Here is a 55,084-nt window from a genome sequence, read left to right as displayed (position 1 = left end):
ATGACGACGACCCGGCCCCCTACAGCGTGGTGAACTTCCCGACACTGGCGGCGGCAAGCGGCAGCGCGACGAAATCGACACTAATTTTTAACGATCTGTCCGAATCAGGTTGACAGGTTCCGCCATGAATGACGCAACCTATTTGTGTGCCATCCACATATTATCAATGTAGATGATAAATACGCCTGAAAAAACCATGGCCATATATCTTTTTTATTAAAATTAATATTAATCAATAAACCACACTCAACAACACAGGCAGGGCAGCCCACAAAGGGGCAGGATGCGGGTTTTCACCGGCCTGAGGCCAATGTCGATAACGAGAAGTCTCCAGCCTCACGGGAGACACCGGGGCATAACAGCTCTAGCGCCAAGACGCCAGTCCCAGGGGCTCAGGGGAGCGAGCAAACGGAACGCAAGCGTCGTATCGACGATGCTTCGAAAGAGGCCGACTCGCCGCGGCGCGATGAATGACGCTCTTGTTTCGATACTGGAGCGGTGCCTGATTCTTTGATCGATAGGGAAGGCAGAGCGCCTACAGAAACAATTGACACGCTGGCATCATGCGGTCGCTGCTGTCTGGATCTGCGCGTCGGTGACACCTAGCGGCTGACTGGACGATCTTGCTCAGCCCAGATAGGCGGCGACCGTGTCGAAAGCGGCTCGCTGGGTGCGTGCCTCGTCAGCCCAGAACTGCAGCACTTCCGGATCGAACTGCAGGCTCTGCGCAGCTACCGGTCGAACGAGGGAGGGGGAAAGAGTCATGGAAGTACTCCTGGTTGGTTGAAACTTCCAATGTAATACATTTTCTGCTGCAAAGCAGCATGTTCGACTAATGGCTTTTTATTAAAGAATTTACTGAATTAATGGCTCAATGCGATACCCCGAAGACACTTTTCAGATAGTTGACGTAGTTGTAGTCGCGGGACGTCGCCTTGCCCGGCTCGTCGGAAATCTTGGCGACCGGACGAGCGTTGCATGACATCATCTTGATCACGATATTCAGCGGCCTGACCCCCGGCACGTCGCAGGTCAGACTGGTGCCGATGCCGAAACTGGTCTTGATCCGGCCCTGCAGCGCCATCTTGATCTCCATGGCCTTGTCGAACGTCAGGGCATCGCTGAAGATCAGCGTCTTGGTCCCGGGGTCGACTCCCAGCTTTTCGTAATGGCGGATGCACTTTTCGGCAAATACCAGGGGGTCGCCGCTATCGTGACGCAACCCATCGAACAGCTTGGCAAAATACAGATCGAAATCGTTGAGAAAGGCATCGAGGGTGATGGTATCGGTCAAGGCGACGCCCAGATAACCCCGGTATTCCTGGACCCAAGCCTCCAATGCAGCCCGCTGGCTGTCGATCAGCCGACTGCCCAGCTGCTGGTGGGCCATGACCCATTCGTGGGCCATGGTGCCCATCGGCGCAAGGCCATGGCGACGCGCGATGTCGACGTTGCTGGTGCCCACGAAATTGCCCGGAAAATGTGTGCTCAGCGCCTCGATGATCACCTCCTGGACCGGCTGCGATAGCCGCCGACGGGTGCCGAAATCCGCCAGGTTGAATCCCTTGAGCTCGTCCGGCGAGTAGCGACGATTCAGCGTATCGAGTTTGGCGTGTAACTGCGTCAGCGCCTGGTCGACGGTCGCCTCGGGATACAGGGCGCGATTGCGGATTTCGCTGACGATCGCCAGGATGACGATTTCGTAGAGAATGCTGTGAGACCATGGCCCGTCGATGACGATGCATAGATCGTTGCCGTCCATGCCGACAACGACATAGTCCGGGTTGAAACGAAACAGCTCGAGGAAGCGGATGAAATCCGGGGTCATGTAGGCAAAGCTGCTCAGATAATGCGACTCCTCCCTGCTCAAGCTCAACATCGCCAGGTAATCGATCTGCGCCCGTATCTCGTCGACATAAGGCGCCAGGTCCTCCGCATTGCGGGAGCGGAATTCCCACGTCACGCTGGCGTTGGGGTAGTTGTGATGGACGCCCTGCATCATCGTGAGCTTGTACCAGTCGGTATCCAGCAAGGAATCGATGATGGGCCCTTGCATGCGGTAGGTATCCGTCAATGCAGCCTCCGGTGCTTTCGATAATCTGAAATTATCCTAGAGCCTAGTTGGCGGCGGCACCCTGGTAAAACGCCAATGGCGCAATGATCGCTGTCGGCTCGAATACCACCAATCTTCAAAGAAGGAGCTTGATGCCCACTAGCATGATGAGCAGGGCGAAGAGTTTCCTGAGCAGACCGGCCGGCAGCCGGTGGGCAGCGGCCACGCCGAGCCTGGCGGCCGGCACGCTGCATAGCAGCATGCCGAGAAAGGCCGGCCAGTAGAGAAAACCGGTGGCGTAGTCCGGCAGCGCCGCGTCGCGATAGCCGGTCACCACGAAGGTCACTGCGCCGAATGCCGCAATGGGAATGCCGCAGGCCGCCGAGGTGCCGATGGCTCGGGTCATGCTCGCCCCGCTGCGCAACAGCCAGGGCACGCTGAGCACGCCGCCGCCGATCCCGAACAGCGCCGAGAACGCGCCGATGACTGTGCCGGCGGTGATCGTCTGAAGCCCGCCGGCACGCTCGTTCGCTACAGTCGGCATGCGGGAAAACAGCAGGCGCAACGCCAGCAGGGTCAGGAACAGGCCGAATAGCGTCTGCAACTGAGCGGCCGGAAGCACGCTCGCCAGCAGGCCGCCCAGGATCGCGCCGGTGATCAGCCCCGGAAGCAGCCGAATCAGCAGCGGCTTGGCAACGCCCCCGCGTCGCCAATGGCCGAACGCCGACGAGGAACCGGTCACGGCAATGGTCGCCAGCGACGTACCGATGGCCATATGAGTCATGACCGAGGCATCGATGCCCTGCTTGGCGAACGCAAGGAGCAGCGCCGGGACGATCACCACACCACCGCCGATTCCGAACAGCCCCGCCGCAAAGCCGGCGACGCTCCCGATCAGGCAATAGAACAACAACGACAGCAACATGCGAACCCCCAGGGCCAGCGAAGGGAGCCAGATAAAGACCCGACCGACTGCCTCAGGACAACTCGGTCACCGCAGTGCGGCCCAGGTCCTTGACGCTCGCCACCAGATCGCTGAAGCGCTCGCCCTGGACCAGCACATGCCCGCGCAGTGCGTCCTCGGCCGCCTGGGACTCCCCCGCCTCGATCGCCATGACGATACGCCGATGCTCATCGAGCGACGACTGCATGCGATGGCGCACCTTGAGTTGCAGGCGGCGATAGGGCTTCAGGCGCATCTTCAGTTGCCGGGCCTCGTCGGCGAGAAAGGCATTGTGGCTGGCCGCATAGATGCAACTGTGAAAGGCTTCATTCTCGTAATAGTACTCATCGGTATCGCCGTTCCCGGCGGCCTGCTCGCAGCGCTTCAGGGCATCGCGGAGCTCGCCGAGCTCCAGCACCGTGATGCGGCGTGCGGCGAGTCGCCCGCACATCCCCTCCAGTTCCGCCATGACCTCGAACATCTCGATCAGCCGGTCGATGCCGACCTCGGCGACGAACGTGCCCTTCTTGGGTTGCACACTGACCAGCCCGCTGGCCACCAGTTGATGGATGGCTTCGCGAACCGGGGTGCGCGAGACGTTGAATTCCTGACCCAGCGCTTCCGGATCGAGGCGCTCTCCGGGTATCCGATCCCCGTTGAGGATAGCGTTCTCCAGTGCGTCCCTGAGTCGCTGCGTATTAGATCGCTTCATGCCGCCCACGCGTCACCTCCCGCCCCGTCCGGCTCTGCCACCATGCTTCTGCAACCATGGTCTAGGGCCAAAAAATTGACATGAATATACTAGCACCGCTATTAAAGTATACATCAGCAAGCCTGATATATACCCAGCACAATAACAATCGACAGGAGACGCCACCATGAAAACCACTTTTCTTCCCGTTCTGACCACCCTCGGCCTGGCCATCGCCTTCAGCTCCACCGCGGCGGCTGCCGAGACCGTACTGCGCGCCTCGCACCAGTTTCCCAAGGGCGACGTGCGCGACGAGATGGTACAGATGATTGCCGACGAGGTCGCCAAAGCCGATGTGGGACTCAATGTTCAGGTCTATCCCGCCGAGTCGCTGTTCGGCGCCAAGGAACAGTGGTCGGCGCTGGTACGCGGCCGCCTGGATATGACCGCGTTGCCGCTGGATTACGCCAGTGGCCGTCAACCGGAGTTCTCGGCGACCTTGATGCCGGGCCTGGTGCGCAACCATGAGCGCGCCCAGCGTCTCAACGACTCCAAGTTCATGGACATGATCAAGCAAGTGATCAACGACGCCGGCGCGCGGGTGCTCTCGGATGCCTGGCTGGCCGGCGGTTTCGTGTCCGACGTGCGCTGCATCACCTCGCCGGACACCGTGAAAGGGCAAACCCTGCGCGCCGCCGGCCCGGCCTTCGACGAGATGCTGGCCACCGCCGGCGCGTCGATCGCTTCGATGCCCTCCTCGGAGATCTACACGGCAATGCAGACCGGGGTGCTCGACGGTGCCAACACCTCCTCGGGTTCACTGGTGTCCTACCGCATCTATGAGCAGTCGGACTGTCTGACCGCGCCGGGCGAGAACGCCCTGTGGTTCATGTACGAGCCGATCCTGATCTCCCAGCAGAGCTGGGAAAAACTCAACGAGCAGCAGCAACAGGCGCTGACCGCGGCGGGCGAGAAGGCCGAGGCCTGGTTCTCCAAGCAGGCCGCCGATCTCGACCAGGAACTGGTTGACGTCTACAAGCAAAACGGCGTCGAGGTGGTCAGCATGTCACCCGAGGACTTCCAGGCCTGGCTCGACGTCGCCAAGCAGAGTTCCTACAAGACCTTTGCCGAGAAAGTGCCCAATGGCCAGGCACTGATCGACGCGGCACTGGCCGTGGAGTAAGCCTACCCGCCCGGCCGTTGTCGCCGGGTGCTCGCCTTGTCGGCCGCCGTGTCTGGGCGGCCCTTCATTCACTGAACGAGAGGGCGCCATGGGCCATACCTCGAGTCACTCGTCGGTACCCACGCGTGGTGTGACCGGCCGTTATATCCGCCTGATGGACGCCTTGTCGAGCGGCTTGGCGGTACTCGCCGCCGCCGCCCTGGCCGCCGGCGTGCTCGCTGTCGTCCACATGGTCTTCATGCGCTATGCGCTCGGCCAGAGCACCGTCTGGCAGACCGAATTCGCGGTGTTCTCGGTCACCGCCGCGATGCTGCTCGGCGCCCCCTATGTGCTGATGACCGGCGGTCATGTCGCGGTCACCGTGCTGCCCGACGCCCTCGGCGGTTCGCTCAGAAAGGCCATGCTGCTGATCGCCTCGCTGATCGGTCTGAGCTTTTGTCTCGCCCTGACCTACGGCGCCTGGCTGTACGTGCTCGAAGCCTGGCACGGCGGCTGGACCACCGGCACGGTGTGGAACCCGCCGTTGTGGCCGGCGCTCACGCCCATGGCCATCGGTGCCAGTCTGCTCTCGCTGCAGTACGTGGCGGAAATTCTTCGTGGGGAGTCCGAACATGGACCCAGTCACTAGCGGCATCCTGATCGCCGTCGCGCTGATGGTACTGATGGCCATCGGCACGCCGATCGCCTTCGCGCTGGGCAGCGTGTCGCTCGGCGCCCTGGTGTTGGACCGAGGCTTCGGCGAGTTGACCTATTTCGGCGAGACCTTCTACAGCAGCCTCGCCTCGTTCGGTTTCGTGGCGATCCCGATGTTCATCCTGATGGGCGCGGCCGTGGCCTCCTCGCCCACCGGGCGCGACCTGTACCGTTCCCTCGACCTGTGGATGGGTCGGGTTCCGGGCGGGCTGGCGATCTCCAATATCGGCGCCTGCGCAATCTTCGCCGCACTGTCCGGCTCGTCGCCGGCGACCAGCGCGGCGATCGGCAAGCTGGGCATCCCCGAGATGCGCAAGCGCGGCTATCCGGATGGCGTGGCGGCCGGCTGCATTGCCGCCGGCGGCACGCTGGGGATTCTGATTCCGCCCTCGGTGACCATGATCGTCTACGGCATCTCCACCGAGACCTCGATCGGCCGGCTGTTCATCGCCGGCGCCATGCCCGGCGTCATGCTGGCCGTGCTGTTCATGGCCTGGACGCTGATCGCCTGCAAGCTGGCCGGCGGCTACGACACCCCGAGCCCGCTCACCCAGGCGGCTACCCAGATCAAGGACAACGTCGAAGGCAACCTCAAGGCGCTGGTCCGAGTCGTGCCGTTCCTGGTGGTGGTCACCGGCATCCTGTTCGCCCTGTACGGCGGGGTCGCGACACCCTCGGAAGCCGCCGCGGTCGGCGCCTTCCTGTGTCTGGCGCTGGCCATCGTGGTCTATCGCATGTGGCAGGCCAGACCGCTCAAGCTGATCATGCGCGATGCGCTGCGCGAAAGCGTGATGATCATGCTGATCATCGCCGCCGCGGAGATCTTCGCCTATGCGCTGTCGTCGATGTTCATCACCCAGACCGTGGCCGGCGCGATCGCCGAACTCGAGGTCAACCGCTGGGTGCTGTTGGCGATCATCAACCTGTTCCTGCTGGTGGCCGGCTTCTTTCTGCCGCCAGTGGCGGTGATCGTGATGACCGCGCCGATCCTGCTGCCGATCATCCTGGCCGCCAACTTCGATCCCTACTGGTTCGCGGTGGTCCTGACCATCAACCTGGAGATCGGGCTGATCACCCCGCCGGTCGGCCTGAATCTGTTCATCATCAACGGCATCGCACCGGATATCGCGCTGCGCGACGTATTGCTGGGCAGCCTGCCCTATGCGCTGTGCATGGTGCTGGGGATCGTGCTGCTGAGTTTCTTCCCGGGCATCGCTACCTGGCTGCCCGATCTGATGATGAACTGATCGCCCACGTCCGGAGCACCGATCATGAACATGAGCTTTCTGCAGGAGCTGTTCAGCACCATCACCCAGCGCGATGCCCTGCGACGCAAGCGCTCGGAGGCCCTCGCGCCGGTCAGCCACGCGGAACTGATCGCCGCCTGCAAGGCGTTGCTGGAAAGCGATGGCGAAGCCTCGAGCATCACCCTGGCGCGTCGCGCGCTGGACCTGTATGCGCGGCTCGGCGAAGACGACAAGCTGCGCTTCTTCGAGCGTCTGACCGGCGAGTTCTCCGCCGACCCGGAGCACATCGACGCAGCCTATCAGCGCTACCAGGCCTCGCGCGACAATCGCGACCTGCAGGCACTGTTCGACGCCTGCGAGCCCAGCCGTCAGGAGGTCCTGCGGCGCCTGAACCTGACCACCGACGGCACCCACGAACTGGTGGGCATGCGCGAGGACCTGCTGGGCCTGCTCAAGGCGCACCCCGACCTGCAACCGCTGAACGCCGACTTCGGCCACCTGTTCGGCTCGTGGTTCAACCGCGGGTTCCTGGTCCTGCGGCGCATCGACTGGAACACCCCGGCGGCGATCCTCGAACGCATCATCCACTACGAGGCGGTGCACGAGATCCAGGACTGGAACGACCTGCGCCGGCGCCTCGACGCCCGCGATCGGCGCTGTTTCGCGTTCTTCCACCCGGCGATCGGCGACGAACCGCTGATCTTCGTCGAGGTGGCACTCCATCGCGGCCTGCCCGACCGGATCCAGCCCATCCTCAGCGGCACCCATGGCGTCGAGGATCCCGACAGCGTCGACAGCGCGGCCTTCTTCGGCATCAGCAACTGCCAGACCGGGCTGCGCGGCATCTCGTTCGGCAACTTCCTGATCAAGCAGGTCGTTCAGGAGCTCAAGCAGGAACTGCCCAACCTGCGCCATTTCGTGACCCTGTCGCCGGTGCCCGGCTTTCGCCAGTGGCTGGATAGCCTGCGCGACAGCGAGGACCGCCTCGACGACGAAGCCCGCGAAACGCTGGCCCTGCTCGACGAGCCCGACTGGCACAGCGATCCGGCCAAGGCCGACCGTCTGCGCGACGCGATCAAGCCGCTGGCGGCCCACTATCTGCTGCACGAGAAGAACGCCCAGGGCCTGCCATTGAATCCGGTCGCCCGCTTCCACCTGGGCAACGGCGCGGAACTCAACCGCATCAACTGGCTGGGCGACGTTTCGACGAAAGGCCTCCAGCAGGCCGCCGGGCTGATGGTCAACTATCTCTATGTGCCCGAGGAGATCGAGCGCAACCACGAGCACTACACCACCAATGGCACGATCGCGCGCTCCTCCAGCGTGCGCGACCTGGGACGGCGCGCCCGGAAACTGCTCACGGGAGAAACGGAAAGATGAGCGACAACCTGTTCGAGACGTTTGCGGCGCGCATGCAGGTTCGCGGCGAAGCCACCTTCATTGCCACCCGCGACGGTCACGGCTATACCTATCGTCAGGCGCTGGCACGCAGCGCGCAACTGGCCGGCGCACTTAAGGCGCTGGGCGTGACGCCCGGTGACCGAGTGGCGGTGCAGGTCGACAAGAGCCCCGAGACGATCCTGTTGTACCTGGCGTGCCTGCGCCTGGGCGGGATCTACCTGCCGCTCAATACCGGCTATACCGCCGAGGAGATCCGCTACTTCCTGGGCGATGCCGAGCCGGCGCTGTTCGTCTGCCGGCCCGACGACCGGGAGGTCGCCCGGCGCGTCGCCGACGACACCGGCTGCCCCCAGGTCGCCACGCTGGGCACCCGGGCCGACGGCAGCCTGCTGGAGCAGGCCGAGCAGGCCGCGCCGCTGGAGACCGTCGAGCCGCGCGAGGCCGACGACCTGGCCGCCATTCTCTACACCTCGGGCACCACCGGGCGCTCCAAGGGCGCCATGCTGACGCATCGCAACCTGGCCTCCAACGCGGCGTCGCTAGTCGAGGCCTGGCGCTTCAGCGAGGTCGACCGGCTGATCCACGCGCTGCCGATCTTCCATACCCACGGGCTGTTCGTGGCCTGCAACGTGGTGCTGATGGCCGGCGCCAGCCTGCTGTTCCTGCCGCGCTTCGACGTCGACACGATCATCGAGGAGTTGCCCCGCGGCACGACGATGATGGGCGTGCCGACCTTCTACACCCGGCTGCTTCAGGACGCGCGGCTGACCGCCGAGCTCACCGCCAACATGCGCCTGTTCACTTCCGGCTCCGCGCCGCTGACCGCCGAGACCCACCAGGCGTTCGAGCAGCGCACCGGGCACGCCATTCTCGAGCGCTATGGCATGACCGAGACCAACATGAACACCTCCAACCCCTACGACGGCGAGCGCATCGCCGGCACCGTGGGCATGCCGCTGCCCGGCGTGGAGATCCGCGTCACCGACCGCGATACCCACCAGCCGCTGGCCCAGGGCGAGATCGGCATGCTCGAGGTGCGCGGCCCCAACGTGTTCATCGGCTACTGGCGCATGCCCGAGAAGACCCGCGAGGAACTGCTCGAGGACGGCTTCTTCGTCACCGGCGACCTGGCGATGGTCGACGAGCGCGGCTACGTGCACATCGTCGGGCGCGACAAGGACCTGGTGATCTCGGGCGGCTACAACGTCTATCCCAAGGAGGTCGAGCAGGTGATCGACGAGCTCGACGGCGTGGTCGAGTCGGCGGTGATCGGCGTGGCCCACCCCGACTTCGGCGAGGGCGTGACGGCGGTGGTGGTGCGCGAGCCGGGCGCCGAGATCGACGAGGCCCGGGTCCTCGCCTCGCTGACGGGGCGGCTGGCCAAGTACAAGCAGCCCAAGCGGGTGTTCTTCGCCGACAGCCTGCCCCGCAACACCATGGGCAAGGTGCAGAAGAACCAGCTGCGCCAGCAGTATCAGGACACGTACGCGGCCAAGACGCGCTGAGGCGTTCGCGGAGCAGCCGAGCGCGGCGGCTGGGTCGGCCGAGGCGGTGGTCAATAGCGCCAGCGCCTCACTCAAGGCCTGCATGTCTTCGGTGCCCGGCGCTTGGCCTCATCTTGCCTACATAAAGCCCCCCTGCTCGGCCAGCATTCTGGTCGAGACCTTATCCGATCGCCTTCACGCTGTTTAATGCGCCAAGCGTGCCGAGCCACATATAAGATACAGAGCGAAATTATTCGCCAGGTCACCCAAGATAATCGATTTAGGCGACGCTTACTCTTAACGGCAAATCAAAGCACTCATAGCCGCGCTTCTTCGCTTAATTGTCGGGACATAAATAACTGTTTTTCAGTATTTAAAGGCTGCGATCCACGGCCAGGATTGCATACTTTCATAGCACCATGAGCGTTTAAAATGAAAGGCATTGCACATCCCAATGGGCCACTCCCCTTGAGCGCTGAAAAAGCGTGTTATGCTCGGTGAATAATTCGAAATTATAAAACGTCAGCCTATCCGGAAATTTATCCGTTCAAGAACGAAGCCTCGTCCCGGAGGCTCGTAGAGGCCAATGCCTGTGGAACTCATACAATACGTCCTCGATAACCTCGAGCTGCTGTTCGAGCTGACCCTGGAGCATATTTCACTGGTCGGGGTCGCGGTGGGTATCGCCACGTTGACGGGGGTGCCGATCGGCATCGCCATCACCAAGAATGAGCGTCTGGCCAAGAGCGTGCTGTACCTCGCTTCGGTCATCGTGACCATCCCGTCGATCGCGTTGTTCGGGGTGATGATTCCGCTGCTGTCGATCTTCGGTTATGGCATCGGCTACGTCCCTGCCGTAATTGCCGTACTGCTCTATTCGCAGTTGCCGATCATTCGCAACACCTACACCGCGATCAACAACGTCAACCCGGCGCTTCGCGAAGCCGCCCGCGGCCTCGGCATGAGCCCCAACCAGCGCCTGCGCATGGTCGAGATCCCCCTGGCCGTGCCGGTGATCATGGCCGGTGTGCGCACCGCCGTGGTGCTCAATATCGGCGTCATGGCGATCGCCGCCTACATCGGCGCCGGCGGCCTGGGCACGCTGATCAGCCGCGGCATTTCGCAATCCGACCCGCGCCAGCTGATCGTCGGGTCGATCGCGGTGAGCCTGCTGGCGATCGCCGTCGACTATGCCCTGCTGGCCCTGCAGAAGCGCCTGACCCCCAAGGGCATGGAACGCGACGCCAGCGCGATGTGACCGCGCCCACTGCTGACTCGACAAGGGTTTCCCATGATACGCCTCGATAACCTCACCAAGGTCTTCGACACGCCCAAGGGGGCGGTCGTGGCCGCCGATCACATCAACATGGAAGTGCCCGAGGGGGAGATCTGCATCCTGCTCGGCCCCTCGGGCTGCGGCAAGACCACCACCCTGAAGATGATCAACCGCATCATCCGGCCCTCCTCGGGCAAGGTGTTCCTCGATGGCGAGGACACCACCGGCATGAACACCCAGGATCTGCGCCGCAACATCGGCTACGTGATCCAGCAGATCGGGCTGTTTCCCAACATGACCATCGAGGAGAACATCACGGTGGTGCCGCGCCTGCTGGGCTGGGACAAGGCCGCCTACAAGAAGCGCGCCCGTGAGCTGATGGACATGATCGCCATGGACGCCGATGCCTTCCTGAAGCGTTATCCCAGCGAGCTCTCGGGTGGCCAGCAACAGCGCATCGGTGTCGCTCGCGCGCTCGCGGCCGACCCGCCGGTGATGTTGATGGACGAGCCATTCGGCGCCATCGACCCCATCAACCGGGCGGTCATTCAGGACGAATTCCTGAAGATGCAGGCCGAACTCAAGAAGACCATCATGTTCGTCAGCCACGACATCGACGAAGCCATCAAGATGGGCGATCGCATCGCGGTGTTCCGCGAGGGCAAGCTCGTCCAGTACTCCCCGCCCGACGACCTGCTCTCGGCGCCGAAGAACGCCTTCATCGAGTCCTTCCTCGGCGAGGACCGGGCGCTCAAGCGGCTCAACCTGGTCAAGGTTCGCGAGGTGTTTTCCGACGACCTGGGCACCGTGCGCCCGGACGACACCCTGGAAACCGCGCTGTCGCGTATCGACGAGTACGGTTACCAGAACGCCATTCTGATGGTCAACGACCGCAACGAGCCGGCCGGGATGGTCACCCGCTCGCTGGCGCGCACCACCCGGGGCTTCTGCCGCGACCATTTCCAAGTCGCGCCACCGGTGGCCGAGCTCGACGACGACCTGCGCAAGGTCGCCTCGCAGATGTTCGCCAACGACACCACCTGGATGCCCTGCGTGGATGCGCAGGGTCGGGTCTGCGGGCACATCACCCAGCGGGCGATGACCCATCACCTGGGCTCGCGCTACCGCTCGCGCCCGGGGGACAGCGCATCGGTCCGCTCGGAAGCCGCCACCAAGGAGTAAGTTCATGCCGAGTCGTTCGCTGCAACGCGTGTGTCGCTGGCTGCTGGCGATCGCGCTGTTTGTGGCCGGTGTCTGGGCGCAGCGCAGCGGCATGATCGAGGAGTTCATCTTCTATCTCCCCGACGTGCGCTACCTGGCCGTTCAGCACCTGTTTCTGACCGCCGTGTCCGGCGGGCTGGCGATTCTGGTCGCCGTGCCGCTGGGCATCGTGCTGTCGCGCCCGAGCGTCGAGCGTTACGCCGAATCGTTGATGCAGGTGCTCAACGTGGGCACCACCATTCCGACGCTCGCCGTTCTGGCGTTGTCGATGAGCTTTCTGGGCATCGGCACGGTGCCGGCGGTGTTCGGGCTGTTCGTGGCGACCCTGCTGCCGATCGCCCGCAACACCTACGTCGGCCTCAAGGGCGTCTCGCCGGCGCTGATGGAGGCCGCGGCGGGGCTGGGCATGTCGCCCATCCAGCGCCTGTTCCGGGTCGAGCTGCCCAATGCGCTTTATGTCATCTTCGCCGGGGTGCGCACGGCGCTGGCCATCAATGTGGGGACGGTACCGCTGGCCTTCCTGATCGGCGCCGGCGGGCTCGGCGAGCTGATCTTCACGGGTATCGCCCTCTACGACACCACCATGATGCTGGCTGGCGCCATCCCCACGGCACTGCTGGCGATCGCAGTCGACATAGTCATCGCCATCTCCGCCTTTCTGGTAGTCCCACGCGGAGTTAACCCGAGCCGTGTCTAGCAAGGCACATCACCAACGCTTCAGATCCGACAATTCACAACAGGAGTGACACCATGAAAACCTTGATGACCCTACTGACCGGCGCGGCACTGGCCGGCACCATGGCCACCGCTCAGGCCAACGAAATCGTGGTGGGAGGCAAGGGTTTTACCGAGCAGCTCATCCTGTCGAGCATGACCACCCAATACTTGGAAGAGCTCGGCTATGACGTCGAAAAACGCGCCGGCATGGGCTCCACCATACTCCGCCAAGCCCAGGTAAACGGCCAGGTCGATCTCTATTGGGAGTACACCGGCACATCGCTGATCACCTATAACAATGTTACCGAGAAGCTCTCCCCCGAAGAGACGTATCAGCGTGTCAAGAAGCTCGATGCCGAGAAGGGGCTCGTCTGGCTCGAACCCTCCGATGCCAACAATACCTATGCCCTCACCATGCGTGCCGACGATGCCAAAGCGCGGGATATCGAAACGATCTCCGATCTTGCCGAGACCATCAACAACGGGGAGACGCTTACCTTCGCCTCCAACGCGGAGTTCTACGCCCGTGAAGACGGCCTGCGGCCATTGCAAAAGACCTACGATTTCCAATTCGGCCGCCCCAACATCAAGCGTATGGATTTCGGCCTGACCCTGCCCACCTTGCGCGACGATCAAGTCGACGTATCCATCGCCTATTCCACCGACGGACGTATCCCGGCCTATAACCTGGTGACGCTGGAAGATGACAAGCAGTTCTTCCCGGCCTACGCACTGACCCCGGTCGTGCGCAAGGACACCCTGGAAGCCAACCCGAAGCTGGATGAACAGATGAACAAGCTCTCGGCGCTTCTGAACGATGACGTCATGGCCTCGCTCAACGCCAAGGTCGACGTCGACAAGAAGAGCGTCGAACAGGTCGCCGAAAACTTCCTCAAGAAACATGATCTGCTGTGATCGGCATCTGAATGGGGCCATGTCCTACCGTGTTCGATCATGACGAAGGCCGCCCCGCGCGGCCTTCTTTCTGCATCATCCGCTGCTTCGCCAACTGCCAGCCCCGAGCCCCCTGCCATGCACGACCACGCCCCTCTCGACTGGATGCATCGGTTCGATCTTTCGAACCTCGACGATGCAGCACTTCATCAGGCCAAGCGCTGCCTGCTCGATTTGCTGGGCGTGGCGGCCGGCGCCACCCGTACGCCGCTGGGCGCGTGCCCGACTGCATCTCGCCAGTGGCGAGATCGTCGAGAGCGAGACACGCGGCAACCCGGACCAGCCCCTGTCGGACGCCGAGGTATTCGCCAAATATCAGGTTCTTCGCATTTTGCCGGGAAAGGCGGCAAAGATCATCGCGAACCAGCTCCCTCCCACAGCCCCCTGCCGGTTAGCTTGCCCTTGCGGGAGCGAATTTATTCGCGATGGCGGCGGGCACTGCACCTCCCCGGCCATGCCGGGCGCCTGCGGCGCCAATCGCGAACCACTTCCCTCCCACCGGCGTCCCCATGCTCCAGTGGGCCATCCAGGCTGGTTTGCGTGGGAGAGAGTTTATTCCCAATAGCGGGGCCTTAACGTTTCACGCTGATCTGCGATGAACCTTTTTATTCACAACATCGAGAGTCCACCATGCACTATCAGGATCACTTGCGCGTCGGCGCCGCGCAGATCAACGCCAGCCTCGGCGAGGTCGACACCAACCTCGAACCTCATCTCGCGTTCATCGCCGACGCACGCCGCGCGGGGCTCGAATTACTGGTCTTCCCCGAGCTCTCGCTGACCGGCTACGGCCTGGGCAACCGGGTAATCGACGTGGCCTGCCCGACCCATGACCCGCGTCTGGCCGAGCTCGCCCGCGCCGCCGGCGAAATGCAGGTGGTGGTGGGATTCGTCGAGGAAGCCAGCCCCGGCGAATGCTACAACGCCCTGGCAATCCTTCAGCACGGCAAGCTCCAGGCCGTGCATCGCAAGCTCAACCTGCCCACCTACGGCGGCCTGGAAGAGGGCAAACTGTTCACGCATGGCAACAGGCTGACCCACCTCGCGGTGCGCCCCGGTTGGTCGGCGACCTCGCTGATCTGCGCCGACCTGTGGAACCCGGGGCTGGTACACGCCGCCCTGCTGGCCCGCCCCACCGTGCTGTGCGCGCCGATCAACTCGGCCTCGGGCATCGTCAGCGACGATTTTTCCAACGAAAAGAACTGGCCCCTCAACCTGCAGTTCTACGCCATGACCTACGGCACGCCCGTGGTCATGGCCAACCGCTACGGCCCTGAAGGCGACAGCCACTTCTGGGGCGGTTCATGCATTCTCGGCCCACAAGGCGAGACCCTGGCCTTGGCCGAGGTCGGCGAGGGGCTGATCACTGCCACCCTCTCGCGCACCGCCATTGCCCGCGCCCGCTTCGAATTGCCCACCCACCGCAACGCCGATACGCCGCTGGTGCGCCGCCTGATGGACGGCTACCGCTAACCAGCGAGACACCGGCGACACGTCGCATTACCCGGCCCAAAACGACACTCGGCGCCTCCCAGGGGAAGGCGCCGAGTGTGTTTGCGGCGTTTAGGCAGTCAAAAATTGACCTGATTACGCATAACAGTCAGCCATCTTCAGGAACCGATACGGCATTGGCGGTGTTTTCGCCGCCACCGTGAGAAAGCGCGGGATCATGGCCTTGAGGTCATAGCGTCGATTGAATCGGTACTCGAACTCGGCCAGGTAGCGTGGGGCATGCTGCCCGCGGATGGCATGGTAAGTGCCCGTGATGGCGTTCTTGACGTTACCCAGCAGGGTGTTGACCCAGTTGAACTCGGGATTCTCCACGCTGGCACGTCCACCCCCGGTGATGTGGCAGTCATGGACGTAGAGGGGTGTGTCGAAGGCTCGGAAACACCCGAGGCCGTCGCTGATGACATGGCTCCCAGGGGCAATGGCCTGGTGGGCGTAGCGACGGATCTCGGTGAGGGTGAAGCCGCTCACGCGGCGAAGCTGAACACGCAGTGGGTGGCCTTCCTCATCGGTTTGTACGGCCGCCACGAATGGGAACTTGTGCTCAGCGCCGCGCCCGCGCTTTCCCGGTCGTTCACCTCCCAGGTAGGCATCATCCAGCTCGATGCGGCCGGAGAGCCGCTCTCCTTGGTTGCGCTCGTGCATGACCTGCAGCAGCTTGTGCTTGAGCTTCCAGGCGGTGTTGTAGCTGACGCCGAGCTCCCGGGACAGCTGCAGCGCTGAGATACCGCTCTTGCGCTGGGTCAGCAAATAGATGGCCAGAAACCAGGTGGTCAACGGCAGGTGCGTGGCATGGAAGATGGTACCGGCAGTCAGCGAGGTCTGATGATGGCAGCGATGGCACTGGTAGAGCCCCCGCGACAGCCGGCAGCCCGTGGTGTTGCCACAGTCGGGGCACACGAACCCCTTGGGCCAGCGATGCTGGAAGAGGGCTGCCTGGCATTGCGCTTCCGTGCCGTACTGCTCGAGAAACGCCGGCAACGACAGGCCGGGCTGGAACTGGATAGGATTGCGTGCCATGACGTCACCTCCTCTACTGGACATAACATCAGTATAGGAGAGACTGACGGGGTGGTGGCTGATCAACATGAGTAATCAGGTAATGCTGAGAGGTGCGACACCATGAGACGACGCAACCCCAGCCCCAGGCCATCAAAGGCGGCACGCGACGCCTACTGCCGACTGATGAGAGGCGAGGATGATTTTTCCCGACTAGAAAAGGACGGCATCGCCTGGTCGCCACCACCACGTGGCGAAAACCCGCATGGTTGAGCGGTTGAGAGCTGCCGAAGCTGCCGATTTGATGTTGAAGTTTGTTGAGGTGATGGCGCCGCCTACTGGTAGACAAAAGCCAACATGGGGGCTGCTGGTTCGCGCGGCAGGTTCGCACTGGTACGCACCATAGGTACGCACTTGGCGCCGCGTACCGGCAAGGTAGGGGGTGGGGCGATTCTTGAGCCGCTGGCGCCGGAAACCGGAGCCAAAGTTTCGTTTGATTCGTAACTCACCCGAGCAAGTGCCAGCGATCAGATGTCGATGCGGACTTCCGGGGCGCGCAACCGCTGACGAGGCGAGGGCAACAAGAAACGGCAACATGCAAAAGCCCGCTTGGCGCCAGCCTTCGAGACTCTGCTGGCAGTTCGCAGAATCCCTGACCTTGGTGACCATCCTTGCCAGCGATCAACTCTGCGATCCTGGCCCGCGAGTTCATGACGCATGGAACCTGTATGGAACCTAGAAAGCCAACAACGAAAAACCGCCACCCGGCGTTATCCATAAGTGGCGGTTTTCGCAGCAATTTCTGGCCCGCCCTGAAGGATTCGAACCTTCGACCTTTGCCTCCGGAGGGCAACGCTCTATCCAGCTGAGCTAAGGGCGGTTTGATCGTGCGCCGCAGCGCCATCAACGCGCCGTATCGTACCTGCTCGCCCCCGAGGTGTCCATAGCCGGCGCCGCACCGGCTAGCGGGCGAAGATCTCGCGCAGGTCGGGGGCCTCGTCGCGCGCTTCCTCGATCGACAGCGAGGCCTCGATCGCCTTGAGGTGGCGACTCATGAATGCCGCCGCCCGCTCGCCGCGGCCGGCTTCGAGATGGCCGATCAGCTCGTCGTGATCGTGCGACTCGCAGCCCAGATGGCCGGCGCCGCCATACACGGCAAGGATCAACGACGAGCGCGAGCACAGCCGGCCGACGAACTCGGCCAGCGTCGCATTGCCGCTCAGCCCGGCCAGGCGCTCGTGGAACTCGGCGGAGAGCTTGATCGCCACGCTCTGCTCGCCCTGCCTGAGCAGCTGGCGTTCGCGGGCGGCAAGCTCGCGCAGCGCCCGTGCTTCAGGGGCGGCCATGCGCCGGGCGACGTCCGCCATGATCCCGCACTCGACCAGTTGTCGTGCGGCGAAGACGTCGTGGGCCTCCTCGGCGGTGGGCCGGGTGACGCTGGCGCCGCGACGCGGGGTCAGCGTCACCAGTTGCTCGTGGGCGAGGCGCTGGAGAATCTTGCGAATGCCGGTACGGCTGATATCGAAGACTTCGGCCAGGGCGTCCTCGCGCAGCCGCGCCCCCGGGCGCAGGCGGTGTTCGACGATCGCGTTGCTGATGGCCCGGTAGATGACCTCATGGCGCTGCGCGCCGTCGCCGTCCTTGCCGCGCCGGCGTCTTGCCGGTTCGCCACGGCCCGCCACGGCATCGGGCGATTGCTGGCGCTCGGTCATGCTCGGAGTCCCCGCATCAGTCGTCGTCGAAGCAAGCCATTGTATACGCCCCGGCCCGGCGCAGGCGACATGCGCCGGGCGGGCTCATCAACTGCCGCGGTAGGTGGAATAGCCGAATGGCGACAGCAGCAGCGGCACATGGTAGTGCTGGCTGGCATCGGCGACCCCGAAGCGCAACGGAATGCGATCGAGAAAACGCGGCCGCTCGCCGCCGGCGCCCCGTGCATCGAGATAATCGCCGGCATGGAACAGCAATTCATATTCGCCGGCCGTGAAGGACTCGCCTTCGAGGATCGGCGCATCGCAACGGCCATCGTCGTTGGTGACCGCCTCGCCCAGCGAAATCCGATCGTCGCCGTCGAAGCGGAAGACCTCGATGCGCAGGCCGTTGCCGGGCCGCCCCGAGGCGGTGTCCAGAACGTGCGTGGTCAAGCGTCCCATCGGCTGTACTCCTTGCTCTCGTGTCGATGCCGCGGCGAATCGGCGCGCGGGCTCACGACACGTTTCATAACGGATTCGTATACCGTTTAATGGTGGCCTGTTCCACGCCGGGCAGGCAAGCGCCTGCCCGCGATTAACTCGATACAGTGCGACCAGGGAGACCACCGAGATGAGCGCCCCGCTTCTCAACCCGCGCCCCAGCACGCTGGGGCGCGACGCCTTCGTCAGCCACTACGGCGAGGTCTACGAACACTCGCCGTGGATCGCCGAATCGGCCTGGGACGCCGGGCTGGATACCGAACAGGATACTGCCGAGGGGCTGGCCACCGCGCTGGCGGCGGTCCTCGACGCGGCCCCGGCCGAGCGCCAGCTGGCGGTGATCCGCGCCCACCCGGATCTGGCCGGCAAGGCCGCCGAGCGTGGCGAGCTGACCGCCGATTCCAGCCGCGAGCAGGCCGGCGCCGGGCTCGACCAGTGCAGACCCGAGGAGTACGCGCGCTTTCATCGCTACAACGCAAGTTACCAGCAGCGCTTTGGCTTTCCCTTCGTGATGGCGGTCACGGGCAGCGATCGCCAGCGGATTCTCGCCGCCTTCGAGCGCCGCCTCGAACACACCCCCGAGCAGGAGCGACGCACCGCCATCGGCGAGGTCAATCGCATCGCCCGGCTGCGCCTGGAGGCCCGCGCCGGGTCGTGAGCCAGCCGCCGAGAGGGCACGCAGGCAAGATGGAAAGCGATTCCGCAACGGCGGACAGGCGCCACGCGAGCGTGTATTCTGGGTCGCTTGAATCGGCAAGTTCAAGCGACACGGAGAACGGGGCGTGACAGTAGAGAGCAAGCGCAAGCCGGTCGGCCGCCCGGCGAGTTCCGCCAGGAACGTCGGCGGTCACAGCCAATCGCTGGTCCGCGGCTTGAATATTCTCGAAGGGCTGGCGGCGGCCCCGGGCGGGCTCGGCCTGTCGGACATCGCCCAGATCGTCGGCCTGGCACCGTCGACTACTCACCGCCTGCTGCAGGCCCTGCACAGGCAGGGCTACATTATGCAGGACACCGAGCTGGGGCTGTGGAAGATCGGCGTCAAGACCTTCCAGGTCGGCAACACCTTCCTCGAGGCGCGCGACTTCGTCGCCACCGCCCGCCCCTACCTGCGCCGGCTGACTCAGGACAGCGGCGAGACCGCCAACCTGGCGATCCGCGACGATGGCATGGCGGTGTTCCTCGCCCAGAGCGAATCGCCGCAGATGATGCGCATGATCACCCGGCTGGGCTCACGCGCCCCGCTTCACGCCTCGGGCGTGGGCAAGGCGCTGCTCGCCTGGCTGCCGGAACGCGAGGTCGAGCGCATCCTGCAATCCCGCGGGCTCAGCCGCGTCACCGAGAACACCCTCGACACTCCGGCGCGGCTGCGCGAGAGCCTGGCCACCATCCGCCATCAGGGTTACGCCTGCGACCGGGAGGAACACGCCATCGGGCTTAATTGCGTGGCCGCCTCGCTGCACGACCAGGACGGCCTGCCACTGGCCGCCATCTCGGTATCCGGGCCGGTGGCACGGATACCCGAAGCGCGCCTGGTCGAGCTCGGCGGTCTGGTCAGCCGCGCCGCGCGGGAGATCAGCGAGCAACTCGGCGGTCGCGTGCCGCAGCCCTGACCGGAAAACCGCTCGCCCGGCCTCAGCGATCGGCTGAGCATCGTGGGGTTGAGACACGCAGTCTACGCCATTGAGCCGTCCCGATGCGCCGGGCTCAGGTGTTGAGGATCACGCCGCCGTTGAGATGCAGGGTCTGGCCGGTCATGTACGAGGACTCCTCGCTGGCCAGGTAGACATAGGCCGGCCCCATCTCGCTGGGCTGGCCGGGGCGATCCATCGGCACCTGACCGCCAAAGCCCTCGACCTTCTCGGCGCTGAAGCTGGCCGGGATCAGCGGCGTCCAGACCGGCCCGGGCGCCACTGCGTTGACGCGGATGCCGCGCCCCACCAGCGATTGCGAGAGCGAACGCACCAGCCCCTGGATCGCGCCCTTGGTCGCCGTGTAATCGATCAGCGTCTTGTTGCCCTTGAAGGCATTGACCGACGACGTGGCGATGATCGTGTCGCCCTCGTGCAGGTGCGGCAGCGCCTGCTTGACCAGGTAGAAATGGCTGAAGAGGTTGGTCTGGAAAGTCCGCACCAGCTGCTCGTCGGGGATCTCGCTGATGTCGTCCCAGTCGTACTGCTCGGCGGCGTTGTTGACCAGGGTGTTGATCCGGCCGAACGCGCTCATGGCGCGCTCGACGATCTCGCGACAGAACGCCGGGTCGCCGACATCGCCCTGGATCAGCTCGCAGCGCCGTCCTTCGGCCTCGACCAGCGCACGGGTATCCTCGGCGTCGCGCTCCTCGTCAAGATAGGCGAGCACGCAATCCGCACCCTCGCGGGCGAAATGCAGGGCCACGGCGCGACCGATGCCGCTGTCGCCGCCGGTGATGATCGCCACCTTGTCCTTGAGCTTGTCGGTACCGCGATAGCTGTCGCGGATGAATTCCGGCGCGGGGCGCATCGCGTACTCGTCGCCGGGCTGCTTGTGCTGTTCCTGGGGGGGGTGCTGCTGTTCGGCCATGTGCCTCACTCCTTTGTCGCACGTGTCACTCGTCGGCCGCGCCGCCATCCCGCGGCGCGTGTATCTCCTAGCAAGGTAGAAGCTCCTGACAGTCATCGGCAAGCCGCTCAACAAGATGCCGTCAGCGGCGTTCGTCGTTACACTAACGGCCATTTCCCGGCACATTCTCTTCCGACAAACTTTCTTCTCGGCACACTTTCCCCGGCACACTGCGAGGCCCGCGATGAACACCCACCTGCTGTCCGTCGATTCGTTGTCCAAGGATCACGTCGATCACCTGCTGCGCGTGGCCAGCCGCATGGAGCCGATCGCCCAACGCCGCAAGGTCACCCGGGTGCTGGAGGGCGCGGTGCTCGGCAACCTGTTCTTCGAGGCCAGCACGCGCACCCGGGTCAGCTTCAATGCGGCGTTCTGCCGGCTCGGCGGCAGCGTCTGCGACACCACCGGCTTCACCTTCTCGTCGATGGCCAAGGGCGAATCGCTCTACGACACCAGCCGGGTGATGAGCGGCTATTGCGACGCCATCGTCATGCGCCACCCGGACCAGGGCTCGGTGGCCGAGTTCGCCGAGGCGACCAACGTGCCGGTGATCAACGGCGGCGACGGCCCCGGCGAGCACCCCAGTCAGGCGCTGCTCGATCTGTACACCATCGACAAGGAGTTCACCCGGCTCGGCAAGCACTTGGGCGGCGCCCACCTGCTGCTCACCGGCGATCTCAAGCACGGCCGCACCGTGCATTCGCTGATCAAGCTGCTGTCGCTCTACGCGCCGCTGCGCATCACCCTGGTTTCGCCGCCGGGGCTGGAGATGCCCAGCCAGCTGGTCGATCTGGTCGCCTCCCGCGGGCACCGCGTCGAGCAGCGCGAGAGTCTCGACAGCGACTTCCGCGATCTGGACGTGGTCTACACCACGCGGATCCAGAAGGAGCGCTTCACCGACGAGCTGTCGGAAAGCTTCGCCGGGGTCTCGCAGGACTTCCGCGTCGATCGCGCCTTTCTCGACAACCACTGCAGCGCCACCACCCTCGTCATGCATCCGCTGCCGCGCGACAGCCGCCCGGGGACCAACGACCTCAGCGTCGATCTCAACGGCGACCCGCGCCTGGCGATCTTCCGCCAGACCGACAACGGCATCCCGATGCGCATGGCGATCTTCGCCACGCTGCTCAAGGTCGAGGATCTGATCGAGCAGGAGATGCGCGACGTGCGCTGGTTCGTGCCGGCACAGTACGGCGCCGACGACGCCAGCCTCTAGGCTCGTTTTCAGAGTTCAGCGACGCGCCTGCCAGAACAGCGAGAACAGCTCCGACTGGGAATTGATGCCCAGCTTGACGTAGATGTGCTTCTTGTGGGCGCGCACGGTTTCCACCGAGATCGACAGCCGCCGGGCGATCTCCTTGGTCGAGCCGCCGGCCAGCATCAACTGGCTGATCTCGCGTTCGCGCTCGGTCAGCGCGGGCCGCGCTTCCAGCGGCTGGGCGGGCTCCGGGTCGGGGTGCCAGGGGTGCGGCCCGGGGCGCGTGCCCGGTTCGCTCTCGAAGTGCATGCGCTGGCCCATCAGCGCCAGTAGCCAGGGCTGAATCAGGCTCAAAAGACCCAGCGTGGCGTGGTCGAACGCCACCACCGAACCCAGCGACAGGCACAGCGTACGCTCGCCGCCCAGCACGCAGTTGAACTGGATCTCGTCGGCGACGATGTTGCGCTGGAAGTAGCGCTGGTAGTACTCGGTTTGGGTGAAGCGCTGCGGGGCCACGTCGGCCAGGGTGAAGAGTCCCGAACGCCCGCGCCCCCTGGCGTCGATGTAGAACGGGTCGAGCAGGTAGAGCCCACGCTGGTAATCCTGGAACAGCGACTCGTCCGAGCCGTCGTCCTCGTCGCTCTCGGCGAGGATGCGCGGCGGCTCGCGGGGGTCGAAGATCAGCGCCACCCAGGTGTTGAAGTCTACGTGCGCGCCCAGCGTGCGCACCACGGCGAGCCAGAAGTCGCCCGTATCCAGCTTGTCGACCAGCCCCGCGAAGCTGCGGTGCCAGGCGAGACTTTCCAAGCTGGCCAGGCAGGCCATCGAACCGCCGGACCGATCCTCTTGCGCGTTACGCCCCACCATCTCCCACCTCGCTGATCCCTTTCGCCGCTCATGCGCCGAGCCATCTTATCCGCGCGGGGTAACCCGTTCATGGGATAGGCAGCGCCGCCTGAGTCCGGATACTGAATACAACCGATCATCGCACAGCAATAACACGTCGGAGCTTCCATGCAGATAGCCTTGGCTCAACTGGCCAGCCGCGAGGGCGACATCGCCAGCAACCTGTCCCGCGTCGTCGACTGCATTCGCGACAGCGACCCGGCCACTGAGCTGATGGTCTTCCCCGAGACCCAACTGACCGGCTTCGCCGAACCCGGCCACGTCGCCGACCGGGCGCTGACGCTCGACGGCCCCGAACTGGCCACGCTGATCGAGCTTAGCCGCGAATACGATACCGCCCTGGCGCTGGGCCTGCTCGAGCGCGCCGGGGAAGCGGTCTACAACACCACCGTGCTGATCACCCCCGAGCAGGGCCCCGCGCTGCGCTATCGCAAGACCCACCTGTGGCCCGACGAGCGTGAACTGGTCAGCCCCGGCGACAGCGTCAGTTGCGTCGCCTGGCGCGGCTACCGGATCGGCCTGCTGATCTGCTACGACCTGGAATTTCCCGAACCCGCCCGCGCCCTGGCCGCCATGGGCACCGACCTGCTGGTGGTCACCAACGGCAACATGGACCCCTACGGCCCGGTGCACGCCCGCGCCGCCCAGGTCCGCGCCCAGGAAAACCAGTGCTTCCTGGCCATGGCCAACCGCGTCGGCGAGGGGGCGGGGCTGACCTTCGCCGGCGAGAGCGCGCTGGTGGCGCCCGACGGCGAGCTGCTGTTCCGCGCCGGCCGCGAGGAGCGCGTGACCACCCTGACCCTCGACGGCGAGCGGCTCGCACACGCCCGCCGCACTTACGACTACCTCCGCGATCGTCGCCTCGCCCTGCCGGGGCACAGCGAGGAGACACCGCTGGGCCGGGTCTGGCACTTCGCCTAAGCCCGCCATTCCACTCAACCGCAGCAAGCCATAACCCCCACAGTCGCGACAACCACAAATAGGAGGCGACGATGTCCGAGATGAAGAAGACCCTTTCGCTGGGCCAGGTAGTGCTGTTCGGCCTGGCCTACATGACCCCGATCATCGTGCTGGGCACCTTCGGCGTGCTCGCCGTGATTACCGACGGCGCGGTATCCGGCGCCTACCTGGCCGCGCTGATCGCGATGCTGTTCACCGCCCATAGCTATGGCCGCATGGCCAGCGCCTACCCGGTGGCCGGCTCGGCCTATGCCTACGTGCGCCACGCCATCGACGACCGGCTGGGCTTCATCGCCGGCTGGGCGATCCTGCTCGACTACCTGTTCCTGCCGATGGTGATCTGGCTGATCGGCGCTGCCTACCTCAACTCGGCCTTCCCGGCGATCCCCCAGGCGGTGTGGCTACTGGCGTTCATCGGCGTGACCACGGTGATCAACGTGCTGGGCCTCAGGCTCGCCAGCCTGGTCAACAGCGTGATGATGCTGGTGCAGGTGCTGGTGCTCGTCGCCTTCGTCGGCCTCGCCGTGCATTACGTGCTCGGCGATGCCAGCCAGCCGTTCTGGAGTCTGGCACCGTTCCTCGGCGCCGAGTCCTCGGCCTCGCTGGCGACGCTGATGGCCGGCGCGGCGATGGCCTGCTACTCCTTCCTCGGCTTCGACGCCGTGACCACCCTGACTGAGGAAACCAAGGACCCGCAGCGCAACCTGCCGCGCGCCATCCTGCTGATTACCCTGATCGGCGGACTGATCTTCATCGTCGTATCCTACTTCGTGCAGCTCGCCGCCCCGGGCACCGACTTCGCCAACCCCGATGCCGCCGCCTACGACATCGCCCGCAACATCGGCGGCGACATCTTCGTCACGGTCTTCCTAATCGGCCTGATCGTCGGCCAGTTCGCCTCGGGCATCGCCGCCCAGGCCAGTGGCGCCCGGCTGATCTACGCCATGGGCCGCGACGACGTGCTGCCCAAGCGCTGGCTGGGCCGCCTGGGGCGCTTCGGCACGCCGATCGGCGGGCTGGTGCTGAGCGGCCTCGTGGCGCTGCTGGCGCTGACCATGGACGTGCTCTCGGCGGCCTCGTTCATCAACTTCGGCGCCTTCCTGGCCTTCGCCCTGGTCAATGCCGCCGTGATCTGCCATTACTACCTCAAGGAACGCCGGCGCGGCGGCCTCGATACGCTGTGGTTCCTGGCCTGCCCGCTGATCGGCCTGGTCGCGATCTTGTGGCTGATGGCCAGCCTCGATCCTCTGGCCGTCACCCTGGGCAGCATCTGGCTGGCCTGCGGCCTCGCCTGGCTGACCTGGCTGACCCGCGGCTTCAGCCGGCCGACGCCGGAGCTGCACCTGGATGGCTGATTCGGCTAGCTAAGCGGGTGAACCACTGCAAACGACCACGGCCAGCCTCCAGGGGCCGGCCGTGTCGTGTGTAACGTGCTGTGCGGTTCAGCCAAAGGGCCGCGCCGGCAGTCCCTCATCCCTGGCGAACCAGCTTTCGAGAATCAATTGCGCGGCCAGCCCGTCGACGCTCTCCTCGCGGTAGTTGCCGCGATGACCGAGGCCGCGAGCGATGGTCTTGGCCTCGCGGGTCGAGCCGCGCTCGTCGGCCATCTCGCAGGGCTTGCCGTAGCGCCCGTAGAGCCGCTTGCCGAACTTGCGCGCGCGCCGGCTCATGTCGGATTCGCTGTCGTCCATGTTGAGCGGCAGCCCGACCACGAACAGATCGGGCTGCCACTCCTCGACCAGCCGCGAGACCACGTTCCAGTCGGGAATGCCGTCGCGGGCGGGTAGCGGGTCGAGCGCCGTGGCGCGGCGGATCAGCTCGTTGCCCACCGCCACGCCGATGCGCCGGGTGCCGAAGTCGAACGCCAGCACCAGCCGCTGCCCCACCGCGGCCATCAGCTGTGGCCGGCCTGGCTGGTGAGCAGGTTGAGATCGACCCCGAGGATGCCCGCCGCGGCATTGAGCCGCTGCTCGGCCGGCAGGTCGAAGATCACCCCCGGCTGGGCCTCGACGGTCAGCCAGGTGTTGTCCTTGAGCTCCTCCTCGAGCTGGCCGCCACCCCAGCCGCAGCAGCCCAGGCAGACGATGAACTGCTCGGGGCCGTCGCCGGCGGCGATCGCCTGCAGCATGTCCATCGAGGTGGTCAGCGCCACGTCGTCGGCGACCTGGATGCTGGAATCCCACGGCGCACTGCTGCCGCGATGCAGGATGAAGCCGCGATCGCGATGGGTCGGCCCACCGAAGTAGACCGGCTGGTCGCGCATCGGGCACTCCTCGGCATCGAGTTCGAGCTGCTCGAGCAGCGCATCGAGGGTCAGCTCCAGCGGATGATTGATGATCACCCCCATGGTGCCGTTGTCGTCGTGGTCGCACAGGTAACTCAGGCTCCCGGCGAAATTGGGGTCCTCGAGATGAGGCATCGCCAGCAGGAAATGATTGCGCAAGCTTTGCATGGGTCTCCCGGGCGTCAACGCACGCCGAAATTGTTGCCTTTCCCGTACTGCCAGACCCGCGTGATGGTCAGGCTGTCGCGCTCGCCCATGCCCCGGTCGAAGGGCCGGTAGGGCGCCGCGCCGCGCACCGTGTCGAGTGCGGCCCGGTCGAGTTCGGGCTGTTGCGAGGATTGTATCACCTCTGCCTGGCGTAGCTGACCGTCGCGGCCGATCACCACGCGGATACGCAGTTGGCCGTCCAGCGCCTCGGGGGCCGGGTAATAACGATTGCCGTACTCCTCGACGCGTCGCGACCAGGCATCGATATAGCGCGCCTTGGCGGCGCGTTGCGCGGCCTTCTGGCTGTCGCTGGCGCTGTCGTCGCCACCGCCGGCCGCGCTCGAATCGAAGCCGCGCTCGCGCACGCTGGCCGACGCCTGGGCGAGCAGCGCCTGAGCATCGGGCTGTGACGAGGTCTTGGGCGGTGACGAAGCTTTGGGCGGCGTCGCCGGCTCCGGGGGCGCCTCGGGCTGGGGGGCTGACTCGGGCTTGGGCGGCGGCTCGGGGCTCGGCGGCTGCGGCGCGGGTTCGGGCTCCGGTGGCGGCTCCGGCGCCGATGGCTCGGGAGCGGAGTCAGGCTCCGGCGCCTGCTGGGGTGCGGGCGGCGCTTCGGGGCTCGCCGGTGCCTGTGGCTGCGGCGGGGCCGGTGGCGCAGCCACACGCGAGGCCACCTGCTCTTCGACCGTGCGGCCGGCGGACTCCGGACCCGAGGCCCGCTGAGCGGCGGCGGCGATCGCCTGGGCGGCCTGCGGCTCGACCGCCGGCTGGCGGGCCAGCACCACGTCGATGCTGGCCGGCTCGCGGTGCTTGATCGGCGGTGCCCACTGCCATTGCATGGCCACGGCGATCACCACCCCATGCAACGCCACCGCCAGGCCACCCGCCAGCCATTGGCGGTAGCCGCGGTTGACCGGGGCATAGCGGATCGGATCAGTCACGAACGCCATGACGCTGTTCTCTCTCTTCGTCCCCCGCGCCCCCTCGCCCTCGTGCGGCAACGGCGAGCCGGCCACCACTCAGCGCAGCCGAAGCTCGCCGAGGCGCCGCTCGACGACGTCCATCAGCAGGCCGGCGATGTCGGTGCCGCGCTGATCGTCGATCTCGCGCACGCAGGTCGGGCTGGTGACGTTGATCTCGGTGATGTAGTCGCCGATCACGTCGAGGCCGACGAACATCAGTCCCTTGTCGCGGATCATTGGCTGGACCTGCTCGATCAGCCAGTGATCGCGCGCGGTCAGCTCCCGTGCGCGGCCCTGGCCGCCGGCCGCCAGGTTGCCGCGGGTCTCGCCGGCCATCGGCACCCGCGCCAGGCCGTAGGGCACCGGCTCGCCGTCGATCAGCAGGATGCGCGTATCGCCGTCCTTGATCTCGGGCAGGTAGCGCTGGGCCATGATCTGGCGCCGGCCGCGCTCGGTCAGCGTCTCGATGATCGCGCCGATGTTGCGACCGTCGGGCTGGACGTGAAAGATCCCGGTGCCGCCCATGCCGTCGAGCGGCTTGAAGATCACGTCGCCATGCTCGGCATGGAAGGCGCGCAGCACCTTGTCGCTGCACGCCACCAGCGTCGGCGGCACGCACTGCGGAAACTGCTGGGCGAAGAGTTTCTCGTTGCACTCGAGCAGCGCGCGGGTCGGGTTGACCACCAGCACGCCCTCGCGTTCGGCGAAGCCCAGCAGGTGCACGGCGTTGAGGAAATGGCTGTCGACCGGCGGGTCCTTGCGCATCAGGATCACGTCGAGTTCGGCCAGCGGCGTGGCCCGCGGCTCGCCGAGCTCGTGCCAGTGCTGCGGATCGCGGAAGGCGCTCAGCGCGCGCAGCCGGGCCATCGAGCGGCCGTGCTCCAGGTACAGATCCTCCTGCTCCATGTAGTACAGCGAGGCGCCGCGCGACTGGGCGGCCCACAACATGGCCAGCGTGGTGTCCTTCTTGAAGGTAATGTCGGCGATGGGGTCCATCACCACCCCGATCTTGAGGGCGCGTTCGCTCATCGGTGCGGTCTTCCATGGGTGGAAATGATTGGTTCATCGCATTTTGCCGGGAAATGCAGCACAGATCATCGCGAACAAGCTCCCTCCACAGCCCACTGCCGGTTAGCTTGTCCTTGCGGGAGCGAATTCATTCGCGATGGCGGCGGGCACTGTACCTTCCCGGCCATGCCGGGCGCCTGCGGCGCCAATCGGGAACAAGTTCCCTCCCACAAAAATCCCCGGCCCCATGCTCCAAATGGCCATCCAGGCCGGGTCGCGTGGGAGGCAATTTATTCCCAATAGCGAGGCCTTGACGTTTCACGCTGATCTGCGAAGAACCAAATGATCCCGGCAGTATGCCGTAGCGGCCGTCACAAGACCAAGCGGCGGCGCTTACTCGACACCGGGGTCGGCACCGGGCTCCACGCGACGGATGCCGGCGGCCTCGAGGCGAATCCGGCGCTGCCGGTAGAGCCCGCCGATGGCCTGCTTGAAGGCGTTCTTGCTGATCCCCAGCCGCGCCTTGATCGCACTCGCCGGGCTCTTGTCGTTGAGCGCCAGGAAGCCCTGGCCGTCGTCGAGCGCCGCCATGATCCGCTCGCCGGCCAGGTCGCGGCGCGCGCCGCCCAGCGGCTGCAGGGTCAGATCCAGCCGGCCGTCGTCACGGACGCGCTTCACGTAGCCGGTCAGGCGCTCGCCACGGCGCGGCGGCCGCGAACCCACCGCCTGGTATTCGTCGCGATACACAAGGCCCCAGAAGCGGTGCTCGACCACCGCCTTGACGCCGAGCTCGGTACGATCGCCGATTACCAGCGTCACCGCGTCGCCCGCGGCCAGCCCCTCGGCCTCGTCCTTGACGAACCGGTCCAGGCGCATCGAGGCCACCGGCCGGCCTTGCTCATCGACATTGATCTTCACCAGCACCGACTTGCCCACCGCCGGGCGGAAATCCTGCTCGCCGAACGGCAGCAGCAGGTCCTTGGGCCGCCCCCAGTCGAGAAACGCGCCGGTGGCGTTGACCGTGACCACCTTGAGCAGCGCCACCTCGCCGACCTCGGCAAGCGGTGGGCGCGACTCGGGCGACGAGCGCCGCGCGCTGTCGGGTGAACGCGGGGAAGAATCCTGGGAGCGGGGCATAGACAATCACCGACGAGAGATAGGCGCCCATTATCACGCCGGGTGGCGACGCGGGCAAAGGGCTGGGCATGAGGCGACAATAGAGAGCACACAAACGACGCGACATTGACGACTATGTATATATTGATAATATACATTCATGATTAACTGGGCACAGGTTACTGGCTTTGACTGGGACGAAGGCAACTCCCGCAAGAATGCGGCGAAGCATGGCGTCAGCCAATCCGAAGCGGAAGAAATCTTCTTTAACGAGCCGCTTCTGGTGCTGGAAGACGCCAGACACAGCCAAGCCGAGGCCCGCTTTCATGCCCTGGGTGAGACAGATGACGAGAGACTGCTCCACATCACGTTCACACTGAGGCAGAGCGGTACGCTGATTCGAGTGATTTCCGCGCGCGACATGCACCGCAAAGAGAGGGCAGTTTATGAGCAAGTCAAAAAGGATGCCTGAGTTCAAAACGCAAGCGGAAGAACGAGCGTTTTGGGAAAGCCATGACTCCTCCGATTATGTGGACTGGAGCCAGGCAAAAACGGCTTCTTTCCCGAAATTGAAGCCATCGACCAAGACTATCTCACTCCGCTTGCCCGAAACGCTGCTTGATCGGATCAAGATCGAAGCGAACAAGCGGGATATGCCCTATCAGTCGCTGATCAAGGCTTGGCTTGCGGATGATGTGAACGACAGCCGTCGGGGCTGAGGTGCTAAAACACACGCGGCTTTGGTGTGGTGTGAAGCCGCAACAAGTCAGTCTTCGATGAAAAAGTCAGTATCCACTTTCTTGATCTCGTATACTGCTGCAGAACCAACCCCAACATTATTATCAATCATTAACTGTACGAGATCAGCGCCGTCTATCAGTACAACTTTTGGATCAATTTGGCCAACATAATCCAAAGCCTCTTTTGAGAAGCGACTGGTAGTGATAAATACGCCTTTTTTGGCACGCTGCCCATGAAGAGCACCAACAAACTTTTGAATCTCTGGTCGGCCAACAGCCGCCTCCCAGCGCTTAGCTTGGAGATATATCGTCTCCAAGCCGAGGCGATCTTCTTTGATAACCCCGTCTATACCTTCGTCCGCTGTTTTCCGGGTAGCCTTGCCAGCTTCTTTTACAGAACCGCCGTATCCCATTGAGACAATAAGGTAAACAACCAGTTTCTCGAAAAATTCTGGCGTATTGTCTTTGATCAAATGGAGCAACTCATTCGCCACTTCGTCCCGCAGCTGCTGATATGCTTGCTCTAACGTTTCCTCTGGCGTCGTAGATGATGCTTGGGCTGCATCAGCGTGGGTCACTTTTTCAGTACGGCTCTTGTTGCTTGCCTGCCGAAACTCTTGAAACTCCTCGAATTGTTCAAGGTACTTAATATCGATTCGTGTAGGAAATTCTGAAAGGATCTTCCGGCCGCGATCAGAAATATGGAGTTTTCCCCGTTTTGGGGATTCCAAGACTCCAGCCTGCGTCAAGTAAACTTTCGCCCAGGCTACACGATTTGCGAATGTTGTTTGCCGACCACTTGGCAGACGCTCCTCAAGGTCTTCTTGGGATAGCCCCATAATTTTAGCCAAGCCTTCGCGAGCTTCCTGCATCGTATGCTCTTCACCGTCAGCGGAGAACTTGAGTAACGGCAACATCAATGATTGGAAATCGGGTACGGCCAAAGGGGATGCTCCCATTCTTTTTAACTATAACAACGCCGACACTATTGGACTGATATCAGGATTTACCCCATATCCCCGAAATAATGCTGTAACAACGTCAGCGCGACGACGGGGGCGGTTTCGGTGCGCAGGATGCGCGGCCCGAGGGTCAGCGGGGTGAAACCGGCCTTAGTGGCGGCGTCGACTTCGGCGGGGGACAGGCCGCCTTCGGGGCCGATCAGCAGCGCGGCACTGGTGATCTCACCGGCCTGCTGCCAGGAAGTGTCGGTGGCCGGGTGCAGCATCAGCCGCAACGCTTCGTCGCGGCTGGCCAGCCATGCGCCGAGCGGCTGCGGCGGGTGAATCGTGGGCACGGTGGCGCGCCCGCTCTGTTCGCAGGCGCTACTCGCCACGCCCTGCCAGTGGGCGAGTTTCCTGGCTTCGCGTTCGCCCTTCAGGCGCACGTCGCCGTGCTCGGTGTAGAGCGGGGTGATCGCCGCCACGCCCAGTTCGGTGGCCTTCTGGATGGCGTAGTCCATGCGATCGCCCTTGGAGATCGCCTGGCCCAGATGCACCGCCAGCGGCGACTCGCCGCGCCCCGCCGTCACCGCCTCGATGCGCGCGACCACGCGCTTGCGGGTGGCCTCGACGAGCACGGCCGCGGCCTCCTGGCCACGGCCGTCGAACAGCGTCAACGCCGCACCCTCGCGCAGCCTGAGCACCGCCGCGACGTGGCGCGCCGGGCCTTCGGGCAGGGTCAACTCGGCGCCCGCGGTGAGCGTGGCGTCGAGGTGGATGCGCGGGGCGCTCATCGCGGTGTCGCCTTGCTGGTTACTTACTGGCTGCCTTGCTTACTGGGTAGCCTCGCTGCCTTCGGTCTGGCGCTGCTTTTTCTGGGCGTACATCGCCTCGAAGTTGACCGGCGCCAGCATCAACGGCGGGAAGCTGCCGCGGTTGACCAGATTGTCGATGCATTCGCGCGCGTAGGGGAACAGCACGTTGGGGCAGAAGGCGCCCAAGGTGTGGTCGAGCTGCTCGCCTTCCAGCCCGGCGATGCGGAACAGCCCGCCCTGCTCGACCTCGACCAGAAACGAGGTGGTGCCGCTCTCGGCATGCGCGACCTGGGCGGTGACCTTGACCACCACCTCGTAGAGGTTCTCGCCGACCTGTTCGCTGGTGGTGTTGAGATCCAGGCTTACCTTGGGCTTGAACGGCTGCTGAAAGACCGAGGGCGCGTTGGGCGACTCGAAGGAGATGTCCTTGACGTAGATACGCTGCAGGGAAAATTGCAGTTGCTGCTGTTCGTTGCCCTGGGCGGCCTGCGGCTTGTTGTCGTCTGCCATAACTGTGTCTCTTGTCTGGATGAGGTTGTTCGATGAAGGCGGGCGAGCCGGTTACTTCTTGACCACCGGCATGTTGTCGGCCTGCCACTGGGCCATGCCGCCCTTGAGCTTGACCGCGCGCGCGAAACCGGCCTGGGTCAGCTTGGTGACGGCGGCGGCGGACGACTGGCCCTGCTTGCAGACCACCACGACCGGCTTGTCCTTGAACTTGTCGAGCTCGTTGAGACGCTGGTCGAGCTTGCCCTGGGGAATATTGCGCGCGCCGGCGATGTGCCCGGCCTTGAATTCCTTGGGATCGCGGATATCGACGATCACCGCGTCGTCGCGATTGACCAGCTTGGTGGCCTCGCCGGTATCGACACCGTGGTTGCCGGTCTTGGCCTCGTAGGCCAGCCAGGCGGCGAGCACCGCCACGAAGGCACCCACCAGCAGCGGGTGATTCTGCACGAATTCGAACAACTGATCGATCATGGGTCTGGGTAACTCTGCCGGATAGCGCTAGTTGATAGCTCGGGTTGAAAACGGCCCGCGCGTACGGGCGGCGCCCAGTATACACAAGCCTTGCGGCTGCGTCCGTCGACCATGGGCGGGTTGTGACGTTCGCCCATCCGCTGCGGTATGATGCCATACGAACGTGAGTCGCGAAGCCCGGAGGCTGGTGCCGCCATGCCACCGGCCGATGTCCGCTACAGAACACGAGGCCCCTTCCATGCCAGATGCTGCAGCCATGTCAGATGCCAAAGCCGCCCGCCCGCGCCCGGTAGCGCTGATCATCCTCGATGGCTACGGTCACAACGAGTCGACCGAACACAATGCCGTCGCCGCCGCCGCCACGCCGGTGATGGATGCGCTCAAGGCACGCTACCCGCATGGCCTGCTTCACACCGACGGCGGCTACGTGGGCCTGCCCGACGGCCAGATGGGCAACTCCGAGGTGGGCCACATGAACCTCGGCGCGGGACGTATCGTCTACCAGGACTTCACCCGCATCACCAAGGCGATCGCCGACGGCGAGCTGGCCGGCATCGCCGCGCTGACCCAGCCGATCGACGCCGCGGTGGCGGCCGGACGCGCCGTGCACCTGCTCGGCCTGCTGTCGCCGGGGGGCGTGCACAGCCACGAAGATCATATCCTGGCGATGGCCGAACTGGCCGCGGCACGCGGCGCCAAGCGCATCTACATTCACGCCTTCCTCGATGGCCGCGACACCGCGCCAAAAAGCGCCCAGGCGTCCCTCGAGCGCGCCAACGCCCAGCTCGCCGAGCTGGTGGGCGCCGACAACGGCTTCGTCGCCTCGATCGTCGGGCGTTATTTCGCCATGGACCGCGACAACCGCTGGGATCGCGTCGAGCAGGCCTATCGCGTGGTGAGCGAAGGGGCCGGCACGCACATCGCCGAGTCCGCCGAAGCCGGCCTGGCGGCCGCCTACGCCCGCGGCGAGAGCGACGAATTCGTCGTCGCCACCAGCGTACGCCCGGCGGGTGAGCCGGTGGTCATGGCCGACGGCGACGCGGCGATCTTCATGAACTTTCGCGCCGACCGCGCCCGTGAGCTGACCCGCGCCTTCGTCGAGGACGGTTTCAGCGGCTTCCAGCGCCAGGCGCGTCCACGCCTGGCCGGCGAGGGCCTGGTGATGCTCACCCGGTACGCCGCCGACATCCCCGCCCCGTGCGCCTTCCCGCCCAGCGACCTGGTCAACACCCTCGGCGAGGTGGTCGCCAAGCGCGGCATGACCCAGCTGCGCATCGCCGAAACCGAGAAGTACGCCCACGTGACGTTCTTCTTCTCCGGCGGTCGCGAGGCCGCGTTCGACGGCGAACACCGCGAGCTGATCCCCTCGCCGCAGGACGTCAAGACCTACGACGAGAAGCCCGAGATGAGCGCCGTTGAACTCACCGACACGCTAGTCTCGGCGATCGACGCGGGCAGCTACGACCTGATCGTCTGCAACTACGCCAACGGCGACATGGTCGGCCACAGCGGCGACTTCGACGCCGCGGTCAAGGCCATCGAGGCGGTCGACGTGTGCCTGGGCCGGGTGGTCGAGGCGATCGAGCGCGCCGGCGGCGAGTGCCTGATCACCGCCGATCACGGCAACGCCGAGCAGATGGTCAACCCCGAAACCGGCGCGCCGCAGACCGCCCACACCACCTTCGAGGTGCCGCTGGTCTACGTCACCCAGCGCCGCGCTGGCCTGCGCGACGACGGTCGGCTGTGCGATCTCGCCCCCACCCTGCTGGCGATGATGGGCGAGCCGATCCCCGACGAGATGACCGGCAACGTGCTGGTCGACTACCGCTGACCGGCGGGTGACTGTCGGCACGCCGCGCGGCGCCGCGCGCGCCATTCGCAACCTGGCGTTGGCCCTGGCGGCTAGCGCCGCGCTGCTGACGGGCGGCCTGCCCGACGCGGCGGCGCAGTCCGCCAGCAAGGAGGACGCCCAGGCCGCGGCAGCGCGTGTCGATGCGCTCGGCAAGGATCTCCAGGCGCTCGGCAAGCGCCTGGCGGCGACCCGCGAAGCGCGCAGCGATGCCAGCGAAGCGCTCGCCCAGGTCGAGACCCGGCTCGCCGAACTGCGCCGCCGGCTGGCCTCGCTGGCCGACCAACAGCGCCGCCTCGATGGCCAGATCGCCGGACTCGAGAGCCGCCGCCAGACCCTGCGCGAGCGGCGCCGCGAACAGCTCGACGCCTTGGCCAAGCAGCTCGACGCGCTCTACCGGGTCGGCGACTCGCCGCAGTTGAAACTCTTGCTCAACCAGGACGAGCCGGGGCGGCTCGATCGCCTGCAGACCTATCTCAACCGTCTTTCCCGGGCGCGTGAACGCCAGCTCGACGAACTGGCGCGACTCGACACCCAGCTCGCCGAGACCCGAACATCCCTCGATCAACGCCGCCAACGCCTCGCCGAGCTGGTCGCCGAGGCCGCCGAACAGCGCACCGCGCTGAATCGCCAGGCGCGTGAGCGCGAAGCGCTGGTCGCCAAGCTCGACGCGCGCTACAGCGACGAGCGCAGTCGCCAGCAAGCGCTGGCCCGCGCACGCAACGAGGCCGAACAGCAACTCGCGCGCATCCGCGAAGCGCTCAAGCGGCTCGACCAGCCGCCGCCTTCCACCGCCATCGACAAGACCCGCGGCGACCTGCCCTGGCCGGTGCAGGGCCGGATCGTCTCGACCTACGGCAGCGGCGAGGGCGTCAACCGCAACGGCCTGGTGATCGCCGCCGCCGCCGGCACCCCGGTCAAGGCGATTCATGCCGGGCGCGTGGTGTTCGCCGACTGGATGCGCGGCTTCGGCAACCTGTTGATCATCGACCACGGCGATGACGTGATGTCGCTGTACGCGTACGTCCAGCGCTTCGACGTCGCGGTCGGCGCCCGCGTCGCCAGCGGCCAGACGATCGCCGCCGTCGGCGCCAGCGGCGGGCGCCGCGATCCGGCGCTGTATTTCGAGATGCGCAAGAACGGCGAGCCGATCGATCCACGGCGCTGGATCAGCCAGCGCTGACACTCGGCCTCACCCCACGACGGCGCGGGTAGCACTGGCCCCATCGCTAACGCTATGCTGAGCCCTCGCCCGACGCGACCCGGAGTGAGCATGCGCGTTCATTGTCTTCGCTGGCTGCTGCCAGCCCTTCTCGTTTCCTTCACAACACCGACGCTGGCCGCCCCCGAAGCGTCCGACGACGAGCTGCCGGTGGCCGATGTCCAGACCTTCGCCGAGGTCTTCGAGCGCATCAAGCGCGCCTACGTCGAGGAGGTCGACGACAGCACGCTGATGCGCAATGCCATGCGCGGTATGCTCAGCGAGCTCGACCCGCACTCGAGCTATCTCGGCAGCGAGGATTTCGAGGCCCTGCGCGAGTCCACCGAGGGCGAGTTCGGCGGCGTGGGCATCGAGGTCGGCATGCAGGATGGCCAGTTGACGGTGATCGCGCCGATCGACGACACGCCGGCAGCGGCGGCCGGGCTCCAGCCCCGCGACGTGATCCTGCGCATCGACGCGACGCCCACCGAAGGCATGTCGCTGCAGGAAGCCGTGACGCTGATGCGTGGCGAGGCCGGCACCGACATCCAGATGACCCTCCTGCGCGAGGGCGAGAATTCGCCGCGTACGCTGACCCTGACCCGCCAGATCATCCGCAGCGATAGCGTCAGGCAAGAGCTGCTCGAACCCGGCTACGGCTACCTGCGGATCAGCCAGTTCCAGAGTCGCACCGGCAACCAGCTCAAGGATGCCCTCGCCACGCTCAAGCAGCAAGGGCCGCTGGACGGGCTGATACTCGACCTGCGCAACAACCCCGGCGGAGTGCTCGACAGCGCCGTCGAAGTCGCCGATGTCTTTCTCGACAGCGGGCTGATCGTGTATACCGAGGGCCGCTTGCCCGACAGCGACATGCGTTTCTCGGCGCAGGCCGAGGGTACCCTGACCGACGTGCCGATGGTGGTGCTGATCAACGGCGGCAGCGCCTCGGCAGCCGAGATCGTCGCCGGCGCCCTGCAGGATCAAGGCCGGGCGGTGGTGATGGGCACGCGGAGTTTCGGCAAGGGTTCCGTGCAGCAGGTCATGCCGCTGGGCAACGGCGATGGTCTCAAGCTGACCACGGCGCTGTATTACACGCCCAACGGCCGCTCGATCCAGGCCCAGGGCATCGCCCCCGATGTCGAGGTGGTGCGCGGCCGGCTCGAGGTCGCCGAAGGCAACGACTTCGGCCTGAGCGAATCGGATCTCGCCGGGCGGCTGGCCAACCCCAACGGCCGCGCGCCGAAGGACCGCGCATCCAGTCAGCCGGTGCTTGATTACCAGCTCGGCGAGGCGCTCAATCTGCTCAAGGCGCTCAACGTGCTCGAACGTCGCCCCGCCCGGTCGGCGGGCTCGGCGGGCGAAGCGCCCAGCGGCTAGCCGCGGCAGTGGGCGGCTATCGACAGCGCCGGCAGTGGGCGGCTATCGACAGCGCCGGCTAGCGACAGCGCGCCGGCAGCCGCCCGCGCTCGCCGATCGCCTGGCGCATCATCAGCCGCTTGACCGGCACCAGCCGGTCGGCTCCGCTCAACCCGACGTTGCGCAGCAGCCGCAGCGCCGGAGTTCGGGCGCCGAACAGCAACCTGAAACCATCCATCAATGCCAGCATCAGGCTATTGTCGCCGCGCCGTCGCCGTGCGTAGCGCGACAGGATGCGCACGTCGCCGAGGCCGGCACCGCGGTCGCGCGCCGCGAGCAGCTCCTCGGCGAGTACCGCGGCGTCCATCAGTCCCAGGTTGACGCCCTGGCCGGCCAGCGGATGAATGTTGTGGGCGGCATCGCCGATCAGCGCCAGCCCCGGCTCGACGTAATGCGCGGCGTGACGCTGGGTCAGCGGAAAGCGCGCCGTGGCGCCGGTCACCGTCACGCCGCCCAGGCGCTGCTCGAACGCCTCGCCCAGTTCGCCGGCCAATGCCTCGTCGGGCAGCGCGGCGAGACGCGCGGCCTCGTCGGGCGCCGTCGACCAGACGATCGAGCAGTAGTGCGCATCGCCATCCACCGTCAGCGGCAAAAACGCCAGCGGCCCGTCGCCGCGGAAGACCTGACGGGCGACGCCGCCGTGGGGCCGCTCGCAGCGCACCGTGGTGACCAGCGCCGCCTGACCGGTGTCGCGTTCGCGCACGGCGATCTCGGCCAGCTCGCGCAGCTGCGAGCGCGCGCCGTCGGCGGCGATAACCAGCGGCGCCTGCAACCGGCGGCCGTCGTCGAGTATCAATCGACGTCCGCTGGCCGGGCTCTGCAAGGCCTTAAGCCGCACGCCGTAATCGATGCGCACCGAGGGCAACGCCTGCAGGCGCGCCTCCAGCGCGGCAAGCACCACCGCGTTCTCGACGATGTGCCCCAGCGTCGCGACCCCCACCTCGTCGGCATGAAAGCGGATCTCGCCGCTGCCTTCGCCGTCCCAGACCTGCATGCCGGTATAGGGCGTGGCGCGCCGCCCGGCGATCGCCGGCCACACACCGAGGTTGCTGAGCAAGCGCTCACTAACTGGCGTCAGCGCGCTGACCCGCGCCGCCGGCGGGCCCTTGCCCACCGCCTCGCCATCGAGCGGCCGCCCCCGGCTCTCGAGCACGCGCACGGCAATACCCGCCTCGCCGAGCAGCAGCGCCAGCGTGGCGCCGACCAGCCCGCCACCGACGACGATCACCTGCTCGGTGAACTCCCTGTCCTGCGGCGGGGCTTTTTCTTGCGACGAGGCTTGTCGAGCCGCCGCGGCATCGCTGTCTGTCATGAGTCGTTGTCCTTTGCCGTGTAGCCGTTGCAGTTACTAGCGTTCGATGCCCATCGCCCGCCTGGCCAATGTCCGGCGCAGCGGCCCGGCCAGATTGAGCCCCACCAACCCCGCCGCACGGGCGTGGGAAAGGAGGGGATGGTCGAGGCCGAACAGCCGGATCAGCCCATCGCTGAAACGGATCACGGTGTGGCTATCGCGTTCGCGGCGCGCCTCGAAATCCTGCATGACGCGCATGTCGCCCGGCCCCTGGCCGGTCGTCAGCCCCGCCTCGAGCGCCGCCACCAGGTCCATCACTCCGCGCAGCGCCAGGTTGAAGCCCTGGCCGGCGACCGGGTGCAGCGAGTGCGCGGCGTTGCCCAGCACCGCCAGCCCCGGACGCGCCGTTTCCTTCGCGGTCACCAGCGACAGCGGGTAGACGTGACGGGCGCCGACCCGCCGGAAGCGCCCCACCCGCTCGCCGAACGCCGCCTGCAGGCGCGCCAGGAAGGCCGCGTCGTCGAGCGCCAGGATCGCCTGTTCGCGACCCTGCTGGTGGGTCCAGATCAATTCCATGCGGTTGCCCTTGAGCGGCAGCAGCGCCAGCGGGCCATCCGGCGCGAAGCGCTCGAAGGCCACGCCGCGATGCGGGCGGCTGACCTCGAGGGTGGCGATCAGCGCGCTCTGCTCGTAGGGGGTCGTCCGGCTAATGATCCCCAGGCGTTCCTTGAGCCCCGAACGCCCGCCATCGGCGAGTACGGTCAGCCCGGCTTCAAGGATTTCGCCGTTGGACAGCGCCAGGCGATGGCCGCCGGCCTGCGGGGCGATCGACTCGACCCGCGCGGGGCACTGCCAGTCGATCGCCTGCTCGCCCAGCCGCGCATGCAGCACGCGGCCCATCCAGGCATTGGGCATTACGTACCCCAGCGCGTGCATGCCCAACTCCCGGGCCGTCAGCCGGGTCGCGCCAAGCCGGCCGCGCTCGCTGACGTGAATGGTCTCGATGGCCGTGGCCTCACCGGCCAGGTCCGGCCACACCCCCAGCGTCTCGAAGTGCCAGCGCGAGCCCAGCGCGATGGCGCTGGCGCGCACGTCGAAGCTCGGCTGATAGTCCGCCAGGTCCGCCCTGGAAGGCACCGCCAGCGGCGCCGCCTCGATCACCGTCACCCGCAGCCCGTGGCGTTCGATCAGCGGCGCCAGCGCGCAGCCCAGGCTCGCGCCGACCAGGCCGCCGCCGACGATGGCGATATCTACCGGGGTTACGCCCATGAACTCTCCTTTGTTCTGTAGCGCGTGTTCGTGTAGCGCGCCCTGCTGCTCAAGCCTATTCCGGCTCTTTACGTAATTTACGTATGATTAAAAATCACGCACATCGACTTGATCAATTCTTGACCATCAGGGCTTCGATATCCTCGACCCGCTTGGGCGCATCCGCCGTCAGTACCTCATGGCCAGTGGCGGTGACCACCACGTCGTCCTCGATGCGGATGCCGATGCCGCGCAAGGCGGCCGGAATGTCGTCGTCGGCCGGAATGTACAGCCCGGGCTCGACGGTCAATACCATCCCCGGCTCGAGCTGGCGCGGCTCGCCATCGCGGCGCTGGCCGCCGACGTCGTGCACGTCGAGCCCCAACCAGTGGGAGGTCGAATGCAGGTAGAAGCGCTTATAGCTTTCGTCGTCGATGCGCGCGTCTAGCTCGTCTTCAACGCTGCCCTGCAGCAGACCCAGCTCGATCAGCCCGCGGGTCAGGTCGCGGACCACGCCGCGATGGATCTCGCCGAGCGTCGCCCCGGGGCGTACGGCCTCGACGGCACGCGTCTGCGCGGCGAGCACGATGTCGTAGACGCTGCGCTGGGTGGCGCTGAAGCGGCCGTTGACCGGGAAGGTACGGGTGATGTCGCCGGCATACAGCGCGAATTCGGCGCCGGCGTCGATCAGTACCAGCTCGCCGGCGGCGAGGGTCGCGGCGTTCTCGATGTAATGCAGCACGCAGGCGTTGGCGCCGCCGCCGACGATGGTGCTGTAAGCCGGGGCGCGAGCGCCGTGCCACTGGAACTCGTGCTCGAGCTCGGCCTGCAACTGATACTCGCCGAGTCCGGGACGGGCGCTGCGCATTGCGCGCACATGCGCCCGGGCGGAGATCCGTGCGGCGTGGCGCATGAGCTCGAGCTCGGCGTCGCTCTTGATCAGACGCTGCTCGTGAATCAGCGCTGCGACGTCGACCAGCGCTTCGGGCGCGCGGGCGCCCCGCCGCGCGCGGGCCAGCAACTGTTGGCGCACCTCCTCGGCGAGCGCCATCGCGCCGTCGTCGCCGAGCGGCAGGTAAAGATGCCGTCGGCCATCGAGCAGCGCCGCCAGGCGCTCGTCGCGCTCGCTGTTGGCGAAGGCCTGGTCGACGCCGTAGCGCTCGACCGCCGCCTCGGCGCCGACCCGGATACCGGTCCAGGCTTCCAGAGCGGGGTCCTTGTCGAGACAGAACAGGACCGCTTCGCCGTCCTCGCGATCGGGCAGCAGCAGCAGCAGCGCATCGGGCTCGGGAAAACCGCACAGGTAATGGAAATCGCTGTTCTGGCGGAAAGTGTATTCGCTGTCGTTGCTGCGCGTGACCAACGTTGCTGCCGGCAACAGCACCGCGCTCGAGCCCGGCAACCCGGCCATCAGCGCCTGGCGCCGCTGGCGGTATTCGTCGAGGCCGATGGCCGCAGGGCGGGGCGATGATGACCGGGGCGATGATGACCGGGGCGATGATGAATAGTGTAGTGTGTCGGGTGCCATGCGCGCTCCTTTTCATTGCGTCGACGACTCATCGCGTCAGCGACGCGCAATCATTGGGTGGGTGGCGGGGTATCGCCCTGTTCGACCTGGGGGCTGGCGGGGTGCTGTTCGGTGTACAGCAGCATCGCAGCCATCCGTGCGTGCTCGGTGAGCGTGAACAGGTCGTTCTCGTTCTCGGGGCTGTCGTCGAGGGCCAGCTCGTCGAGCCCGGCCAGGGTCTCCAGGTCCTCGATCGCCTCGCGCAAGTTGGCCGACCAGGCGTCGCGGGTTTCGCCGCCGATCTCGTTGACCACTTCAAGGAAACCCAGCGTCCATTCGCGCAGGCCGCGGGCGCGCTCGGCGAGCGAAAAAAGCTCGTCGGGCAGCAGCGGTTCGAAGTTGAGATCGGCCGCGGAGAGCGCCTCCAGTGCCTGACGACGCCAGGCCAGCAGCACCTCGCCGGCTTCGCGGTCATGGGGCTGGTCGACGCCCATCGCCAGGCAGACCGTCTCCAGCCAGGCCCCGGCGGGAATGTCGTTAAGCGCCAGCGCAGCGCTCAGCTGGCCGTCCAGGAACGCCGGCGACTGCAGGCTGCCGTGGATTAGCAAGACATCGGCGACCGTGGAGAAATCGAGCTGATCGTTGATGATAGACATGAGCTTCCATAATGGCGGTTGGGAGATGCCCGTGACGGTCGCGGCGGGCCGGAGCAGCGCGTTGACCGGCCGGCGGGGCCTCTCTATAGTGGCTCGAACCGAGATATACAGTGGCTCGAAACCTGAGTTCATCTTATCGTACGGGCCGCTTCTTGGCCCGCGCCTGGAGCCTGCCATGAGCGACGACGCACGGTCGACCACCGAGATCACCCTGCTGGGACGCTCTTACGTGATTGCCTGCCCGCCCGACGAAGAAGCCGAGCTCAAGCGCACCGCCCGTTACCTGGACCGCGCGATGCATGGCATCCACTCCCGCGGCAAGGTGCTCGATGCCGAGAAGATCGCCATCATGGCCGCGCTCAACATCACCCATGAACTGCTTCAGGTGCAGGACGAGAAACGCGCCGGCGAGGACAGCCTGGCCGAGCTCAACCAGCGCCTGGAGCGCGCGCTCGGCGAGATTCCCAAGCGCTGAGCCGATTGAGCAAACAGGCCTTTGGCCATACTTCCAGCTCTGTTACGATGAAAGCGTTCCCTGGGGTGTACGTCAGTCGTTGACGTCCCTCGAGCCTATGCGCAGTACCCAGGGGGCCAATTGCTAGACAGACCCGTGTGCATGTCCGTGCGACGGAAAGCCTGACGGTCTGTCTGCGGCCACCCACCTTGAACCAGTGGGTTCAAGGGCCAGAACGACAGCGGCACTCTGGGGAACCCTTTTCAGCCATTCATGGCCATGCCCGTGTCTGACCCGCAGTTTCTCAACGATCAGCGCAAGGCCCTGCGGCGGACCCTGCGCCAGCGCCGGCGCGCGCTGACCAAAGCCCAGCAGCGTCAGGCCGGCGAGGCGCTGTGCCGCCGGTTGCGAGGCCTGCCGGAAGTCCAGCGTGCCCGACGGGTCGCTCTCTACCTGCCCAACGACGGCGAAATCGACGCCACCCCGCTGCTGGCCTGGCTGCGCCGCCGCGGTGCGCGTGCCTACCTGCCGGTACTGCGCCCGCTGGCCGAGAACCGGCTATGGTTCGTGCACTATCATGCCGCCACGCCGATGACCCGCAACCGCTTCGGCATTCGCGAGCCGGATACCCGCCATGGCGCCCATCGCGCCCGTCAGTTGCCGCCCTGGGCACTCGACCTGGCGCTTCTACCCTTGGTCGGCTTCGACGATCTGGGCAACCGGCTGGGCATGGGCGGCGGCTTCTACGATCGCAGCTTCGCCTTCACCCGCCGGCGCGGGCCGCGCCCTCGCCTGATCGGCGTCGCCCACGACTGCCAGCATGTCGAGCGGCTGCCGTTCGCCGGCTGGGACGTACCGCTCGACGCCATCGTCAGTGACCGCCGGATGGTCCGCCCACGCCATCGCTAACGCTGAGGAGAACCCATAAAAAACCGCCAGAGGCTTGCCTCTGGCGGTTTTTTATGGCGGCTCGCGGTACAGGCCCAACTGGCAACTAGGTACCGATCAGCGTCTGTGCGTAGCCAGTGGCGACTATCCCCAGACCGAAGATCAATACCAGCGCCATGACCAGGTCGGGCTTGCGTTTCATGACCAACTCCGAAATTTAGCGTTAATAATGCTGCACCCAGATAACGCACCGACTATAGGGCTACTATAAAAGAATGACAATACTCGGTGCGCAAACGCTAATTGACAGAGCCCACTCTTTACAAGGGGTTACAGGTTAGCAAGTGGCCACTCACCCGAATTGGCTATTAAAACTCGCGTTATTCCATGAACAGCCGATAAGCGACGTTCTCGGTTTCCTTCCAGTAACGGTAACCAATCTTCTCGAAATACTCTTCGACATGGTAACGATCGCCGTTGGGAACCTGCATGCCGACCAGTACCCGACCGTAGGCAGCGCCATGATTGCGATAGTGGAATAGCGAGATATTCCAGTCGGCGGGAAGATGGGTGAGAAAGTTCATCAGCGCGCCGGGGCGCTCGGGAAACTCGAAGCGGTAGACCTCTTCCTCGAAGTGCTCCTTGGGCCGCCCGCCGCCGAGATGGCGGATATGCAGCTTGGCCAGTTCGTTGTCGGTCAAATCCTCGACCGGATAGCCGGCCTCGCGCAGCTTGTCGGCCACCGCCCGGCGGTCCTCGCCGCCCGGCTTGACCTGCACGCCGACAAAGATGTGCGCGCTGTCGGCATCGGCGTAGCGGTAGTTGAATTCGGTGACCATGCGCTTGCCAATGGTCCGGCAGAATTTCTTGAAGCTGCCCGGCCGCTCGGGGATGGTCACCGCCAGGATCGCCTCGCGCTGCTCGCCGAGTTCGGTGCGCTCGGCAATGTGCTGGAGACGATCGAAATTGGTGTTGGCGCCGGAGTTGATGCAGACCAGCGTCTGGCCCGTGACGCCGGTCTGCTGGACGTATTTCTTGAGCCCGGCCAGCGCCAGCGCGCCGGAGGTCTCGGCCACCGCGCGAGTGTCCTCGAAGGTGTCCTTGACCGCGGCGCACATCTCGTCGGTGGTGACGGTGATCACCCCGTCGACCAGATCACGCATCACCGCGAACGGCACCTCGCCGATCTGCGCCACCGCGACGCCCTCGGCGAACACCCCGACCTGCTCCAGGACGACCCGCTCGCCGGCCTCCAGCGCCGCCTTGAGACAGGCGCTGTCCTCGCTCTCGACGCCGAACACCTTGATCTCGGGACGCAGGTACTTGACGTAGGCGGCGATTCCGGCGATCAGTCCGCCGCCACCCACCGGCACGAAGATCGCGTCGAGCCGGCCGGGCTGCTGACGCAGGATCTCCATGCCCACGGTGCCCTGGCCGGCGATCACGTCGATATCGTCGAACGGTGGGATATAGGTGTAGCCGTGCGCCTCGATCAGCTCGCGGGCATGGGCCAGCGCCTCGCCGAAGGCGTCACCGCGCAGCACCACCTTGGCGCCGCGGGCGCGCACCGCCTGGACCTTGATCTCGGGGGTGATGCGCGGCATCACGATCACCGCCTTGACACCGAGCTGCTTGGCTGCCAGCGCCAGCCCCTGGGCGTGGTTGCCGGCCGAGGCGGCGATCACGCCCTTGGCCTTTTGCGCCTCGCTGAGCTGCGCCATCTTGTTGTAGGCGCCGCGCACCTTGAACGAGTAGACCGGCTGCAGGTCCTCGCGCTTGATCAGGATCTGGTTGTCGAGACGGCGGGACAGGAAGTGCGCGGGCGAGAGCGGGGTTTCGCGGGCCGCTTCGTAAACGCGGGCCTTTAGTATCTTCTTGACGGTGTCTTCGAGCATCCTGGAGTCCTGAGTCGCACGTCGCATAGGCCGCGTCGCGTGGGCATTGCACCCGACTGGAAAACCCCTATTGGTAGCAGACGCGGCGCCTCGGCGTCCAGCAAAAGCCCAGCTAGAGCAGGGCTATCGCAGTTGAACTGACGAAGGGCGCCGGGGATAAGCCGAAGAGGAGGTCCGACGCCATGGACGGCGTCGGTAGCGTACATGGAGGTATTCACAGCGCCTCCGGCACGCCGGCCCCGCTCGCAGGCTTATCGACGGATCAGCCCCGAGCGAAACGCCAACTGCGATTGCCCTGCCAGCTAGAGCCGCTGCGTTGCTCGCCATGCCGGCCCAGCGGGCATCTACAGCGGCTCCCGGCTGGCCTATAATGGCCGTCCCTGCCCATCGACCGACGAGCCTTGCCATGACCCAGGACGCCTTAAAGCGCGCGGTGGCCGCCGCCGCCATCGACGAAATCAAGCCGCTGCTTCACGCCGACTGCGTGATCGGGGTCGGCACCGGCTCCACCGCCAATCATTTCATCGATCTGCTGGCGGCACATCGTCACGACTTCAAGGGCGCAGTGGCCAGCTCCGAAGCCACCGCCAAGCGGCTGCGCGATCACGGCATCGAGGTCTTCGAGCTCAACCATGTGGGCAGCCTTCCGGTCTACGTCGACGGCGCCGACGAGATCAATCCGCGCCTGGAGATGATCAAGGGCGGCGGCGCGGCGCTGACCCGCGAGAAGATCGTCGCCGCCTGCGCCGAGCGCTTCGTGTGCATTGCCGACGCCTCCAAGCGCGTCGCAGTGCTCGGCGGCTTTCCGCTGCCCATCGAGGTGATCCCCATGGCGCGCTCCTACGTGGCCCGCGAGCTGGTCGCGCGCGGTCTCACCCCGGTCTACCGCGACGGCGTGATCACCGACAACGGCAATCAGGTTCTCGACTGCTATGACTATCTCATCGAGGCCCCGGCCGAACTCGAGTCCGAACTCAACGACATCGCCGGCGTGGTCACCAACGGCCTGTTCGCGCGCCGCGGCGCCGACGTGCTGCTACTGGCCGGCGAGGAGGGCGTGACACGTTTCACGCGTTGAGGGCATTGCGCTCGAACTAAGCATTTGCGCGCAAGTAAGCGCTTACTTTCTCGAGCGTCGCCGCCAGTGCACCGCGGTTGGCCTCGACTACCGCCCGGCCCGCGGCACCCAGACGTTGGCGCTCTTCGGGGGCGTCGAACAGCGTGATCAGCACTTCGCCCAGCGCCGAGCCATCGACGATTTCACGCCGCGCATCGGCCTCGGCCAGGGTATCGGCGATCTCACGCAGATTGTCCAGATAGGGTCCGCTGACCACCGCCACGCCGAGCGCTGCCGGTTCGAGCAGGTTGTGCCCGCCCACCGGCACCAGCGAGCCGCCGACGAAGGTCACGTCCGCCACGCCGTAGAAGCGCATCAATTCGCCCATGGTGTCGCCCAGCACAATGCCGGTAGCGGGACCCGGCACCTCGCCGCGCGAGTGCCGCGCCAGCGCGAAGCCCTGCGACCGACACAGCGCAGCGACCGTCTCGAAGCGTTGCGGATGACGCGGCACCAACACCAACAGAGCGTCTGGATAGCGCTTCCGCAGCCGGGCGTGAGCGGCGAGCACCGCTTCGTCCTCGCCGGGATGGGTCGAGCCGGCGACCCACACCGGTCGCTCGCCCCACTCGGTACGTAAGCGCTCACTTTCGCTTTCTAGGCCGTCATCGAGCTGAATGTCGAACTTGAGCGCACCGGTGACGGCGATTCGGGCGGCCGGGCAGCCGAGGGCGCGAAAGCGCTCGGCATCCTCGCCCGACTTGGCACCCACCCAGGCGACACTCTCGAGCATGTCGCGGCTCAATGCCGCGAAGCGCCGGTAGGTAGCGAAGGCGCCGAGGCTGAGGCGGCCATTGGCGATCACTACCGGCACCCCGCGAGTCGCGCAGGCATGCAATAGATTCGGCCACAGCTCGGTTTCGGCGATGATCGCCAGCGCCGGCTGCAGGCGCTCGACGAAGCGCCGGGCGGCACCGGGAAAGTCCAGCGGCAGGAAGTGATGGCGCACCGCGTCGCCGAACAGCGTCTCGATGCGTTCGGCGCCGGTCGCGGTCATGGTGGTGACGACCAGCGCATGATCGGGATGGCGCGCCAGCAGCGCGCGGATCAGCGGCGTGGCGGTGACCACCTCGCCGAGCGACGCCGCGTGCAACCAGATGCGCGGCCGCGCGTCGGTGCGTCGGGGAATCAGCCCGAGTCGCTCGCCACGCGGGTGAGTGGGCGCCGACTCACGCCACACCCGGCGCCAGATCAGCGGCGCGGCAAGATACAGCACGCCGCTGTAGGCGAGCCGCGCCAGCCCGTGGCGGGAGGCCACGCTCAGCGCTCGCGGTCGAGGATGGTGGCGATCATCGCGGTGGTCGACACGCCATCCTCGAAGCCCAGCACCTTGACCTCGCCGCCGTTGGCGATCACCGCCTCGCCGCCGGCGATCTCCTCGGGCCGGTAGTCGCCACCCTTGACCAGTACGTCGGGCAGCACCGATTCGATCAGCCGGGCCGGCGTCTCTTCGCCGAAGGCGACCACCCAGTCGACGGCGGCGAGACTCGCCAGCACCTGCATGCGCCGCGCCAGGCTATTGATCGGCCGGCGCGGCCCCTTGAGTCGCGCCACCGAGGCATCGTCGTTGACCGCGACGATCAGCCGGTCGCCGAGTCGCCGGGCCTGTTCGAGATAGGCGACATGCCCGGCGTGCAGGATGTCGAAGCAGCCGTTGGTCATCACCACCCGCTCGCCACGGGCCTGGGCGGCGCGCACCGCCTCGATCAGCGCCGCCGCCTCGATGGCGCCGAATTCGGCGAGCTTGTCGCCATGCAGCGCGGTGTAGAGCTCGGCCACCGACAGCGTGGCGGTACCCGGCTTGGCGACCACCAGCCCGGCGGCCAGGTTGGCCAGGGTCACCGCCTCGGGATAGGCATGGCCCGCGGCCAACGCCAGCCCGAGCACGCCGATCACCGTGTCGCCGGCGCCGGTGACGTCGAACACCTCGCGGGCATGGGTCGGCAGGTGCAGCGGCGCATGATCCGCGCGGATCAGCGTCATGCCGCGCTCGCTGCGGGTGATCAGCAGCGCCTCCAGTTCGAGCTCGGCGCGCAGCCGTTCGCCCTTGGCGGCCAGCTCGGCGTCGTCGTGGCAGACCCCGACTACCGCCTCGAACTCGCCCAGATTGGGGGTGATCACGCTGGCGCCGCGATAGCGTCGGAAGTCGCTGCCCTTGGGGTCGACCAGCACTCGCTTGCCGCTGGCGCGGATCAGTGCGATCAACTCCTCGACGCGGCCCAGCGTGCCCTTGCCGTAATCGGAGAGGATCACCAGGTCGCTGTCGGGCAGCGCGGCCTCGATCCGGCCGAGCATCTCGCCGGTATCGATGCCGGCCAGGCTGTCCTCGAAATCCAGACGGATCAGTTGCTGGCTGCGGCTCATTACTCGCAGCTTGGTAATCGTCGGTATTGCGGAGCTGCGCTGGAAGTGAGTACTCACATCGGAGTCTTCCAGCCGCGCGCTCAGCAAATCGGCGTTGTCGTCGTCGCCGACCAGCCCCGCCAGCGCCACGTGGCCACCCAGCGCGGCGACGTTGAGCGCCACGTTGGCGGCGCCGCCCGGGCGGTCCTCGCTCTCGCCGACACGTACCACCGGCACCGGCGCCTCCGGCGAGATCCGCGAAGTGCCGCCATGCCAGTAGCGGTCGAGCATCACATCGCCCACCACCAGCAGGCAGGCCCGTTCGAGGGCGGTCAGGTCAAACTTCATCGCGCGGCTCCAGCGTCGGGTTGGGTCGGATGGGGCGGGGTAGCGCCAGGACCTGATCGACGCGCGCGATCACGTCCTCGGCGCGAATCAGCGCCATGGCATCCGGATGACGGACCCGCTGCCCCCAGGGAAGCGTCTCCGGGTCCTTGTGCAGGAACTGGCGTACCGCGTCAGGGTAGCGATCGACGACGTAGTCGCGCCAGCAATAGGGTGCGGCGCGATCCGGATTGGTGGTGGCGTAGAGCCCGACGGTGGGCGTGCCCAGGGCGTTGGCCATGTGCACCGGGCCGGAATCCGGGGCGACGGCGAGCCGGGCCTGGTCGATCAGCGCCAGCAGGCCCTTGAGCGAGCTCGCGCCGATGGCGTCGATCACCGATTCGGCGACGGCAAGCTGGCGGATGCGCGCGCCCATCTCGCGCTCCTGGGCGCTGCCGCCGCCGGTCAGCACGCTCTTCAGGCCGTGCTGGGTCCACACATGCTCGATCAGCGTCGCGTAGCCCTGTGCCGACCAGTTGCGGAAGTTGCGCAGCCGCGGGTTGGCGCAGGGACTGATCACCAGGTAGTCGCCCTCGCCGCTCAGTCGCCGGGCCTCGGCGCGTGCCGTAGCAGGAATCGGCAAGTCCCATTCGAGCCGGGTATCGGCGACGCCCAGCAGGCGGGCGAAGTCCATGAACGACTCGAGGACGTGGGCACGCGCGTGAACGCCGAGCTGGCGATGGGTGAACCAGTGCTGCCAATCCTTGGCGCGGGCCTTGTCGTATCCCACCCGCACGGCACTGTTGAGCCCCATCAATAGCACGCTGGCGCGCAGCGCCTGTTGCATGTGCAGCAGCACGTCGAAGCGCGTCTGCGCCAGTTGGCGCCAGAGTTCGCGCATCCCGGCCAACCCCGTCGCCTTGTCGTAGACCACGAACTCGACCCCGGACAGGCCCGCCAGTAGACTATGCTCCGCCTTGCCGATGATCCAGGTGATGCGGGCGTTGGGCCACTGGCGTTGCAGGGCGCGCACGGTGGGCACCAGATTGCAGACATCGCCCAGCGCGGAAAGGCGCAGGATGCCGATATGCGCGGGCTGAGCTGGCAAAGGATGCTTCATGCAGTTGGCAACACTCCAGGTGGGCAGGCAATTCATTTTACATGACGTCGGCATTCTATGTGACGCCACGACCCCGCCACAAACGCTGGTCACCGGAGGCGCCCGCGACTCGTTCGACCCGGCGTGGTTCAGTGCCACCTTCTGGCAACGCCACGACGCCGTGGTCGGCCAGGCCCCGGGGCGCGGGGCCAGCCTGTTCGTCGATGCCGCCAGGATCGCCCTGGCCGACGAGCAATGGGTACTGCGCGACTATCGCCGCGGCGGCATGGCGGCACGGCTCAGCGAGGCACGCTACGTCTGGACCGGGCTGGAGCGCAGCCGCGCCTTTTGCGAGATGCGCCTCACCGCCAGGCTGTACGACCAGGGCCTGCCGGTGCCACGCCCGGTGGCCGCTCGCGTGACGCGCCATGGGCTCAGTTACGCCGCCGCGCTGCTCACCGTGCGCCTGGCCGGCGCGCGCGCCCTGGCCGAGTGCCTAGAAGGCAACGACCCGGCTTTGCTCGAGCGCGTCGGCGCCACGATCCGCCGCTTCCACGCCGCCGGGCTCGACCACGTCGATCTCAATGCGCGCAACCTGCTGATCACCCCCGACGAGAGGGTATGGCTGATCGACCTGGACCGTTGCCGGCTGCGCCGTCCAGGAGACTGGCAGAACGCCAATCTCGAACGCCTGCAGCGCTCGCTGGCGAAGTTCGACGCCGAGGAGGCGGTGCCGGCGATCCTGCGCGGCTACGACCGGGCCGGGCCGGCTCGGGTATAATTCGCGGTCAATCCATGCCACGGCGCGATGCGCCACTGCGGGGAGTTGACATGCCACAGCCCAAGGGCCAGCGCCTGCTGGTCGTGCGCAACGACAAGCTCGGCGACTTCATGCTCGCCTGGCCCGCCCTGGCCTGCCTCAAGCAAGCCCATCCGGACAATCATGTCAGCGTGCTGGTGCCGCACTATACCGCTGCCCTCGCCCGGGCCTGCCCGTGGGTCGACGAGGTGCTCGTCGACCCCGGCGACGACGCGTCGCGCGATGTGCAGCGCGCCTTGCTCGCCCAGCTGCGCGCGGGCCGTTTCGATGCGCTGCTGACGCTGTTCTCGACGCCGCGCATCGGCTGGCTGGGCTGGCGGGCCGGCATTGCGCTGCGCCTGGCGCCGGCGACCAAGTGGGCTCAGGTGTTCCACAACCGGCGTATCGTCCAGCGCCGTTCGCGCTCGCAGCGCCCCGAGTATCGCTACAACCTGGAGCTCGCCGAGGCGCTGTTGACCCAGCTCGGCCAGCCGATTCCGATACTCGAGCCGCCCTACTGGCCGCTGCCGACAACGATGCGCGGCGAGCAGCGCCAGCGCCTGGCCCGTGAATGCGGGCTCGACGCGCGACGCCGCTGGGGCTTCGTGCACGGTGGCAGCGGGGGCTCGGCGGTCAACCTGTCGCCCGCGCACTATGCCGCGCTGGTCGCGAGCATCGACGTGCGCCTGGACACACCCGCGGAGTGGGTACTCACTTCGGGACCCGGCGAGCACGCCGCCGCCGCCGCGCTGTGCGACGACCTCGTCGACCAGGGCGTGGCGACGCGGGTCATGCCGCCGCGTGACGACCTGGTCGATTTTGCCCACAGCCTGAGCGCCGCCGACCTGCTCATCGCCGGTTCCACCGGGCCGTTGCATATCGCCGGCTGCCTGGACGTGCCCACCGTCGGCTTCTACCCGGCCAAGCGCTCGGCGACGCCGCTGCGCTGGCAGACCTGTAACCGCGACGCCCATCGCCTGGCGTTCAGCCCACCCGCCGCCGAGCACGCCACCGACATGAGCCGCATCGACATCGAGGCCGCGGCACAGGCCATCGCCGACTGGTGGCCCGCGCCGACCGCGTCGCCCATGCCTGCCACGGGGAGCCGCTAATGCCCATCACCGGAATCGTCATCACCCTCAACGAGGCCGCCAACATCGCCGCCTGCATCCGCTCGCTGCAGCGTGTCTGCGACGAGGTGATCGTCGTCGACTCGCTGAGCGAGGACGACACGGTGGCGATCGCCGAAGCGCACGGCGCGCACGTCATCGCCCAGGCCTACCTCGGCGACGGCCCGCAGAAGGCCCATGGCGTGCCCTTCGCCCGCAACGACTGGATTCTCGCCCTCGATGCCGACGAGCGCCTCGCTGACGATGCCGTCGCGCTGATCGAGGGTCTGGCGCTGGACGATCCTTCCCAGGCCTACGCCTTCCGGCGCAAGAACTACGTTGGAAATCACTGGATTCGCGCCGCCGGCTTCTATCCCGACTCGGTGACGCGGCTCTACAATCGCACCACCGCGGGCTATCTGCCCAGGAAGGCCCATTCCTCGGTCGAGGCGCCCCGCGTCAAGCTCACCCAGGCCCACCTTGATCACTTCACTTACGCCAGCCTGTCGCACTGGATCCAGCGCATCGACGCGCTCTCGACCCGTGACGCCTGGGCGATGAAGGAGCGGGGCGTGACGCCCTCGCCGCTGCGTCCCGCCGTGCACGCCTTGACGGCGACGCTGCGCAAGCTGCTGTTCAAGGGGGGCCTGCTCCAGGGCGCCGATGGCATGACGGTCGCGCTGACCACGGCGTTCCACGCCTACATGAAATACGCCAAGCTCAACGAGCTCTACGAAAACGAGCGTACCGCCAATGCTCAGGAGCCGCCTCCGTGACATGGCTATGACAGCCCCATGACGCGCTTGCTAGTCTAAGAGTCTGTCGGGTTTGACCGATCGTCACGAGAAGCACGGATTTCGAGTCAAATTAAACGATCGATTGAGGCGAATAGCGCGCTATTTAACGAAATGGATCGATAAAGTTGGCCGAAAGCCCGGGATTCGCAGTAGATCAGCGTCAAGCCCGATAGGCTCCTGCGTTGCTCGGAAGGATTCTTGCAGATGTCGACCCGTTTACCCGCCGGACGCTGGTGGGCCATCGCCTACCTGGGTCTGTGTATCGGCTACGCCATGACCACGGTATTCAGTCTGTCGCATTTCTGGGCGCTGCCGGTCCTGGTCCTGTGGCTGATGCTAGCCTGGGAGTTTCGTTGGGGGGCTCCCGCCCATCAGGTCGTCCGGCCGCGCGCCTGGCCCTGGTCGCTGCTGCCGCTGGCACTGTGGTGGATCTACCTGTTTCTGGCCGATAGCTACGGCAAGGTCGACCTTGGCGCGGTGATCTTCCACTTGCAGGCGGGGATCGCCGATAACGGCAGCGGCGGGCGGATCTTCGTCGGGATGGTTTATACCCTGACCGGGCTGATCATGCTCGGCATATTCACCTGGCTGGTGCGCGTCGATCAGCGCTGGCGGCTGCTCGAGCGCGTGCTGGTGTTGTTCCTGCTGGCCTTCAACCCGTTGCTGTTCGGCATCACCCTGGAAGGGGCGTCGATCGTCGCCGAGGATGGCGCCTGGCTGGAGCGCCGCTATGTGCCGCCGCAGATCGAGGCCATGCCAGAGAACCCGCCCAACCTGATCTATCTGTACATGGAAAGTACCGAAGGCACCTACGCCGACGAATCGCGTTTCGGCGACGTCTATGCTGACCTGGAGACGCTCGGCCAGCGCGGCGTGGTCTTCAAGGGCCTGCGCCAGATCGCCAATACCGGCTGGACCACGGCGGGCATGATCGCCAGCCAGTGCGGCACGCCACTGATCCCCGCGGGGCTGTTGCATGACTCCCAGCTCGAGCCGCTGGAGTACGTGGTGCCAGGCGTCGACTGTCTCGGCGACCTGCTTTCCAGACGCGGCTACAATCTGACCTTCATGGGCGGAGCCAGCCTCGACTTCGCCGGCAAGGGATTGTTCTACAAGCAGCATGGCTTCGACACCGTGCTCGGCCGCGAAGCCTTGAGTCCGCGCCTCGACGATCCCGGCTATCTCAACAGTTGGGGGTTGTACGACGATTCGCTGCTGGACATGGCGGTTCAGCGGGTGCGCACCCTGCAGCGTCAGCCCGAGCCCTTCGGGCTTTTCGCGGCCACCTTGTCGGCGCATCCACCCTACGGTTATCCAGCCCGGCGTTGTCGCAACAACCAGGGGGCTTTCGATGGCAAGAATATCCTGTACTCCATCAAGTGCACCGGGTGGCTGACGCGTCGCTTCGTCGAGCGCCTCGAGCGCGAAGGGTTGCTCGACAACACCCTGGTGGTGATCGCCAGTGATCACCTGGCAATGAAGAATTCCGCCTGGCAGGCACTGACCGCCGGCGAGCGAGAGAACACCTTGATCATGTTCGGAAATGGTCTCGAGCCACGGGTCATCGAGCGCGAGTCGTCGATGGTCGATGTACTGCCGACGGTGCTGGAAGCCATGGGCTTCGAGGTGCCCGCCAACCGCGCCGGGCTCGGTGCCTCCCTGCTGTCGCCGGCCCAGACGCTGCTGGAGCGTCACGGCATCGAGACGATCGATGCGCGCATGCGGTCAGAAAGCGCGCTGCAGCAACGCCTGTGGAAGCCTTCCTCGGGCGAGTCGCCGCGCTAGCCCAGCGAGCGATGCCGCGCCGGCTTGTCG

At 65.9% G+C, this 55,084-nt stretch carries 53 protein-coding genes, 1 tRNA gene and 1 other RNA gene; 28 read left to right on the top strand and 27 right to left on the bottom strand.

Going from position 1 to position 55,084, the window contains the following annotated elements; genetic code table 11:
- Positions 1–627: 627 nt before the first annotated feature.
- The 4 genes from K7I12_RS03505 to K7I12_RS03490 form a co-directional block, all read right to left on the bottom strand.
- Entirely contained in the window at positions 628–765 is a 138-nt protein-coding gene (locus K7I12_RS03505; protein WP_201448199.1) for a hypothetical protein, read from the bottom strand.
- A gap of 106 nt (positions 766–871) precedes the next feature.
- Positions 872–2,074 carry a nicotinate phosphoribosyltransferase gene (gene pncB / locus K7I12_RS03500; protein WP_201448200.1) on the bottom strand — a complete coding sequence of 401 codons (1,203 nt, stop codon included), beginning with the start codon at positions 2,072–2,074 and terminating at the stop codon, positions 872–874.
- Positions 2,075–2,189: 115 nt separating this feature from the next.
- Positions 2,190–2,978: a sulfite exporter TauE/SafE family protein gene (locus K7I12_RS03495; protein ID WP_031384818.1), complete on the bottom strand. Its 789-nt coding sequence runs from the start codon at positions 2,976–2,978 to the stop codon at positions 2,190–2,192.
- A gap of 52 nt (positions 2,979–3,030) precedes the next feature.
- The gene (locus tag K7I12_RS03490; RefSeq protein WP_031384819.1) at positions 3,031–3,708 is read right to left on the bottom strand and encodes a GntR family transcriptional regulator; all 678 of its coding nucleotides are present in this window, start codon (positions 3,706–3,708) and stop codon (positions 3,031–3,033) included.
- A gap of 166 nt (positions 3,709–3,874) precedes the next feature.
- On the opposite strand from K7I12_RS03490, the gene dctP reads away from it, so the two are divergent.
- The 10 genes from dctP to K7I12_RS03440 all read left to right on the top strand — a co-directional run bounded on the left by dctP (position 3,875) and on the right by K7I12_RS03440 (position 15,336).
- Entirely contained in the window at positions 3,875–4,870 is a 996-nt protein-coding gene (gene dctP / locus K7I12_RS03485; RefSeq protein WP_231663023.1) for a TRAP transporter substrate-binding protein DctP, read from the top strand.
- An 88-nt stretch (positions 4,871–4,958) separates the two neighbouring features.
- Entirely contained in the window at positions 4,959–5,498 is a 540-nt protein-coding gene (locus K7I12_RS03480; protein ID WP_031384821.1) for a TRAP transporter small permease subunit, read from the top strand.
- A complete protein-coding gene (locus K7I12_RS03475; RefSeq protein ID WP_031384822.1) occupies positions 5,482–6,810 on the top strand; it encodes a TRAP transporter large permease in 1,329 nt (442 codons plus the stop codon). The genes K7I12_RS03480 and K7I12_RS03475 overlap by 17 nt, the downstream gene beginning before the upstream one ends.
- A 24-nt stretch (positions 6,811–6,834) precedes the next feature.
- Positions 6,835–8,190: a malonyl-CoA decarboxylase gene (locus K7I12_RS03470; protein ID WP_031384823.1), complete on the top strand. Its 1,356-nt coding sequence runs from the start codon at positions 6,835–6,837 to the stop codon at positions 8,188–8,190.
- Positions 8,187–9,716 carry a malonate--CoA ligase gene (locus K7I12_RS03465; RefSeq protein ID WP_031384824.1) on the top strand — a complete coding sequence of 510 codons (1,530 nt, stop codon included), beginning with the start codon at positions 8,187–8,189 and terminating at the stop codon, positions 9,714–9,716. The genes K7I12_RS03470 and K7I12_RS03465 overlap by 4 nt, the downstream gene beginning before the upstream one ends.
- Positions 9,717–10,287: 571 nt before the next feature.
- Complete coding sequence (locus K7I12_RS03460; protein ID WP_031384825.1) at positions 10,288–10,953, top strand: ABC transporter permease; 666 nt, start codon at positions 10,288–10,290, stop codon at positions 10,951–10,953.
- Positions 10,954–10,986: 33 nt separating this feature from the next.
- Positions 10,987–12,153, top strand: a complete 1,167-nt coding sequence (locus K7I12_RS03455; protein WP_031384826.1) for an ABC transporter ATP-binding protein — start codon at positions 10,987–10,989, stop codon at positions 12,151–12,153.
- 4 nt (positions 12,154–12,157) lie between these two features.
- The gene (locus K7I12_RS03450; RefSeq protein ID WP_031384827.1) at positions 12,158–12,889 is read left to right on the top strand and encodes an ABC transporter permease; all 732 of its coding nucleotides are present in this window, start codon (positions 12,158–12,160) and stop codon (positions 12,887–12,889) included.
- 53 nt (positions 12,890–12,942) lie between these two features.
- Positions 12,943–13,824, top strand: coding sequence for a glycine betaine ABC transporter substrate-binding protein (locus K7I12_RS03445; protein WP_031384828.1), 882 nt, complete (start codon positions 12,943–12,945; stop codon positions 13,822–13,824).
- Positions 13,825–14,493: 669 nt separating this feature from the next.
- Positions 14,494–15,336 (top strand): nitrilase-related carbon-nitrogen hydrolase, encoded by an 843-nt coding sequence (locus K7I12_RS03440; protein WP_231663022.1) that lies wholly within the window; start codon positions 14,494–14,496, stop codon positions 15,334–15,336.
- A 114-nt stretch (positions 15,337–15,450) separates the two neighbouring features.
- On the opposite strand, the gene K7I12_RS03435 is transcribed toward K7I12_RS03440, so the two are convergent.
- From K7I12_RS03435 to uraH, 4 genes are all read right to left on the bottom strand, one after another.
- Positions 15,451–16,392, bottom strand: coding sequence for an IS1595-like element ISHzi1 family transposase (locus tag K7I12_RS03435; protein WP_031384830.1), 942 nt, complete (start codon positions 16,390–16,392; stop codon positions 15,451–15,453).
- Between the two features lie 782 nt (positions 16,393–17,174).
- Positions 17,175–17,251, bottom strand: a tRNA-Arg gene (locus K7I12_RS03430).
- Positions 17,252–17,333: 82 nt separating this feature from the next.
- A complete protein-coding gene (locus K7I12_RS03425; RefSeq protein ID WP_031384831.1) occupies positions 17,334–18,083 on the bottom strand; it encodes a GntR family transcriptional regulator in 750 nt (249 codons plus the stop codon).
- 87 nt (positions 18,084–18,170) lie between these two features.
- The gene (gene uraH / locus K7I12_RS03420; protein WP_031384832.1) at positions 18,171–18,524 is read right to left on the bottom strand and encodes a hydroxyisourate hydrolase; all 354 of its coding nucleotides are present in this window, start codon (positions 18,522–18,524) and stop codon (positions 18,171–18,173) included.
- Between the two features lie 169 nt (positions 18,525–18,693).
- On the opposite strand from uraH, the gene uraD reads away from it, so the two are divergent.
- Together uraD and K7I12_RS03410 are read left to right on the top strand one after the other, a co-directional pair.
- Positions 18,694–19,221 carry a 2-oxo-4-hydroxy-4-carboxy-5-ureidoimidazoline decarboxylase gene (gene uraD / locus K7I12_RS03415; RefSeq protein WP_031384833.1) on the top strand — a complete coding sequence of 176 codons (528 nt, stop codon included), beginning with the start codon at positions 18,694–18,696 and terminating at the stop codon, positions 19,219–19,221.
- A gap of 124 nt (positions 19,222–19,345) precedes the next feature.
- Entirely contained in the window at positions 19,346–20,173 is an 828-nt protein-coding gene (locus K7I12_RS03410) for an IclR family transcriptional regulator (protein WP_231663021.1), read from the top strand.
- 94 nt (positions 20,174–20,267) lie between these two features.
- On the opposite strand, the gene K7I12_RS03405 is transcribed toward K7I12_RS03410, so the two are convergent.
- The gene (locus K7I12_RS03405; protein WP_231663019.1) at positions 20,268–21,122 is read right to left on the bottom strand and encodes an SDR family oxidoreductase; all 855 of its coding nucleotides are present in this window, start codon (positions 21,120–21,122) and stop codon (positions 20,268–20,270) included.
- Positions 21,123–21,345: 223 nt separating this feature from the next.
- Between K7I12_RS03405 and K7I12_RS03400 the strand changes: the two genes are divergently transcribed.
- Complete coding sequence (locus K7I12_RS03400; protein WP_231663017.1) at positions 21,346–22,377, top strand: aspartate carbamoyltransferase; 1,032 nt, start codon at positions 21,346–21,348, stop codon at positions 22,375–22,377.
- Between the two features lie 15 nt (positions 22,378–22,392).
- On the opposite strand, the gene K7I12_RS03395 is transcribed toward K7I12_RS03400, so the two are convergent.
- Complete coding sequence (locus tag K7I12_RS03395) at positions 22,393–23,226, bottom strand: helix-turn-helix transcriptional regulator (RefSeq protein ID WP_231663015.1); 834 nt, start codon at positions 23,224–23,226, stop codon at positions 22,393–22,395.
- A gap of 147 nt (positions 23,227–23,373) precedes the next feature.
- Here K7I12_RS03395 and K7I12_RS03390 point away from each other — a divergent pair, with 147 nt between their 5' ends.
- Both K7I12_RS03390 and K7I12_RS03385 read left to right on the top strand, forming a co-directional pair.
- A complete protein-coding gene (locus K7I12_RS03390) occupies positions 23,374–24,186 on the top strand; it encodes a carbon-nitrogen hydrolase family protein (RefSeq protein WP_031384838.1) in 813 nt (270 codons plus the stop codon).
- A gap of 71 nt (positions 24,187–24,257) precedes the next feature.
- Positions 24,258–25,580, top strand: coding sequence for an APC family permease (locus K7I12_RS03385; RefSeq protein ID WP_231663014.1), 1,323 nt, complete (start codon positions 24,258–24,260; stop codon positions 25,578–25,580).
- 87 nt (positions 25,581–25,667) lie between these two features.
- On the opposite strand, the gene ruvX is transcribed toward K7I12_RS03385, so the two are convergent.
- The 5 genes from ruvX to K7I12_RS03360 all read right to left on the bottom strand — a co-directional run bounded on the left by ruvX (position 25,668) and on the right by K7I12_RS03360 (position 29,820).
- Positions 25,668–26,120 (bottom strand): Holliday junction resolvase RuvX, encoded by a 453-nt coding sequence (gene ruvX, locus K7I12_RS03380; protein WP_031384840.1) that lies wholly within the window; start codon positions 26,118–26,120, stop codon positions 25,668–25,670.
- A complete protein-coding gene (locus K7I12_RS03375) occupies positions 26,120–26,677 on the bottom strand; it encodes a YqgE/AlgH family protein (protein WP_031384841.1) in 558 nt (185 codons plus the stop codon). Before K7I12_RS03375 ends, ruvX begins: the two co-directional genes overlap by 1 nt.
- A gap of 14 nt (positions 26,678–26,691) precedes the next feature.
- On the bottom strand, positions 26,692–27,663 hold the full coding sequence (locus K7I12_RS03370) for an energy transducer TonB (protein ID WP_231663013.1): 972 nt from the start codon (positions 27,661–27,663) through the stop codon (positions 26,692–26,694).
- A 69-nt stretch (positions 27,664–27,732) separates the two neighbouring features.
- Positions 27,733–28,704 carry a glutathione synthase gene (gene gshB / locus K7I12_RS03365; RefSeq protein ID WP_231663012.1) on the bottom strand — a complete coding sequence of 324 codons (972 nt, stop codon included), beginning with the start codon at positions 28,702–28,704 and terminating at the stop codon, positions 27,733–27,735.
- A 372-nt stretch (positions 28,705–29,076) separates the two neighbouring features.
- Entirely contained in the window at positions 29,077–29,820 is a 744-nt protein-coding gene (locus tag K7I12_RS03360; protein ID WP_231663011.1) for a CvfB family protein, read from the bottom strand.
- A gap of 139 nt (positions 29,821–29,959) precedes the next feature.
- Here K7I12_RS03360 and K7I12_RS03355 point away from each other — a divergent pair, with 139 nt between their 5' ends.
- Positions 29,960–30,271: a BrnT family toxin gene (locus K7I12_RS03355; RefSeq protein WP_231663010.1), complete on the top strand. Its 312-nt coding sequence runs from the start codon at positions 29,960–29,962 to the stop codon at positions 30,269–30,271.
- Entirely contained in the window at positions 30,246–30,518 is a 273-nt protein-coding gene (locus tag K7I12_RS03350; RefSeq protein WP_231663009.1) for a BrnA antitoxin family protein, read from the top strand. Before K7I12_RS03355 ends, K7I12_RS03350 begins: the two co-directional genes overlap by 26 nt.
- 47 nt (positions 30,519–30,565) lie before the next feature.
- Here the strand turns inward: K7I12_RS03350 and K7I12_RS03345 are convergent, their stop codons facing one another.
- The 4 genes from K7I12_RS03345 to K7I12_RS03330 form a co-directional block, all read right to left on the bottom strand.
- Positions 30,566–31,483: a restriction endonuclease gene (locus K7I12_RS03345; RefSeq protein ID WP_231663006.1), complete on the bottom strand. Its 918-nt coding sequence runs from the start codon at positions 31,481–31,483 to the stop codon at positions 30,566–30,568.
- A 62-nt stretch (positions 31,484–31,545) separates the two neighbouring features.
- Positions 31,546–32,274, bottom strand: coding sequence for a 16S rRNA (uracil(1498)-N(3))-methyltransferase (locus tag K7I12_RS03340; protein ID WP_231663003.1), 729 nt, complete (start codon positions 32,272–32,274; stop codon positions 31,546–31,548).
- 39 nt (positions 32,275–32,313) lie between these two features.
- Positions 32,314–32,805 (bottom strand): protein-export chaperone SecB, encoded by a 492-nt coding sequence (gene secB / locus K7I12_RS03335; RefSeq protein WP_231663001.1) that lies wholly within the window; start codon positions 32,803–32,805, stop codon positions 32,314–32,316.
- Positions 32,806–32,856: 51 nt separating this feature from the next.
- The gene (locus K7I12_RS03330; RefSeq protein WP_031384849.1) at positions 32,857–33,276 is read right to left on the bottom strand and encodes a rhodanese-like domain-containing protein; all 420 of its coding nucleotides are present in this window, start codon (positions 33,274–33,276) and stop codon (positions 32,857–32,859) included.
- Between the two features lie 256 nt (positions 33,277–33,532).
- On the opposite strand from K7I12_RS03330, the gene gpmI reads away from it, so the two are divergent.
- From gpmI to K7I12_RS03315, 3 genes are all read left to right on the top strand, one after another.
- Positions 33,533–35,107 carry a 2,3-bisphosphoglycerate-independent phosphoglycerate mutase gene (gene gpmI, locus K7I12_RS03325; RefSeq protein ID WP_231662998.1) on the top strand — a complete coding sequence of 525 codons (1,575 nt, stop codon included), beginning with the start codon at positions 33,533–33,535 and terminating at the stop codon, positions 35,105–35,107.
- 7 nt (positions 35,108–35,114) lie between these two features.
- The gene (locus tag K7I12_RS03320) at positions 35,115–36,308 is read left to right on the top strand and encodes a murein hydrolase activator EnvC family protein (RefSeq protein WP_231662997.1); all 1,194 of its coding nucleotides are present in this window, start codon (positions 35,115–35,117) and stop codon (positions 36,306–36,308) included.
- A 90-nt stretch (positions 36,309–36,398) separates the two neighbouring features.
- The gene (locus tag K7I12_RS03315; protein ID WP_231662996.1) at positions 36,399–37,703 is read left to right on the top strand and encodes a S41 family peptidase; all 1,305 of its coding nucleotides are present in this window, start codon (positions 36,399–36,401) and stop codon (positions 37,701–37,703) included.
- 58 nt (positions 37,704–37,761) lie between these two features.
- Here K7I12_RS03315 and K7I12_RS03310 read toward each other — a convergent pair whose 3' ends face one another.
- The 4 genes from K7I12_RS03310 to K7I12_RS03295 all read right to left on the bottom strand — a co-directional run bounded on the left by K7I12_RS03310 (position 37,762) and on the right by K7I12_RS03295 (position 42,444).
- The gene (locus K7I12_RS03310) at positions 37,762–39,054 is read right to left on the bottom strand and encodes a UbiH/UbiF/VisC/COQ6 family ubiquinone biosynthesis hydroxylase (RefSeq protein ID WP_231662995.1); all 1,293 of its coding nucleotides are present in this window, start codon (positions 39,052–39,054) and stop codon (positions 37,762–37,764) included.
- A gap of 36 nt (positions 39,055–39,090) precedes the next feature.
- Positions 39,091–40,302: a 2-octaprenyl-6-methoxyphenyl hydroxylase gene (gene ubiH / locus K7I12_RS03305; protein ID WP_031384854.1), complete on the bottom strand. Its 1,212-nt coding sequence runs from the start codon at positions 40,300–40,302 to the stop codon at positions 39,091–39,093.
- A 112-nt stretch (positions 40,303–40,414) separates the two neighbouring features.
- Positions 40,415–41,809 (bottom strand): Xaa-Pro aminopeptidase, encoded by a 1,395-nt coding sequence (pepP, locus tag K7I12_RS03300; RefSeq protein WP_231662994.1) that lies wholly within the window; start codon positions 41,807–41,809, stop codon positions 40,415–40,417.
- A gap of 50 nt (positions 41,810–41,859) precedes the next feature.
- Positions 41,860–42,444 carry a UPF0149 family protein gene (locus K7I12_RS03295; RefSeq protein WP_031384856.1) on the bottom strand — a complete coding sequence of 195 codons (585 nt, stop codon included), beginning with the start codon at positions 42,442–42,444 and terminating at the stop codon, positions 41,860–41,862.
- A 175-nt stretch (positions 42,445–42,619) separates the two neighbouring features.
- Between K7I12_RS03295 and K7I12_RS03290 the strand changes: the two genes are divergently transcribed.
- The 3 genes from K7I12_RS03290 (at position 42,620) to K7I12_RS03280 (ending at position 43,807) form a co-directional block, all read left to right on the top strand.
- Positions 42,620–42,919, top strand: coding sequence for a cell division protein ZapA (locus K7I12_RS03290; protein WP_031384857.1), 300 nt, complete (start codon positions 42,620–42,622; stop codon positions 42,917–42,919).
- A 54-nt stretch (positions 42,920–42,973) separates the two neighbouring features.
- Positions 42,974–43,158: non-coding RNA, 6S RNA (gene ssrS, locus K7I12_RS03285), on the top strand.
- Between the two features lie 25 nt (positions 43,159–43,183).
- Positions 43,184–43,807, top strand: coding sequence for a 5-formyltetrahydrofolate cyclo-ligase (locus K7I12_RS03280; protein ID WP_231662993.1), 624 nt, complete (start codon positions 43,184–43,186; stop codon positions 43,805–43,807).
- A 359-nt stretch (positions 43,808–44,166) separates the two neighbouring features.
- Here K7I12_RS03280 and ilvA read toward each other — a convergent pair whose 3' ends face one another.
- The gene (gene ilvA, locus K7I12_RS03275; protein WP_084173606.1) at positions 44,167–45,708 is read right to left on the bottom strand and encodes a threonine ammonia-lyase, biosynthetic; all 1,542 of its coding nucleotides are present in this window, start codon (positions 45,706–45,708) and stop codon (positions 44,167–44,169) included.
- A 379-nt stretch (positions 45,709–46,087) separates the two neighbouring features.
- Here ilvA and rpiA point away from each other — a divergent pair, with 379 nt between their 5' ends.
- The gene (rpiA, locus tag K7I12_RS03270; protein ID WP_231662991.1) at positions 46,088–46,759 is read left to right on the top strand and encodes a ribose-5-phosphate isomerase RpiA; all 672 of its coding nucleotides are present in this window, start codon (positions 46,088–46,090) and stop codon (positions 46,757–46,759) included.
- 16 nt (positions 46,760–46,775) lie between these two features.
- On the opposite strand, the gene waaA is transcribed toward rpiA, so the two are convergent.
- Genes waaA through K7I12_RS03255 form a run of 3 tightly spaced genes read right to left on the bottom strand, consistent with a single transcriptional unit; the run spans position 46,776 to position 50,585 of the window.
- Positions 46,776–48,056 (bottom strand): lipid IV(A) 3-deoxy-D-manno-octulosonic acid transferase, encoded by a 1,281-nt coding sequence (waaA, locus tag K7I12_RS03265; protein ID WP_231662990.1) that lies wholly within the window; start codon positions 48,054–48,056, stop codon positions 46,776–46,778.
- Positions 48,057–48,058: 2 nt separating this feature from the next.
- Positions 48,059–49,489, bottom strand: coding sequence for a bifunctional D-glycero-beta-D-manno-heptose-7-phosphate kinase/D-glycero-beta-D-manno-heptose 1-phosphate adenylyltransferase HldE (gene hldE, locus K7I12_RS03260; RefSeq protein WP_231662989.1), 1,431 nt, complete (start codon positions 49,487–49,489; stop codon positions 48,059–48,061).
- The gene (locus K7I12_RS03255; protein WP_231662988.1) at positions 49,479–50,585 is read right to left on the bottom strand and encodes a glycosyltransferase family 9 protein; all 1,107 of its coding nucleotides are present in this window, start codon (positions 50,583–50,585) and stop codon (positions 49,479–49,481) included. Before K7I12_RS03255 ends, hldE begins: the two co-directional genes overlap by 11 nt.
- Between K7I12_RS03255 and K7I12_RS03250 the strand changes: the two genes are divergently transcribed.
- The 4 genes from K7I12_RS03250 (at position 50,584) to K7I12_RS03235 (ending at position 55,054) form a co-directional block, all read left to right on the top strand.
- The gene (locus tag K7I12_RS03250; RefSeq protein ID WP_231662987.1) at positions 50,584–51,345 is read left to right on the top strand and encodes a 3-deoxy-D-manno-octulosonic acid kinase; all 762 of its coding nucleotides are present in this window, start codon (positions 50,584–50,586) and stop codon (positions 51,343–51,345) included. The two genes, K7I12_RS03255 and K7I12_RS03250, sit on opposite strands and share 2 nt — an antisense overlap.
- Before the next feature lie 50 nt (positions 51,346–51,395).
- Positions 51,396–52,475: a glycosyltransferase family 9 protein gene (locus K7I12_RS03245; RefSeq protein WP_231662985.1), complete on the top strand. Its 1,080-nt coding sequence runs from the start codon at positions 51,396–51,398 to the stop codon at positions 52,473–52,475.
- Positions 52,475–53,248 carry a glycosyltransferase family 2 protein gene (locus K7I12_RS03240; protein ID WP_031384866.1) on the top strand — a complete coding sequence of 258 codons (774 nt, stop codon included), beginning with the start codon at positions 52,475–52,477 and terminating at the stop codon, positions 53,246–53,248. The genes K7I12_RS03245 and K7I12_RS03240 overlap by 1 nt, the downstream gene beginning before the upstream one ends.
- Before the next feature lie 225 nt (positions 53,249–53,473).
- Complete coding sequence (locus tag K7I12_RS03235) at positions 53,474–55,054, top strand: sulfatase-like hydrolase/transferase (RefSeq protein ID WP_031384867.1); 1,581 nt, start codon at positions 53,474–53,476, stop codon at positions 55,052–55,054.
- Positions 55,055–55,084: the final 30 nt, after the last annotated feature.

Origin of the sequence: Halomonas sp. IOP_31, from assembly GCF_021151495.1 — a bacterium.
Lineage (GTDB): Bacteria > Pseudomonadota > Gammaproteobacteria > Pseudomonadales > Halomonadaceae > Modicisalibacter > Modicisalibacter zincidurans.
Note: the sequence above shows the minus strand (reverse complement) of the source record. Positions and strands in the feature narration are given on the sequence as shown.

Excerpts from the sequence above, each read along its gene's own strand:
- secB (WP_231663001.1), bottom strand. The coding sequence starts at position 32,805 with ATGGCAGACGACAACAAGCCGCAGGCCGCCCAGGGCAACGAACAGCAG.
- K7I12_RS03350 (WP_231663009.1), top strand. The coding sequence starts at position 30,246 with ATGAGCAAGTCAAAAAGGATGCCTGAGTTCAAAACGCAAGCGGAAGAA.
- K7I12_RS03240 (WP_031384866.1), top strand. The coding sequence starts at position 52,475 with ATGCCCATCACCGGAATCGTCATCACCCTCAACGAGGCCGCCAACATC.
- rpiA (WP_231662991.1), top strand. The coding sequence starts at position 46,088 with ATGACCCAGGACGCCTTAAAGCGCGCGGTGGCCGCCGCCGCCATCGAC.
- K7I12_RS03315 (WP_231662996.1), top strand. The coding sequence starts at position 36,399 with ATGCGCGTTCATTGTCTTCGCTGGCTGCTGCCAGCCCTTCTCGTTTCC.
- K7I12_RS03480 (WP_031384821.1), top strand. The coding sequence starts at position 4,959 with ATGGGCCATACCTCGAGTCACTCGTCGGTACCCACGCGTGGTGTGACC.
- uraH (WP_031384832.1), bottom strand. The coding sequence starts at position 18,524 with ATGGGACGCTTGACCACGCACGTTCTGGACACCGCCTCGGGGCGGCCC.
- ruvX (WP_031384840.1), bottom strand. The coding sequence starts at position 26,120 with ATGGCCGCGGTGGGGCAGCGGCTGGTGCTGGCGTTCGACTTCGGCACC.
- dctP (WP_231663023.1), top strand. The coding sequence starts at position 3,875 with ATGAAAACCACTTTTCTTCCCGTTCTGACCACCCTCGGCCTGGCCATC.
- K7I12_RS03235 (WP_031384867.1), top strand. The coding sequence starts at position 53,474 with ATGTCGACCCGTTTACCCGCCGGACGCTGGTGGGCCATCGCCTACCTG.
- K7I12_RS03295 (WP_031384856.1), bottom strand. The coding sequence starts at position 42,444 with ATGTCTATCATCAACGATCAGCTCGATTTCTCCACGGTCGCCGATGTC.
- ilvA (WP_084173606.1), bottom strand. The coding sequence starts at position 45,708 with ATGCGACGTGCGACTCAGGACTCCAGGATGCTCGAAGACACCGTCAAG.
- gshB (WP_231663012.1), bottom strand. The coding sequence starts at position 28,704 with ATGAGCGAACGCGCCCTCAAGATCGGGGTGGTGATGGACCCCATCGCC.
- K7I12_RS03455 (WP_031384826.1), top strand. The coding sequence starts at position 10,987 with ATGATACGCCTCGATAACCTCACCAAGGTCTTCGACACGCCCAAGGGG.
- K7I12_RS03425 (WP_031384831.1), bottom strand. The coding sequence starts at position 18,083 with ATGACCGAGCGCCAGCAATCGCCCGATGCCGTGGCGGGCCGTGGCGAA.
- K7I12_RS03395 (WP_231663015.1), bottom strand. The coding sequence starts at position 23,226 with ATGGTGGGGCGTAACGCGCAAGAGGATCGGTCCGGCGGTTCGATGGCC.
- K7I12_RS03400 (WP_231663017.1), top strand. The coding sequence starts at position 21,346 with ATGAACACCCACCTGCTGTCCGTCGATTCGTTGTCCAAGGATCACGTC.
- gpmI (WP_231662998.1), top strand. The coding sequence starts at position 33,533 with ATGTCAGATGCCAAAGCCGCCCGCCCGCGCCCGGTAGCGCTGATCATC.
- K7I12_RS03450 (WP_031384827.1), top strand. The coding sequence starts at position 12,158 with ATGCCGAGTCGTTCGCTGCAACGCGTGTGTCGCTGGCTGCTGGCGATC.
- K7I12_RS03250 (WP_231662987.1), top strand. The coding sequence starts at position 50,584 with ATGCAGTTGGCAACACTCCAGGTGGGCAGGCAATTCATTTTACATGAC.
- K7I12_RS03390 (WP_031384838.1), top strand. The coding sequence starts at position 23,374 with ATGCAGATAGCCTTGGCTCAACTGGCCAGCCGCGAGGGCGACATCGCC.
- K7I12_RS03310 (WP_231662995.1), bottom strand. The coding sequence starts at position 39,054 with ATGACAGACAGCGATGCCGCGGCGGCTCGACAAGCCTCGTCGCAAGAA.
- K7I12_RS03505 (WP_201448199.1), bottom strand. The coding sequence starts at position 765 with ATGACTCTTTCCCCCTCCCTCGTTCGACCGGTAGCTGCGCAGAGCCTG.
- K7I12_RS03490 (WP_031384819.1), bottom strand. The coding sequence starts at position 3,708 with ATGAAGCGATCTAATACGCAGCGACTCAGGGACGCACTGGAGAACGCT.
- K7I12_RS03340 (WP_231663003.1), bottom strand. The coding sequence starts at position 32,274 with ATGAGCGCCCCGCGCATCCACCTCGACGCCACGCTCACCGCGGGCGCC.
- K7I12_RS03440 (WP_231663022.1), top strand. The coding sequence starts at position 14,494 with ATGCACTATCAGGATCACTTGCGCGTCGGCGCCGCGCAGATCAACGCC.
- K7I12_RS03385 (WP_231663014.1), top strand. The coding sequence starts at position 24,258 with ATGTCCGAGATGAAGAAGACCCTTTCGCTGGGCCAGGTAGTGCTGTTC.
- K7I12_RS03370 (WP_231663013.1), bottom strand. The coding sequence starts at position 27,663 with ATGGCGTTCGTGACTGATCCGATCCGCTATGCCCCGGTCAACCGCGGC.
- K7I12_RS03360 (WP_231663011.1), bottom strand. The coding sequence starts at position 29,820 with ATGCCCCGCTCCCAGGATTCTTCCCCGCGTTCACCCGACAGCGCGCGG.
- K7I12_RS03255 (WP_231662988.1), bottom strand. The coding sequence starts at position 50,585 with ATGAAGCATCCTTTGCCAGCTCAGCCCGCGCATATCGGCATCCTGCGC.
- K7I12_RS03435 (WP_031384830.1), bottom strand. The coding sequence starts at position 16,392 with ATGGCACGCAATCCTATCCAGTTCCAGCCCGGCCTGTCGTTGCCGGCG.
- hldE (WP_231662989.1), bottom strand. The coding sequence starts at position 49,489 with ATGAAGTTTGACCTGACCGCCCTCGAACGGGCCTGCCTGCTGGTGGTG.
- K7I12_RS03290 (WP_031384857.1), top strand. The coding sequence starts at position 42,620 with ATGAGCGACGACGCACGGTCGACCACCGAGATCACCCTGCTGGGACGC.
- uraD (WP_031384833.1), top strand. The coding sequence starts at position 18,694 with ATGAGCGCCCCGCTTCTCAACCCGCGCCCCAGCACGCTGGGGCGCGAC.
- K7I12_RS03375 (WP_031384841.1), bottom strand. The coding sequence starts at position 26,677 with ATGCAAAGCTTGCGCAATCATTTCCTGCTGGCGATGCCTCATCTCGAG.
- K7I12_RS03330 (WP_031384849.1), bottom strand. The coding sequence starts at position 33,276 with ATGATCGATCAGTTGTTCGAATTCGTGCAGAATCACCCGCTGCTGGTG.
- K7I12_RS03475 (WP_031384822.1), top strand. The coding sequence starts at position 5,482 with ATGGACCCAGTCACTAGCGGCATCCTGATCGCCGTCGCGCTGATGGTA.
- ubiH (WP_031384854.1), bottom strand. The coding sequence starts at position 40,302 with ATGGGCGTAACCCCGGTAGATATCGCCATCGTCGGCGGCGGCCTGGTC.
- K7I12_RS03445 (WP_031384828.1), top strand. The coding sequence starts at position 12,943 with ATGAAAACCTTGATGACCCTACTGACCGGCGCGGCACTGGCCGGCACC.
- K7I12_RS03355 (WP_231663010.1), top strand. The coding sequence starts at position 29,960 with ATGATTAACTGGGCACAGGTTACTGGCTTTGACTGGGACGAAGGCAAC.
- pepP (WP_231662994.1), bottom strand. The coding sequence starts at position 41,809 with ATGGCACCCGACACACTACACTATTCATCATCGCCCCGGTCATCATCG.
- K7I12_RS03495 (WP_031384818.1), bottom strand. The coding sequence starts at position 2,978 with ATGTTGCTGTCGTTGTTGTTCTATTGCCTGATCGGGAGCGTCGCCGGC.
- K7I12_RS03470 (WP_031384823.1), top strand. The coding sequence starts at position 6,835 with ATGAACATGAGCTTTCTGCAGGAGCTGTTCAGCACCATCACCCAGCGC.
- K7I12_RS03245 (WP_231662985.1), top strand. The coding sequence starts at position 51,396 with ATGCCACAGCCCAAGGGCCAGCGCCTGCTGGTCGTGCGCAACGACAAG.
- K7I12_RS03465 (WP_031384824.1), top strand. The coding sequence starts at position 8,187 with ATGAGCGACAACCTGTTCGAGACGTTTGCGGCGCGCATGCAGGTTCGC.
- K7I12_RS03405 (WP_231663019.1), bottom strand. The coding sequence starts at position 21,122 with ATGGCCGAACAGCAGCACCCCCCCCAGGAACAGCACAAGCAGCCCGGC.